Genomic DNA, 53,653 nt, shown 5'->3' on the forward strand with positions numbered 1-53,653 from the left:
GTGGTAGGTGTCGCCCGCGTAGGTCCAGGCGCAGGAGGGGCAGCGGGAGGCGCGGCGGTTGCCGCAGGCGACACGGAGACGGCCGCCCGGCTCGTTGGCGGTGGTGTAGTGGTGCAGGGTTTCGCCGGTGGTCTTGTCCTTGGTGAGGGTCCAGCCGGTGAGGTGGATGGGGTCGGCGCAGCCGCCGGTGCGGCGGATCTGCTCGTGCCAGCGGTCATAGTCGGAGGCCGAAGCCACCCTCAGCAGGTCGCCGAGGGTGGTCGGGTCGAGCAGGTCAGGCACGCGCAGCCTCCCGGACGCGGCGGGCGGGGATGGTGCCCTGGCCGTGGCACGCGCGGCAGTCGATGATGAGCGTCTGCCGGTGGCCGTGCTGGTCACGGTTGCCGGTGATGATGGCGGCGGTGGCGAAGCCGTCGCAGTTCGGGCAGATGCGGGGCGTCGGCGTGGTGGTGGGGTGCGTCATGCTGGGGTTCCTTCCGGTTCAGTGGATCGGACAGGGGCACGGCGCCCGGGCGGCGGATGCTTGGCGGTATCGGAGCCGCCCGGGGGCCAGTCAGCGTCGCTTCGTCTCCGAGGCGAGCAGGGAGCGCAGGACGACGGCGCAGACGGCGACCGAGGCGCCGGTGATGGCGACCGCCAGGAGCATGGAGACCAGGACGGCGCCGACGACCAGGACGACGGCGGTGCCGCCGCCGACGAGGGCGAGTGCGGTGCCGGGGGTGAGCTGCACCGTCGGCCGGGCGGGTGCGGGGGCCGGGGCCACCGGGGCGGGCTGCGAGACCTGAGCGGCCGGGGCGATGGTGGTCGGCTCGACCACGGCGGGCGGTGTGACGTGGCCGGTCGGTGTGGGCATGGTCGGGATCTTCGGACGGAACATCAGCGGTCTCCTTCGGCTACTTGACGACGGTGTCGATGGCGGGGGCGAGGACGCTGTCGGCGAGGAGGAAGCCGCCGAGCAGCAGGACGGCGATGAGCCAGGCGGGCGGGCGGATGAGCTTGACGCCGAGGTAGCCGACGGCGAGCAGCGCGAGCCAGAGCGGTACTTCCATGGCGGTGGCCTCCTAGTGGACGCGGCAGCGGTGGGTGCGGGCGGCGAGCTGGGCGGCGGACTGGCTGGAGTAGTCGGAGGACCAGCCGCAGCGGTCGGCGGTGCACACGGCGGCGTACTTGGTCTGGCCGTGGCGGTCGCGGTGGGTGCCGATCTGCACCGGGCCGATGCGCATCACGGAGTGGAAGTGGTCACGAGCGGGCATGGCGGTGGGTCTCCCTTCGGGTCAGACGAGTTGGGCGGCGATGGCGTCGGCCAGCTGGGGCGGGACGCCGAGGCGGGCACGCAGGGTGTCGGTGTCGATCGGCGAGCCGGTGCGGGCGTGGTGGTCGTCGGCGACCTTGCGGGCGTGGTCGACCAGCGCGGCCGGGACCGGCACCGCCGGAGCGGGAGCGGCCGGAGCGGGATCGGCAGCCGGGAGGGCCGGAGTGTCGTCGACCGCCGGGGCCAGCTCGGGCTCACTTTCTGGTTCGGTCTCGGTGACCGGCTCAGGGTGGGGCTCGGTGGCCGGGGCGGCGGGTGCCGGCGGATCCGGCACGGGGTCGGTGGCGGAGTGGGCGAGGAGGGTGCCGCCCATGAAGGCCAGGGCGGGCCAGGCGGCGACGAGGATGCGTAGCCAGGCGGGGACGTCGGTCAGGTCGAGGAGTCCGGCGGTGGCGACGTTGGCGCCGAGGGAGGCGACCAGGGCGATGACGAACCAGCACCAGGCCAGCCGGGACGGGCCGTCCGAGCGGAGTCGCCGCCAGGCAGCGACGAGGAGCAGATCGACACTGATCGGGTAGGCCCAGGCTTTCCAGCCGTCCTGTCCGGCAGCGGCGGCCAGGTCGTGGAGGTGGGCGAAGGACAGCGCCCCGGCAATGACGGCCTGGACCAAGACGGCGTCGACACGAAGAGCGGGGCGGGCCATCACGGCTCCTTCCTGTGATGAGGCATGGCAGGGGTAGGGACCTGGCGCGAAGCGGTCACGCCGACCGATGAAGCGGGGAAGGGTCAGGCGGTGGCGGGGGCTGTCTTGGACAGAGGCACCCGGGCCGAGGGAAGCGCGGCGACCGCGGGCCGGAACGGGGCCAGGGCGGGCACGTCAGGGGTGCGGTCGGCGTACTTGTTGCAGGTGTTCACGGCCTGGCGCAGCGAGGTGTGCGGGGCGCGGATGCGGTGCCAGCCTCCGGTGGAGTCCCCGGCGATCGCGATGCCGCGTGTCTCGGCGGGGATCTGGATGGCGGCCAGGACGGCGTCCGGGGAGATGTCGCCGAAGGCCATGTTGGCGGAGGTTTCGTCGTTGACGCGGTGTGCGGTGCGGCCGGTGAGCTGGGCGCGGAGCATGGTGATGCCCTTGCCGAGTTCGGAGCCGAAGCGCTGCCCGCAGATCTCCAGGTAGATGCCAGCCGCGCGGCCGAGCTGGGCGAGACGGACCAGGGCGGTGATGATCCGGTCCCGGCGCTTCTCTTCGTCCTTGCTGGCGAAGAGTGCGAGTTCGGCGACCTCGTCGACCAGGACCACGACCGGGACGGGGCGGATGTCGTCGGGCAGGTCCCAGATATCGGCGGCTATCTCCGCATCCGGCACGGCGACGCTGATGCGCTGCTCGGCCCGGATCAGCTGGTAGACCTCCTCCATGTGGGACACCAGCGCTTCCAGGAGTTCCAGGGCGGTGTCGGGGTTATCGGCGAGAGCGGAGAACCGGCGGGCCAGTGGGAACAGCTCGACGCCTTGCTTGCAGTCGATGCCGACCAGGGCGACGTCCATCGGGGCGAGCCCGGCCACAAGGTTGCGCTGATAGACGGACTTGCCGGACTCCGTGGCACCGAGGGTCAGGCCGTGCGGCACGGCACGGTAGTCGCGGTAGTGCACTGATCCGTCCTCCCGCAGCGCGACCGGAACCCGCATCGGAGCAGAGTCGACCTTCGCGGGCATCTGGACCTGCTTGAGCACGTCGTAGCCGGTCATCCGCACCTCAACGATGCCGGAGCGGACTTCGCGGGAGGTCACGCCGTACATCCCGAAGGAGTGGCGCAGCCGGTCCGTGGCGGCTGCCACGTCGAAGGCGTCCTGTCCGGGGCGGAGCTTGAGCCGAAGGATCAGCCCGGTCCGGGTCGGCCGTAACCGCACGATGCGTGGTACGCGGGATTCCGGAACCGGCCGGTTGGCCACCCGGGCCAGGGCCAGGCGCCAGCGCGAGGGCGGGACCGTCAGGCCGCAGGCGTCCATGACCGAGGCGTAGCGGACCAGAACCCGCACTGTGGCCAGGGCGACGCCGAAGGTCAGCCAGTACCAGGCGGGGCGCCGCCACCGCAGGAGACCCGCAGCGGCGACGACCACAATCACAGCGACCATGAGCCAGGTCATGATCAGGCCGCCTCGGATGCCGAGCCGGTGGCGGCCAGCGAGGTGACGGCGACCGCGCGGAAGGCGATGCCGTGCCGCTTCTGGCCGTTGAACTCGTTCTCCCACGGCCGGGCGATCAAGCCCGTCAGGGCCACCGGGGTGCCCATGGCCAGGTCGCTGGAGATACCGGGCTCCGGGACGGTGATGGACAGGATCTCGACTTCGTCATTGGCCGCGAACATCACGTCCACGGTCATCAGCTTGACGCCATCGGCGTCGATAGCGATCTCGCCGGTGCGGCGGTCCTTGACCTTGGGCTGCGGGGCCTTGGCGACCATCACGGTGGCGCCGGACGTCTCGACGGGGATCTGACGCATGATGGAACTCCCTTGAGAGGGGCGGGAGCGGCGTACTTGCTTGGCGGTGGGTCGCCGCTCTCGTGCGTTGACAGATGAGTGCAGCAAAGCTGCGAGGTCGCACCCCAACTGGTGCGCACCAGAAGGTTGCATCTGGTGCGCACCAGATGTCAAGCGCTGTCGCCGCTTTGGCTTCTCAACTCGCCTTGCTGCGATGGTTCTAGGGAACCGTTTCTGCCAACGCCCCGGTAGCCAACAGGGGTTAACACCTATCCCGTTAACCCCTGCCGACCTGCGGAGATATGAGGCATGCTGCTATTAGGTCCCCGGAACACGAGCAGGATGGCGTGACGTGACGAACGGACTCAGGGCGGCGAGGAACGCACGGGAGTGGTCGCAAGAGCGGCTCGTTCGGGAGATTGAACGACACGCGCGTCAGCACCTCTTGGACGTTGCATCAACGGCCAGCTTGCGCGTGTACGTCTCCGAGTGGGAGAACGGTCGACGCCAGATCTCGGCTCGCTACGCGAAGATTCTTCGCGCGCTCCTTGGCGTTACAGACGCCGAACTGACCGGAGTGCCGGCGGAGTCGGGCCAACCGGTCGCCGCAGATGGATACGACGAGCTGATGGGCCGGATCGATGCGGCCCGCAGCCTAAGCCTGACCATGGTCGACACGTTCATGGACCAGACGGAGTTGCTCCGAACCATGGACCGGCAGATGGGCGCAGCCGGGTTGGTCGACGCGATGACGGCACATCTGGCGAGGCTGGAAGAAGCCCTGACCTTCGCGGTCCTTCCCGAAACCCGGCGTCCAGTCGCGCGAGCACTGGCCGGAGCGGCGACGCTGGCCGCATGGCAGGCACTAGACGTGGGTGCGGTCGAGCGAGCCTGGCGGCACTACGAGCTGGGGAAGCGGGCCGCCAAGGAAGCCGAAGAGCCTATGTACCTCGCACACGCCACGGCCGAGCAGGCGTACGTGCTCTGTGATGCGGGGCGAGCATCCATGGCCGTCCAACTGATACGGGATGCGCAGCGGCTCGGAGGATCAACTATGTCCCCGCGGCTGACGGCTTGGCTGTACGCGGCCGAAGCCGAGATCTGCGCTCGTGCAGGGTTGCCGGAGGACTGCCAACGGGCACTCGATCGGGCCGCACGCAGCCTGCCCGCAGGAGATGCGGCCCGCGACCCGGACATGTTGAGCATCTTCCTGAACGAGGGGCACCTCACCCGTTGGCGCGGAAGCGCTCTCGCCCTGGTAGGTGACGACGAGGCAGTGGGGAGCCTCTACACGGCACTCGACACGGCAGACCCAACCTTCATACGGGCATCCGCCGGACTGCGCTGCGACCTAGCCCAGGCGCACATGGCTCGCGGCGAGCACGACCAGGCGCACGAGCACCTACGCCAGGCCCGCTTGATAGCCAGCCGTACGGGGTCAGTGCGTCATCGACGGAGGGTCGAGCAGCTCACGCAGCGGTTGTAGGAGAACTGCCGGCGGAGCGCGAGGACAGGACATGCAGCAGGGCGACCAGCGTGCCCGATCCCATGAGTTCACCCCGGGCCATGAGGCCAGGAATATCAGAGAGCGGCACCCATGCGATGTGTCCGGCTTCTTCAAGGTCCGTCGGCTCACCTACGAGTTTGGCGCCCGTGCCTACGAAGATGTCGTGCGGTGAGTCGACCATGCCCACCATCGGCTGATACGTGACCACGTGCTCCAAGGCGTCCGGCCGCCAACCAGTCTCTTCCTCGACCTCACGCAGCGCCGTCTGCAAGGGATCCTCCCCCGCGTCGACGATGCCTCCCGGGAGCTCCCACCCGAACGACTGGGGTACGAAGCGATAGCGCCACATCATCAGGACGCGGTCCTGGTCGTCGATGACGGCCGCGATGGCGACGTGGTGCAGCTTCACTACGTGGTGCTCGAAGCGGTCGACTCCCGGCGGCTCAACGTCGACGAGGCTCAGCTTCACCCAACGGTTGTCGTACAGAGTCCGCTCACCATGGATCTGCCACGGCTCCACATCCGTCGGTGCCTGGGTAGTTGCGGACCGATCCGGCACGCGATAGGAGCTGCGGCCGTGGACCTCGATGGCACCTTCAGCGACGAGCTTAGCCAGCACCTGGCGCAGAGCCGTACGGCCAATGCCCAGCTCTTCGGACAGGGTCCGCTCTGATGGGATCTTGGAGCCAGGCAGGTACTTCCCCGTCGAGATCCACTCGCGGATCGTGCGGTAGACCCGCTCTGACTTCGGTCCCATTCGGTGAGCTCTCCTCCGTACCGCGCTAGACATGGCAGTGCAATGTCCAAGCTTAGGGGGCGGGAGCGACAGCCGTCAGGGGCGATCAGCAGAGCCTGCGGTAGAACTTTCCCTACTTCATCAAGGCCCGCGCACGGCGCGGGCGCGCGCCGCCTCTGCGGCGCGGCCTGCCTCCTGTCTGCGCCCCGGCTGGCCGCGCCCGGCGGCGCGCTGGCGAGCTGCGGGCATGAAGCGGGAGACACCCTCCGTGGCTGGGGCGGTCGGCTCCACGGCTTTAGGCAGCCACCATGGGGCGAGCCTCGAAGATCATGGCCCCAACGTCGTGCTTTACCGGGCAGGTCCACAGACTGCCCGACGCGCCGGAAGCTTACGGGGCCATGATCACTCGCCCCATGGCAGCTCCAGCCCAAAGCCGCTCCACCGACCTTCGGGACATGCGCAGGGACGTCGGACTTCTCAGGCTCACGGTCAACCTCAGCAACCATGCAACCAACGAGATTTCGGTCGTCAGTTTGTAGGCATCCAAGTGTTAAAGATCAAAAGGGAAAGTCCCAGGCTGCGCGCCCTTTGTGGCGCATCCATGACGTCATGCCAGATGTCATGTTCGTCTTGATACTCAGATGTTCTACGGCACTTGCTGTACCGCACATCGCCCCCGGTGCTCCCTTCCGGCCCAACCGACGCACGCCGAGGCATGCACGGTCCAACATGGGGTCATGCCATCCGAACCTCGGCTCAGCCAAAGCGAAACCATCGATGAGTTGCTCCGCGGATCCCGCAGGCTCGGCCAAGCCGTACCCATCAGGAGATCCTTTGTGCAAGTTCCACTGCGCCCCCGGAACGGCAAGAAAAGGAGCAGGCCGGGGCCCTTGGCTGACCTTGTCGCGAACCGACAAGAAAAAGCCCTCGACCTCCTTCTGCTCGTATATGCCGTAACCGTACGTGAGAGTTTCGACACCGCCCATTGGTCTACAACGTGGGCGAGGGCAATCAATGGCTCATATGACACTCAAAGCGCCTCTGCGCAGGTATCTCGCCTTTGGCGTCAGCTTGAAGAACATCAACTAATCGTTCGCAATCAGTCCGGTCGTAAAGTAAGTGTCACAAAACTTAGGGAAGATGGGGCCGGGCGACCCTACACTCGCCCAACGGGCAGCGAGACTGGCCGCTTGGGCGAAATCTACTTCAGGCTCCCCTATGATTACTGGCGCGATGGCTGGAATAATCGCCTCACCTTGCCCGCAAAGGCTCTACTTCTCATTGCCATGAGCCGACGAGACCCCAAAGAATTTACCTTGGCTGAGCACTGGACCTCCCAGTGGTATGGGATATCAGAGGCCACGGTCACCCGCGGGCGGATGAAGCTTGAGGCAGAGGGGATCATCTCCGTAGCCCGAGAAGAGCAAGTCCCAGACCTGAGGGCAATGCACGGATTCGGTAAGCGGGTCTACTGCAAGCTTGAAGCCCCCTTTGACAAGAACGTTCGAAAGAGGAATGGAGTCACAGAAGGGGAGTCGTCACAGAAGCCGAAAGATCCAATTCGCATGCGACGAGTAATCATTAGGAAGTAGCAGGCGGCGGCCCCCTGCGTCACCAGGGAGCCGCCGAATTGACAACGATCACCGGACGGGAGATCACCATCAACGCAACCGAGGATACGGCTGCCTCTGGGCCCCACGACAGCCCAAGCGCGGATCCGCCACCAAGCACCACGCGAATGTCTGGACTGGCGCCCACCATGGGAGGCGCCGTGGGAGGTAGCGTCACAGCTGGCGCCATCTCTGCAGCCACTGGGTCTCCCGATGCTTTGCTTGCCGTGATCGGCGTCCTGACGTTCCTGGTCCTGGTCGTTCTCGGCCCGGCAGTATGGTCAAGACGCCGCGAACGGAGAGAAGCAGCACTGGCCGTACTTGACCGAATCTTCGGTCCGAGGCAACACGATCCAGGCGCACCAAGCTAACGCAACGGCTTGATGCCACTGCGGCTACTGGCAGTCGGCTGCGGTACAGCAACGAAGTACAGCAACCGCAGCGACCGCACGTGTCCGTCAACCACCCTGCAGGTTGTGGCTGCGACCGCTATGACCGCCAACGACCGATCCACATTGAGCTACGGATCAGAAGGTTGCAGGTTCGAATCCTGCCGAGTGCACACAGATCAAAGGCCCCCTGGGATCAACCCAGGGGGCCTTTGGCGTCAGCCATTGACATCAACGCGTACAGGTGAAATGCCGACGACGTCATCGGAGCGTCCGGCTACAGGATGGTGTCAGCGCACGTCGGGGGAGGGAGACCCTCGCGTGACGTCCAGCGGTGCGGTGCCCCGTCGGGACAACCGGTCCACGTCCGACGGCTCCTCGGCCGTTCTCTAACTCCGCGACTGGCGACACCAGTTCGCATTACGATCACGTGGCCGCTGTTGGGCAGGACATCGCGAGGGGGACGTGGGCGTGAGGCGAACAGAGGGCCATGGAGGCAGCCGTTGGCGGGGCGGCGGCAGGGCCGTGCTGGCCGTCGCCGCGGTGCTGCTTCCGCTCGTCGCGGGGTGTGGTGGGGGCCATGAGGACGCCGACCCCGGCGCCAAGGGTGCCAAGGCGACTGCCGGGCAGCAGGGCGGGGGGAAGAACGCAGGCCAGGGGAGCGGGGCCTTCCCGGACAAGGGTGTGCTCGTCACCGCCTCGTGTACCGTGCCCGCGAGCAAGCCGGCCAGCGTGACGGTCACGGGCTGGGATCCCATCACGTGGAAACAGACCGTCTCCCGGACCTTCACCGTCCCGGCCGAGGCCGTGGTCGCGGAGGCCGATGACGTCGCCTCCCCGCTCGTGGAGCTGTGCGCGGACAACTTCCCCGGTGCCGGCACGTCCGAGGACGGGCCGCGCGCCGTCGCCGCCACCCGGTTGCGGCAACTCTTCGACAAGGACTTCTCCCGGATGGCCGTCGTCCTCATCGATCGGGAGACCGAGGCGACCGGGGTGGGCTACGTCGACACCAGCGGCAAGCTGACCAAGCTGTCCGGTGAACAGGGCGAGGACTTCGGCGACACGCCCAAGGAGGAGAACGCCGTCTTCGCCCAGGACGGCAGTGCCGTCTGGTTCACCGAGACCGACTCCTCGGATCGTGTGCGGATCGCCAGCCGTTCCGTCGCCGGAGATCACGCGGTGACCGAACAGGCGGGCGGTGACGGCGAATACATGGACGGGGCCGGCCTGGCGCTCGCGGGTGACCCGGTGCGCGGGCTCTTCGGCAAGGAAGTCCGGATCAGTCCCGACGGGCGCAAGGCGACCGCCTTCATCACCTGGCAGGGCTACAACGTGGTCGACGTGCCACAGCGCGGCGCTGCGCTGCTCAAGGCCAAGCGCGTCAAGGCAACCGCCATTCCGTTCGACGCCGACTGCTACCCCTACGGCTGGGTCGACGACCGGACGGTGCTGTGCGGCCCCCGACTCGGCAAGGCCGATGACCCGAAGCGGAACAACTCCTTCTGGACGCTCGACGCTTCCCGGCTGGACGGCACGGCGGACGCCCCGAAGGGCGCCCTGGGCGGCCCGATCATCCCGGCGACGGACCGGAAGAACACCGTGCGGGCCATCGCGCGGGAGGGCAAGCAGATGATCTTCGCCTCGCTCCAGGGCACCCGGCTCGAGTTCTTCGTCTCCGCCATCGCTCCCGGCGCAACTCCGAAGAAGATCACCGCGGGGAGCGCGGAGAGGGCGCTGAGCGTGGGGGATGTCCTGGAGTGGCGGTGACGGCCGCGCTGCCGTGGCGGGGTGTGTCGAGGAAGGGGACGCTGGAGGCAGGGTGATGTGAGGGAGAGGTGCCTCATGGCTCAGACCAGCCCGGACCACAAGTCGCGCCCGTCGTTCCTCGCCCGGCCCGGCGTGCGCCGCTTCCTGCCGTTCGTTCTGATCACCGCGGTCGCTCTGGTCTTCATCTTCGAGAACCGCTCCGACGTCGAGATCCGCCTGCTCGTGCCGATCGTGACCATGCCGCTGTGGGGAGCCCTCCTGATCGCCTGGGCGCTCGGCATGCTCGCCTGTGTCTTCACCGTGCGCCGACGGGCGAGCCGGCACTCTCGGCAGACCCGGTAGGTCCGTCAGTCGGGGCGGCAGTGTTCTTCCAGGTAGGTCGCGGCCAGGGTGCTCGCGCGGGTGAACCAGTCGTGCAGGACCGCGATCTCGTCCGGTGAGTAGTCGGCGAAGAGGTGCGTGAGGCGGGCGTAGTACGGCTCGTAGACCTCTCGGACCCGGGCGACCGCGTCGGGCAGGGCCGCGACGCGGATGCGGCGGCGGTCCTCCGGGTCGGGGCGGCGGGTGATGTAGCCGGCGCGCTCCAGGCGGTTCAGGATGCCGGTGACCGCGCCCGTGGTGACGTGGACCCGGGCCGCCAGGTCGCCTGCCGTCGGCAGGTTCTCGCCGGCCTCGATGACGTAGGCGAAGCACGTGAGGTCGGTCACACTCAGGCCCACCTGTTGGGCGATCTCATGCTGTCCGACCAGGTGAGTCGCGATGAGCTGGTCCATGGCCGACAGCGCCTGCTCCGGTGTGGCGGCCGGACGAGGCTTCGCTTGCATTCCCAGATCCCTTAGTTCGTGAGATGTTTGTGCTGTAAAAGTCTTAGCAGGTGAGGGATTCGATGGGTCGGAGTCCTCAGGCGCGGGCGCGAGGGAGTGACACGTGAGTGCACATCAGTATGACCACGGGCACACGGTCGCGGGATGGATCGGATGCGCCATCGCCTCGGTCGGGGCCGGTGTGGCGGGGCTGGGGATCGTCAGGGTCTCCGGTGTGCTGATCGCCGGCGGGCTGGCGATCGGGGTCGTGGCTCTGCTCGTCACCTGGGCCCTGCACCTCGCCGGGTGGGGCAAGGGGCCGGGGGTGCGGCCCCGGGCCGAGTGGAGCTGGCGCGTGCGGGACTCGGCGGCGCCGGGCGGGCACGAGGAGTGCCTGGGGTGCCGGCTGGCCGGGCGTGGACGCCGGGCGGCGGGTGCGGGTACGGGCGCCGTGCAGCCGGTCATGCCGGTGCAGCGTACGGGCGAGCCGGAGACCGTCGCCGCCGCGGGGACCGACTCCGGGCGGTAAGGCGGCGCCGGCCTCCGCCAGGCAGTTCGTCATCGGCCGTTCGCCATCTGTCCTCCTCCGTCGGCCACCCCCCTACCTCCGCACCTCCTACCTCCGCACCCCCTACCTCCGTGCCCTCTGCCTCCCCGTCCACCTCTGCTTCCCCGCCGCCCTGCCTCCCCGTCCACCTCTGCCTCCCCGCCCTTTCTGCTTCCCCCCGCCGGTCCGCCCGCTGTCAGTGGTCCCCCCTACCCTCGGCAGAGATGGCACAGGCATGGAGATGCTCGGGGCTGCGATGGTCGGCGGACGGTCCCGTGCTGGTGTGGGACGGCGGGCGGCGCAGCGCGCTGACCTGGGGGAAGCGGGTGGCCTTCGGGGTGGCCGAGGGCGGCGTGCGCGGCTGCGTGGGAGCCCGGGGGCACGCGTGTCCGCTGGGTGCCACCGTGCCGGGGCGCAGTACGGGGGCGCGGTGCGAGGAGTGTGCGCGGCTGGACCGTGCGCACTCGGTGGCGGCGGACACCTTCGCCGACGATCCACGGCCGTATCGCGTGTATCTGGCGTGGTTCGGACCCGGCATGGTCAAGGTGGGGATCACCGCGCGGGAGCGGGGCACCGCCCGGCTGCTCGAGCAGGGGGCCGTCTGTTTCACCTGGCTCGGCGTCGGTCCGCTCATGGCCGCGCGGCGTACGGAGGAACTGCTCAGGGCCGCCCTGCGGGTGCCCGACCGGATTCCGTACGCCGAGAAGCGGGCCGTGCGGGCCGCGCTGCCCGGGGACGCCGCCGACCGGGCCCGTGAGGTCGCCGCGCTGTACGAGCGGGCGGTCGCGCTCCCCGCGTGGCCGGAGTCGCTCGTGCGGGAGCCGCTGCGGGTCGTCGACCACGTCGGGGTGTTCGGGCTCGCCGGTGCGCCCGTCGCCGTCGGGGACGTGAGCGAGCTCGTCGCCGGGGGCGCGGTCGGCGGGGAGCTGGTCGCGGCCGCCGGACCCGATCTGCACCTGGCCACCGGAGGCGGGGTCGTGGTGCTCGACACGCGGCTGATGCCCGGATGGGGGCTCGTGCCCGCCACGGGAGACGAACTGACCGTTCCGGTGAGGCGGCACCGGGAAGCCCAAACCCCCGGCGTGCAGGACGGCTTGTTCTGACCCCTGTCGCCCCCAGGTGTCCCCTGAGAAGCACCTGTGCGTTTCTCAGGGAAAACACAGGTTGCCGAAAGCACGCTCTCAGAGGTGCCCGACATCGTGTTCCCATGACCACGACCTCGCCCCAGGGGCGCACCGAACTGCTCAGGCCGGACGGGAGCCCCGTCCGCGTGCTGGTGGTGGACGACGAGCTGTCGATCACGGAGCTGCTGTCCATGGCCCTGCGCTACGAGGGATGGCAGATCCGCAGTGCCGGTGACGGCACCGGCGCGATCCGGACCGCCCGCGACTTCCGGCCCGACGCCGTCGTTCTCGACATGATGCTGCCCGACATGGACGGGCTGGCCGTCCTCGGGCGGCTGCGCCGGGAACTGCCGGACGTGCCGGTGCTGTTCCTGACCGCCAAGGACGCCGTCGAGGACCGGATCGCGGGGCTGACGGCGGGCGGGGACGACTACGTCACCAAGCCGTTCAGCCTGGAGGAGGTCGTCGCCCGGCTGCGCGGGCTGATACGCCGCTCCGGCGCCGCCGACCGGCGCTCGGAATCCCTGCTGGTCGTCGGTGACCTCACCCTCGACGAGGACAGCCACGAGGTGACCCGGGCCGGGGACGACATCCATCTCACCGCGACCGAGTTCGAGCTGCTGCGGTTCCTGATGCGCAACCCGCGGCGCGTGCTCAGCAAGGCGCAGATCCTCGACCGCGTGTGGTCGTACGACTTCGGCGGCCAGGCCAACGTCGTCGAGCTCTACATCTCCTACCTGCGGCGGAAGATCGACGTCGGGCGGGAGCCGATGATCCACACCCGGCGTGGTGCCGGATATCTGATCAAGCCCGCGGCGTCGTGAGCGGACGGCGGCGGCTGCACACGCGGCAGCGGGCGGGCGGGCCACGAGCCGGCAGGCCGCGCACCCTGCGGACGCGGCTCGTCGTCGCGTCCGTCGTGCTGATCGCCGTGGTGTGCGCGGTGATCGGGACGGTGACGACCCTGGCGCTGCGCTCGCACCTGTACGAGCAACTGGACGCGCAGGTCGACGACTCCGGCAAGCGACTGTCGGGACCCGTGAAACCCGGCGGGAAGGGCATCGACGCGAAGGAGATCGACGCGAAGGACAGGATCACCGGTTTCATCAGCGGGCCGGCGCGGCCCAAGACCGTCGCCGCCGCGGTCGGCCCCGACGGCAACATCACCGGAGGGGCCTTCGCCGACCCCGAGGACAACGGCCCCTACCAGGGCAACACGCCCGTGGACCTCACCGGCGAGCAGAAGGCCGCCCTCGCCCGCGTGCCGACCACGGGCCTGCACACCGTCGATCTCCCCGGCCTCGGCGAGTACCGCGTGCAGTACGTCGACGGACTGGACGGCGGCACCTATTACATGGCCCTGCCCACCGAGTCCGTCACCACCACCATCAGCACCCTCGTCCTCGTCGAGGTGAGCGTCACCGGGGCCGGCCTGGTCGCCGCCGCCATCGCCGGTTCGGTCCTCATCGGCGTGGCCACCCGCCCGCTCCGCCGAGTCGCCGCCACCGCCACCCGGGTCTCCGAACTGCCCCTGCACACCGGTGAGGTGGCCCTCAACGAGCGCGTGCCCGACTCCGAGACCGACCCGCACACCGAGGTCGGACAGGTCGGAGCCGCGCTCAACCGGATGCTCGACCACGTCCACAGCGCCCTGCACGCGCGCCAGCAGAGCGAGACACGGGTCCGGCAGTTCGTGGCCGACGCCAGTCACGAGCTGCGCACCCCGCTCGCCTCCATCCGCGGATACGCCGAACTGACCAGACGCGGCAGGGAGGACGTCGGCCCCGACACCCGGCACGCCCTCGGCAGGATCGAGTCCGAGGCCGGCCGTATGACCCTCCTCGTCGAGGATCTGCTGCTGCTCGCCCGCCTCGACGCCGGACGGCCGCTGCAGTTCGAGCAGACCGACCTCGTGCCGCTCGTCGTGGACACCATCAGCGATGCCCGTGCGGCCGGCCAGGGCCACAACTGGCGGCTCGATCTGCCCGACGAACCGGCGCCGGTGTCGGCCGACGCGGCCCGGCTCCAGCAGGTCCTGGTCAACCTGCTGGGCAACGCGCGCACCCACACACCCCCCGGCACCACCGTCACCGCCCGCGTCCAGCGGCGCGGCCACTGGCTGTGCGTCGACGTCGAGGACAACGGCCCGGGCATTCCCGCCGAGTTGCTCCCGCACGTCTTCGAGCGGTTCGCCCGCGGAGACTCGGCCCGCTCCCGCGCCAACGGCTCCACCGGCCTGGGCCTCGCCATCGTGCAGGCCGTGGCGAGCGCGCACGGTGGTGCCGTGACCGTCGACAGCGCGCCCGGGCGGACCGTGTTCACCGTGCACCTGCCCGCCCCCGCGCCCCCGCCGCGGCAGGAAACGAACCGGCAGCCGCACTCACAGGCACGCCACAGCCTCACCACACGGGCACAACAGGGCGTCTGACGAGAGTCGGTCCCATGCGAACCGACTCTTCTCCCGGCACCCTGCCGGCGCGGGAGCACCTCCCGGCCGCACCAGCCGGTACGCCTGTCCTGGACGTAGTGATCCCCGTCCACAACGAGGAGAAGGACCTCCGGCCGTGCGTCCGCAGACTGCACGGGCACCTCGACAGGACGTTCCCGTACGCCTTCCGCATCACGATCGCGGACAACGCCTCCACGGACACCACCCCGCAGGTGGCGCGGCAACTGGCCGCGCAGATACCCGAGGTCACCACTCTCCGGCTGGAGCAGAAGGGGCGCGGCCGGGCTCTGCGGGCCGTCTGGTCGGCCTCGGACGCCCCGGTCCTCGCCTACATGGACGTGGACCTGTCCACCGACCTCAACGCGCTGCTCCCGCTGGTGGCGCCGCTGATTTCCGGCCACTCGGACCTCGCCATCGGCTCCCGGCTCGCCCGCAGTTCACGCGTGGTGCGCGGACCCAAGCGGGAGTTCATCAGCCGGGCCTACAACCTCATCCTGCGCGGCTCGTTGCAGGCGCGGTTCTCGGACGCCCAGTGCGGTTTCAAGGCGATCCGCCGGGACGTGGCCCAGGTGCTGCTGCCGCTCGTCGAGGACACCGGCTGGTTCTTCGACACCGAGATGCTGGTGCTCGCCGAGCGCGCGGGTCTGAGGATCCACGAGGTGCCGGTCGACTGGGTCGACGACCCCGACTCGACCGTGCACATCGTCCGCACCGCGACCGACGACCTCAAGGGCGTGTGGCGGGTCGGCAGGGCCCTGGCCACCGGCTCGCTGCCGCTGGACCGGCTCGCCCGGCCTTTCGGCGACGACCCGCGCGACCGTGACCTCGAGGACGTGCCGAAGGGACTGGCCCGCCAGCTCGTCGGGTTCTGCGTGGTCGGCGCCCTGTCCACCCTCTTCTACCTGCTGCTCTACAGCGGCTTCCGGGCCTTCACCGGCTCCCAGGTCGCCAACGCCCTCGCCCTGCTGGTCTCGGCGGTCGCCAACACCGCGGCCAACCGGCGGCTCACCTTCGGGGTGCGCGGGCGCGGCGGGGCCGTACGGCACCAGGCGCAGGGCCTGGTCGTCCTCGGCATCGGACTCGCACTGACCAGCGGCTCGCTGGCGGCGCTGAACGCGGCGGCCTCCGAACCCGCGCACTCCACCGAACTGGCCGTCCTCGTCGCGGCCAACCTCGCGGCGACCGTCCTGCGCTTCCTGCTCTTCCGGGCGTGGGTGTTCCCGGACCGGCGCCACGACGACCCGCCGCGGGCCGCCCCGTACGACGCGAAGTGTGCCGCCCAGCACGATGCGGTCGGCCCGTACGACGCGCCGCGGGCCGCCCCGTACGAAGCGCCGCGTGGCGCCCCGTACGACACCGCCCCCTTCCGCGCCGGTGAAGCCGCGGAGCCCTGGCGGGACACCACCGTGCAGTCGCTGCCGGTGCGCCCGCACGACACCGATGCGAGGGACTCGCGATGACCGTCCACTTCGACCGGCAGACCACCGGCAGAGCCACGAGCCCCGGGCACCGGACAGGGCCCCCGGAACCCGCACCGGCATCGCACGCCGGCGCTCCCCGGCTGCCCTTCCCGCAGCGGATGTGGCGCGGCCGTCCGGAGGACCCCCGGTGGGCCCGACCGGCCTTCCTCGCCCTGCTGCTGGCGACGGCCGTGCTCTACTTCTGGAACCTGAGCGCCTCCGGCTACGCCAACTCCTTCTACTCCGCGGCCGTGCAGGCCGGCAGCCAGTCCTGGAAGGCGTTCTTCTTCGGCTCGCTCGACGCTGCCAACGCCATCACCGTCGACAAGCCCCCGGCCGCCCTGTGGCCGATGGCCCTGTCCGTGCGGCTCTTCGGCCTCGGTTCCTGGGCGATCCTCGCGCCCGAGGTCCTCATGGGCGTCGGCACGGTGGCCGTCGTGTACGCGGCCGTGCGCCGCCGGTTCAGCCCCGCGGCCGGTCTGATCGCGGGCGCCGTGCTCGCGCTCACCCCCGTCGCGGCGCTGATATTCCGCTTCAACAACCCCGACGCGCTGTTGGCACTGCTGATGGCGACGGCCTGCTGGTTCGTCATCCGCGCCCTGGAGGACGGCCGGACGAAGTGGCTGCTGTGGGCCGGTGCGGTGGTCGGCTTCGCCTTCCTCGCCAAGACCCTCCAGGCCTTCCTGATCCTGCCGCCGCTCGCCCTCGTGTACGGCGTCTGCGCCCCGGTGACGGTGCGGAAGCGGATCGGACAGCTCGCCGCGGCTCTCGGCGCGATCGTCGCCTCCGGCGGCTGGTGGGTCGCGATCGTCGAACTCCGGCCCGCGTCCTCCCGCCCGTACATCGGCGGCTCGCAGAACAACAGCTTCCTGGAACTGACCTTCGGCTACAACGGCCTGGGGCGCCTCAACGGCGACGAGACCGGCAGCGTCGGAGGCGGCGGCGGAGGCGGCAACGGGGGCGGTGCCTGGGGCGAGACCGGCTGGGACCGGCTGTTCAGCTCCTCCGTCGGGGGCCAGATCTCCTGGCTGATCCCGGCTGCGCTGATCCTGCTCGTCGCGGGGCTGGTGGCCACCCGCAGGGCCGGGCGCACCTCGGTGACCCGCGCTTCCTTCCTCGTCTGGGGCGGCGCGCTGCTCATCACGGTGCTGGTCTTCAGCTACATGCAGGGCATCTTCCACGAGTACTACACGGTGGCCCTCGCGCCCTACGTCGCGCCGCTGGTCGGCATGGGCGCGGCGCTGCTGTGGGAGAGGCGCGACCGGGCGTGGGCCTCGCTGACCCTGGCCGCCGCGATGACGGCGACCGCGGCCTGGGGGTACGTCCTGCTCAACCGCTCCTCCGACTACCTGCCCTGGCTGAAGTGGCTCGTCCTGGTCGGCGGTCTGACGGCGGCCCTCGGCCTGCTCTTCGCCGGCCGGCTGGGACGCCGACTGGCGCTGGGGGCGGCCGGGCTGGGCCTCGTCGCAGCGCTGGCCGGTCCGGCGGCGTACACGCTCACCACCGTGAACGAGGGGCACACTGGCTCGATCGTCACGGCGGGCCCGGCGGTCGCGGGCGGCCGCGGCGGCCCGGGCGGTGGCGGTCCGGGCGATGGCGGCCCCGGCGGGGGCGGCTTCCCGGGCGGCGGCCAGAACCAGCAGGGCCAGAACCAGCAGGGCCAGAACCAGCAGGGGCCGGGCAACGGCTTCCCCGGCGGCGGCTTCCCGGGCGGCCAGAACCAGCAAGGCCAGGGCCGGAATCAGCAGAACGGCGACGGCATGGGCCGTACGGGCGGGATGGGCGGCGGCGGTGGCGGCGTCGGCGGGCTGCTCGGCGGCGCCGGCGTCAGCGCGGAGGCCAAGAAGCTGCTGGAGACCGACGCCGACCGGTACACGTGGGCCGCCGCGGCCATCGGCGCCCAGAACGCGGCGAGTTACCAGCTGTCCACCGGCGCCCCGGTGATGGCCGTCGGCGGCTTCAACGGCACCGACCCGTCCCCGACCCTCGCCCAGTTCCAGCAGTACGTGGCGGACGGCGAGATCCACTACTTCGTCGCCTCGGGCGGCATGCCCGGTGGCATGGGCGGCGGCAGCGACGGCACGTCGTCCCGGATCACGTCCTGGGTGGAGGCCAACTTCAAGAAGGTCACGGTCGGTTCGAGCACCTTCTACGACCTCACGCAGAAGGCGAGCAACTGACTCCTCCCCGAGGGACTCGAAGGGCGGTGGCCGAAAGTCACCGCCCTTCGCCGTCCCCACCGGAACTCCGTTGTACGCCGTATAGGGACTGTTCTACGGTGTACAGCATGACGACGTCCCCCCAGGAAAAGGCCCCCTCGGAAAAAACACCGTCGGCCCCCACGCCGGGTGGTCACCCACAGCGCTGGCTGATCCTCGGTGTCATCTGCCTCGCGCAGCTCACCGTGCTGCTCGACAACACGATCCTGAACGTGGCCATCCCCTCGCTCACCCGCGAGATGGACGCCTCGACCGCCGACGTCCAGTGGATGATGAACGCCTACTCCCTGGTGCAGTCCGGTCTGCTCCTGACCGCGGGCAACTCCGCCGACCGCTACGGCCGCAAGCTGATGCTGATGTCCGGACTCGCGATCTTCGGCGTGGGATCGCTCGCGGCGGGGCTGTCCCAGAGCCCCGGCCAACTCATCGCGGCCCGTGCGGGCATGGGCGTCGGCGGCGCGCTGCTGATGACCACGACCCTGGCCGTCGTCGTGCAGATCTTCGACGACCAGGAGCGGGTGAAGGCCATCGCGCTGTGGTCGACGGTCAGTTCGCTCGGATTCGCCGCCGGGCCGCTGATCGGCGGTGTGATGCTGAACCACTTCTGGTGGGGCGCGATCTTCCTCATCAACATCCCGGTCGCGGTGCTCGGCCTAGTCGCGGTCGCCGCGCTGGTGCCGGAGTCGAAGCACAAGGCCGGTGACCGGCCCGACCTGGTCGGCGCGGTGCTGTCGACCATCGGCATGACGGCCGTGGTGTACGCGATCATCACCGGCCCCGAGCACGGCTGGACCTCCGCGCAGGTGCTGGTCTCCGCGCTGATCGGCGTGGTCGTCCTCGGCCTCTTCGTGACGTGGGAGCTGCGCACCGAGCACCCGATGCTCGACATGCACTTCTTCCGCAACCAGAAGTTCGTGGGCGCGGTCGCGGGCGCGATCCTCGTGGCGTTCGGTATGACGGGGTCGCTGTTCCTGCTCACGCAGCACCTGCAGTTCGTCCTCGGTTACGAGCCGCTGGACGCCGGGCTGCGGACGGCGCCGCTGGCGTTGACCGTCGTCGCGCTCAACTTCACGGGCGTCGGGGCCAAGCTGGTGCTGAAGGCCGGGACGCCGGCGGCCATCGCGCTCGGCATGACCCTGGTGTCCGCGGGGCTCGCGGCGATCGCGCTGCTCGGCGGGCACGGGTACGGCGGGATGCTGCTCGGGCTGGTCGTGATGGGGGCGGGGGTGGCGCTGTCCATGCCGGCCATGGCCAACGCGATCATGGGGGCGATCCCGCCGGAGAAGGCGGGGGTGGGAGCGGGGATCAACGGAACCCTCGCCGAGTTCGGCAACGGGCTGGGTGTCGCCGTGCTCGGCGCGGTGCTCAACTCGCGCTTCGCGTCGCTGGTCGCCGTGTCGGCGGCGTCGTTGCCGGCGGCGCTGGCCTCCGCCGACTCGGCCGCGGAGAAGGCCCGGATCTCCGACGCGTTCGCCTCCGGCCTGGAGACGAGTCAGTTGGTCGGGGCGGTCGCCGTGCTGGCGGGCGGGTTGGTCGCGGCCGCGTTGCTGCGGCGGGCCGAGCGGGCAGAGTCCGCCTAGGGGGCCGCGGGGCCGGGGTGGTCGGGCGGCTGCGGACCCGTTGTGGCTGGTCGCGCAGTTCCCCGCGCCCCTGAGGGCGCCTAGCATGATCGGCAGCAAGAGGTCGAGGAAGGTGCGCCATGGCGAAAGCCGCCCGGGAGGGTCAGCCGCGGTCCAGTGTCTGGCTGGAAGGCAAGGCGCACCGGCGGCGCGGGGGCGGGCAGCCGTCGGGCCTGGACCGGGCGCGCATCACCGGGGCCACCGTGCGGCTGCTGGACGCCGATGGGCTGGCGAAGTTCTCCATGCGGCGGCTGGCCGGTGAGCTGAACGTCACCGCGATGTCCGTCTACTGGTACGTCGACACCAAGGACGATCTGCTCGAACTCGCCCTGGACGAGGTCATGGGCGGGATGCGGCTGCCCGACCCGGACGGCGGGGAGGACTGGCGGGACCAGGTGCGGGCGCTGGCCCGGGAGTACCGGACGCTGCTGGTGCGGCACCCCTGGGTGTCCGCGCTGGTCGGCGTCTTCCTCAACATCGGCCCCAACAGCCTGGCGTTCTCCCGGGTGGTCCAGCGCGTCGTGCGCAGGACGGGGCTGCCCGCGAAGCGCATGACCAGCACGATCTCGGCCGTCTTCCAGTTCGTCTACGGCTACGGCACCCTGGAGGGGCACCTCGCCTCCCGGGCCGCGGCCGGCGGGATGAGCGTGGACGAGTACTTCCAGCAGGCCCTCGACACCGTGACCGCGGCTCCGCAGGCGGCCGACGTCCTGCGGGAGTCCCGGGAGATCATGGAGGCGCGCGGCGGCGACACGGTCGCCGAGATGCTGGAGCGCGACTTCGAGTTCGCGCTGGAGCTGCTGATCGCGGGCATCGAGGCGATGGTCGCGCGCGAGCGCGGCACTCCCTCGGACTAGTCCCCGCGAGCGCGGCGCTTCCTCGGACTAGTCCCCGCGAGCGCGGCGCTTCCTCGGACTAGTCCCCTTCCACCAGGCGCGCCGGGAACCCCCCGGTCGCCACCGGACCCCACCGCTCCGGCGTGATCCGGATGATCGACTTGCCCTGCTTGAGCATGGCCGCGCGGTACTCGTCCCAGTCGGGGTGCTCACCGGCGATGTTCCGGTAGTACTCCACGAGCGGTTCGACGGAGTCGGGGGCGTCGACGACCTCCGCCGTGCCGTCGATCTGCACCCAGGGGCCGTTCCAGTCGTCGCTGAGCACGAGCAGGCTCACGCGGGGATCCCGCTTGGCGTTGCGGGTCTTGGCGCGCTCGGGGTAGGTGGAGATGACGATCCGGCCGGAGTCGTCGACGCCGCAGGTCAGCGGGGAGCCCTGCGGGGCGCCGTCGGCCCGCCGGGTCAGCAGGATCGCGTGGTGCCGGGGGCGTACGAAGTCGAGCAACTCGTCCCGGGAGACGCGGGTGTTCGTCGCGATGTTCGGTGCCATGGGCCGCAGCCTACGACGCCAGGGCCTCGGGGAGGTTGTCGTACACGGGCACGTCCCGGCGCATCCCGGTCAGCTCCAGGACCCGGCTCGTGATCCCCTCGGGCCGGGCTGCCAGACGCAGCGTCGCGCCGGGGCGCAGCCGCCGCCGTACGTCGTTGATGAGGCGGATGCCCTGGGAGTCCATGAAGGAGGTCGCGGTCAGGTCCAGCACGAGGACGTCCAGCCGCTCGCCCCGGGCCCGGGCCGCGGACAGGACGAGCGGCAGCAGCTCGGCGGCGTTGCAGTGGTCGATCTCGGCGGGCAGGGTGAGGTGGAGGCGGCCGGGAAGGTCGCGCGGTTCTGTGGGATTCGTGAAGAAGGTCACGGCTCACCTGGCAGACGTTCGTCCTGATTCCGGTAAGGCCGCTTCCTGACCCGTCGGGCCATTCCACCATGCGAGGGGTGGCTGGTGGAAGCGCCTGGGGGCGGCGTCGGCCGGACGTCACTTGGAGGCAACCGAGCAGTTAGAGTGCTGTCCGTCCTGTGCTCGCAGTCGGGAATGTGCTGCGGAGCTCTCCTGCGCACGGTCGTTGACCGTGCATGCCGAAGAGGTTCGTGGTGGCTGCGTCCGAGTTTCCTGATTTGCCCCATTTTCCGGCTGGCGTCGAGCTGGCCGAAGCGCTGACGGTGGCGTCTCAGCAGCTGCACGAAACCCTCACGCCGCACAGTGCGCTGCGCACGGCGGTCCGGCTGGCCGTGCACCTCATGCCGGGGGCCGATCACGCCGGCATCTCCGTGATCGAGCGCGGCAACAAGCTCCGCACGCTGGCCTGGACCGACGAGGTCGTGCGCTCCGCCGAGGCCCGGCACTCCGGCCGCGAACAGCACGGGCTGTGGGAGCAGTTGTGGAACAACCCCATCGCGCGGATAACGGACAGCGAGGGGGACGACGGCTGGGACGTGCTGGCGGACCTGGGGCTGCGCTCGGCGCTGTCCCTGCGGCTGCGCGCCGACCGCCGCCGGCTGACCGTGCTCACGGCGTACGCGCGCAAACCAGGCGCCTTCGACGAGGAGGCGACGCGCGTCGGCCGGCTGTTCAGCGCGCACGTCAGCATCGCCCTGGACTCCGCCACCGTGCGCGAGCAGCTCACCGAGGCCATGCACACCCGGGACCTGATCGGCCAGGCCACCGGCATCCTCATGGAACGCCAGGGCATCGACGCGGCTGCGGCCTTCGAGAGCCTGGTGCGGGCCTCCCAGCGGGAGAACGTGAAACTGCGCGACCTCGCCCGCCGGATCGTGGGCGGCAACACCCCCTGAATGAGGGGGAATCATGTCGGAGGCGTGTTCGTGTGGTGACGGGATACCCGTACGGTCATGAGCTCCGAGACGTCCGAGACGCTGGACCAGGCGATGGTGCGCAGCAGCGGTCTCGACACCCTGCTGCGGGATCTGACCGACCGGGCGGTGCGGGACGTGCCCGGCGCCGACGCGTGCAGCATCACCGTGCGCCGCGCCGGTCGGCTGCTCACCCTGGCCGGCAGTGACGGCATGCCCAGCGGCCTGGACCTGCGCCAGTACGAGAACGGCTCGGGTCCCTGTGTCGACGCGGCCGGCACCGGTGAGGAGCAGTACGCCCCGGACCTCGCCGAGGAGTCCCGCTGGCCGGCGTACCGGGAGTACGCGCTGGGCGTGGGCGTGCGCTGTGTGCTGGCGGTGCCCGTCGTCGTGGAGAGCGAGAACGACAAGGGCGCCGCGCTCAACTTCTACGGGGTGGGGGCGCATGCCCTGGACCCGGGCCGGGACGCGGCCCGTGCCTTCGCGGCCCGGGCCGGGGACGCCATCGACGTGGCGCTGCGCATCGAGCGCCGGCGCCAGTCGGCGGCCGATGTGCGCACCGCGCTGCTCTCCCGCAGCGTCATCGACCAGGCGATCGGCATCCTGATGGCCCGGGAGCGGATCGACGCGCGGATCGCGCTGGAGCGGCTGCGCCGGGCCTCGCAGGACCGGAACGTCAAACTCCGGGATCTGTGCGGCCAGTTGGTGGCGCGGGTGTCCGCGCCGGACTCACGCCGTCGGAAGTGACTCGCCCCGCACGGCCTGGATGTCCAGCTCCACCTTCAGCGTGGTGCCGATGGCGGCGATGCCGGCCTGCAGCACCTGGTTGTAGTTCATCGCGAAGTCCTGGCGGTGCAGTTCGGTCGTCGCGCGGAACGCCGCCCGGGTCCCGCCCCACGGGTCCGGACCCGTGCCGAGGTAGGCCAGGTCCAGGTCCACGGGCCGTACGACCCCGTGCATGCCCAGCTCGCCGTGGACGGTCCACCGGTCGGAGCCGGTCGCCGTCAGCCCCGTCGACCGGAAGGTGATCTCCGGGAACCGCTCGACGTCCAGGAAGTCCGGCGACTTCAGGTGCCCGTCGCGCATACCGTTGCCGGTGTCGATCGAGGCGGCCAGGATCACCGCCTCCACCCGCGACTTGGTGACGTCGTCCGGGGCGATCTCGATCGCCCCGGAGAACTCCGTGAACCGGCCGTGCACGCTGGAGATGCCCAGGTGCCGGGCCACGGCGGCCACGCTGGAGTGCACCGGGTCGACGGTCCACGGTCCGGGCGGCGGCAGCTCGGTGCCGCCCTGCCGGGCCAGCGTCACCGTGCCGACCTCGGCCCGCCCCCTCGCGGTGACGATGACGCTGGAGGCCGCGGGCGCGTAGCCCACAGCCGTGACGATGACGGTGTACGCCCCCGCCTCCATCGGCGTCGCGTCCCGCACGGCGCCCTCCGCGTCGGCCTCGGCCCGCAGTACCTGCGCGCCGGTCATGTCCGCCACCGTGACGACCGCGTGCGACACGGCCCATCCGTCGCGGGTACGGATCCTCGCCGTCAGTCCCATCTCTGCTGCTCCTCAGAAGGAAACCGGCCCGTGACAGGGGGCGCACCTCCGCTCAGAGCGCGCCCACCTGTCACGGGCCGGGGTCATGGCTACTCGCCGGGGTGGGCGAGTTCGATGTCGTGGGCGTCGGTGCCGGCACCCGTGACCGTCAGGGCGGTGGCCACCGGCGGGTAGCCCGTGGCGATCACGGTGTACTCACCGCCGTCCAGGTCGGTGAAGGCGTACGCCCCGTCCGTCCCGGTCGTGGCCGAGCCGACGACGTTGCCCGCCTGGTCGACCAGCGTCACCCGGGCGTCGGCCAGCGGGCCGTGCGGGGCGCGGACGACACCCTGGACACGGGCGCCCGCGTCCAGGTCGATCTCGACCCGGGTGACCCCGGTGCCGCCCACCTCGACGGGCAGGGCGCGCGGCCGGTACCCGGCGGCGTTCACCGCGACGGTCACCGGCCCCGGCACCAGCTCGGCGAAGGAGAACTCGCCCTGCTCACCCGTGGTGCCGTTGGCCAGCAGGTCCCCGCGCACATCCGTCAGGATGACCATGGCGTCCCTGACCGGCTGCCCGCCCTCGGCGGAACGCACCAGGCCGGTCAGCCCGCTGGTGCCGCTGAGCAGAAGGTCGTAGTCGACCGGCTCGCCGTTCACCACGACCGTGGAGGCCTGCGGCTGGAAGCCGTCGGCGGAGGCGATCAGGACGTACGAGCCGGCGCCGGGGGCGTCCACCGCGTACGAGCCGTCGGCCTGCGCCACGGACCGGCCCAACTGGCGCCCGGCCAGCGAGATCAGCGTGACGGCGGCCTGCGGCACGGGCGCGGACTCGTTCCCCCGGACGAAACCGCGGACGGGGACGCCGGGGACACCACCGGAGGTCTCCTGCGGACGCTCCGCCGTGGCGACGGCGGCGAGCCGCTGCGTGCCCTCGGGTCCGGTGCCGTCGGCGGCCTCGGTGTCGGCCACGGCCCAGCTCGGCGCGGCCTTCTGCGCGGCGGGCGTCTCGACGGCGACCGCCTCGGCGGGAGCCACGGCAGAGGTCTCGGGCTCGGCGGCCTGCGCCAGTCCGCCCTTCGTCTTCAACGGGACTTCCTTGATGAACAGCGACACCAGCAGGGCGAGCAGCGCCATCGGGGCCGAGTAGAGGAAGACGTCCGCGACACCGTGGCCGTAGGCGCTCTCCACGATGGTGCGGATCGGCGCGGGCATCGCGTCGAGGTCGGGGATGCCGCCACCGCCGGTACCGGCGTGACCGAGGGCCGCGCCCTTGGCGCCGAGGTCGGCCAGGCCGTCCTTGACGTAGTCGGTGATCTTGTTGCCCAGGACAGCGCCGAGCGCCGAGACGCCCACGGCACCGCCCAGGGACCGGAAGAAGGTCACCGTGGAGCTGGCGGCGCCCAGGTCGCCCGGCTCCACCTGGTTCTGCGTGCAGAGCACCAGGTTCTGCATCATCATGCCGATGCCGAGGCCCATCAGCGCCATGAAGATCGCTATGTGCCAGTACTCGGTGTCGTACCGGATTGTGCCCAGCAGCCCGAGCCCGGCCGTCACCAGCACACCGCCGGCCAGCAGCCAGCCCTTCCAGCGGCCGGTCCGGGTGATGATCTGCCCGGAGAGGGTGGAGGAGACGAAGAGACCCGCGATCATCGGGATCGTCATGACGCCGGACATCGTCGGGGACTTGTCCCGCGCCAGCTGGAAGTACTGGCTGAAGAAGACGGTGCCGGAGAACATCGCGACGCCGACGAACAGGGAGGCCACGGAGGCCAGCGTGATGGTGCGGTTGCGGAACAGCCGCAGCGGGATGATCGGCTCGCTGGCCTTCGCCTCGACGAGGACGAACAGCGCCAGCAGCACCACGGACCCGCCGACCATCGCGTAGGTCTGCCAGGAGATCCAGTCGTACTTGTCACCGGCGAAGGTCACCCAGATGAGCAGCAGGCAGACGGCAGCGGTGATGAAGAAGGCGCCGGCCCAGTCGACCTTGACCTTCCGCTTGACGACGGGCAGGTGCAGGGTCTTCTGCAGCACGATCAGGGCGATCACGGCGAAGGGCACGCCGACGTAGAAGCACCAGCGCCAGCCGAGCCAGTCGGTGTCGGTGATGACACCGCCGACCAGCGGACCGCCGACCATGGCGGTGGCGAAGACGGCACCGAGGTAGCCGTTGTAACGCCCGCGCTCACGCGGCGAGATCATCGCCGCCATGATGATCTGGGCCAGCGCGGACAGACCGCCCATGCCGATGCCCTGGACGGCGCGGAACGTGATGAGCATGCCCGGGTTCTGCGACATGCCGGCCGCCGCCGACCCCAGCACGAACACGATCAGTGCGAGCTGGATCAGCAGCTTCTTGGAGAACAGGTCCGCGAGCTTGCCCCACAGCGGGGTGGTGGCGGTCATCGTCAGCAGGGACGCGGTCACGACCCAGGTGTAGGCGCTCTGGCCGCCACCGAGGTCGCCGATGATCCGGGGCAGGGCGTTGGAGACGATCGTCGACGACAGGATCGCGACGAACATGCCGAGCAGCAGGCCGGTGAGGGCCTCCATGATCTGGCGGTGTGTCATCGGAGCGTCGCCGGAGGAGCCGTGGGAGCCTCCCCCGTGCTTGGCATGAGCCCGCACACCGGCTGGTGTGGTCGTTGCCATGGGCTTCCTTTTCTTACGTGCTTGCGGGTGTACGGGTGGTCTGGTCGAAAGCGGCGGGCGCGGCCCGGGTCCCGGGCCGGCAGTCGAAGCTCTGCCGCAGCCGCGCCATGAGGTCCGTGAGCCGGCCGACCTCCTCGTCGGTCCAGTCGCTCAGGCGCTCGGCGAGGACTTCGGTGGTCCGCCGGGACAGCTCGTCGAGCTGTGCGTGGCCCGCGGGCGTGAGGCGCAGGATGCGTGAGCGTTTGTCCGCCGGGTCGGGGGAGCGTTCGATCCAGCCCCGGTCCACGACGTGCGCGACGTGGCGGCTGGTGACCGACATGTCCACCGCCAGGAGTTCGGCGAGCTTGCTCATGCGCATGTCGCCGTGGCGGCCCAGCAGCGTCAGAACGGCTGCCGACCCGCCGGGGCACTCGGCGGGCATGATCCGGCCGAGCTCCCGCTTTACGGCACCGAAGGCGCTGAACTGGCGGACCAGCTCTTCGTACTGCGCCTTTTCGGCCATGACACCTCCCGCTTTCGTTGCTTAGGGCAACCATATGAGCTGTTAGTTGCCGCAGGCAAATAAAAGCGGGCGGTGCGGCATAAAAACTTGGCAAAGGCAAGTATTGCGGGAGTAAACGTGCTGGTGGCGAGCTCGGCGGTAGGGGTCACTCGGTCCCAACCGGAACCCCAACCCCCACTTGGGGAGCCCCGCCGTTTTCGCTAGGGTCTCGGGCCATGGCTAACAACCAGGCCCCGCAGGGCAATCACGACCCCGCCGGCAGCACCCAGATGTTCCGCGCGTTCGTCGACGAGGCCCCGCAGGGCCGTCAGGCGGCGGCATCCACCAACAGCGGCCCGCGCATCGGCGTCATCCTCGGCGTGGTCGTCGCCGTGGCGATCGTCGCGGCGGTGGCGTGGCTGGCGCTGTCGTAAGACGTACTGCAGGTCAGCCGGGGTGGGCCCGCCACCCGGCGGAGCGGGATACCGCTGCGCCCGCAGCGGTTGGCGCGTCAACGCCGGTCCGTCGGTAAGGGGGTCCATCGCGCCGTTCCGAGGACGGACACCCCCGACGCGGTCCCGACCCCCCACCCGGCGCACGGCGCAAGCACGCCCAGCCACAGGCAAACGGCGCGGCCCGACGGGCCGCGCCCCAGCCCTGCGTCAGGACCGCTCAGTCCGAGATCAGCCCTTCCCGCAACTGCGCCAGCGTCCGCGTCAGCAGCCGGGAGACGTGCATCTGCGAGATGCCGACCTCCTCGCCGATCTGCGACTGCGTCATGTTCGCGAAGAACCGCAGCATGATGATCCGCCGCTCCCGCGGCGGCAGCTTCGCCAGCAGCGGCTTCAGGGACTCCCGGTACTCCACACCCTCCAGCGCGGTGTCCTCGTACCCCAGCCGGTCCGCCAGCGACCCCTCGCCACCGTCGTCCTCCGGCGCCGGCGAGTCCAGCGAGGACGCCGTGTACGCGTTCCCCACCGCCAGCCCGTCGACGACGTCCTCCTCGGACACCCCGAGCACGGCGGCCAGTTCGGTGACCGTAGGCGACCGGTCCAGCTTCTGTGACAGCTCGTCACTCGCCTTGGTCAGCGCCAGCCGCAGCTCCTGCAGCCGCCGCGGCACCCGCACCGACCACGACGTGTCCCGGAAGAACCGCTTGATCTCCCCGACCACCGTCGGCATCGCGAACGTCGGGAACTCCACGCCCCGTTCGCAGTCGAACCGGTCGATCGCCTTGATCAGCCCGATCGTGCCGACCTGGACGATGTCCTCCATCGGCTCGTTCCGCGACCGGAACCGCGCGGCGGCGTACCGCACCAGCGGCAGGTTCAGCTCGATCAGCGTGTCACGGACGTACGCACGCTCGGGGCTGTCCTCGCCGAGCGCGGCCAGCCGCAGGAACAGGGAGCGGGACAGGGTGCGGGTGTCGATGGCGCCCGCAGCCGGAAGGACCGGAACGGGCTCGGCCGCGAGGGCCGGCACGTCATCGATGGAGCCGAGTGAGTCGAGAGCATGGGGAGCTGTCTCGCTCTCCGCGAGCGTGAGCACCTTCGAGCTGCCCTGTTCTGCGGACATGCCACCCCCTTTGGGTCGCGGGACGGTCGCGGCGAACGCCCCCGCTTGAGGAACGCAGCCTTCACCTGAATACCGGCGCCGAAGCTCCGGCAAACGCGCTTCCCGCAGAATGTCACATGTCGGCAACACGCTGTAGTGACATGTCGACATCTGAGACGCGAATACGCCCTGCAAACAAGGGGTCTGACGGCTTTTCGGCTCTCAACTGTCGGCAACCGCCCTGATGAGCGATTCCCTCCCGACGGTGACCTCTCGCCCGTGTTTGCGATTATGCGTCGATGCGGTTCGCAGACCGCAACCGCTGGAAGCTACGCGCCAGTAGCCGCGACACGTGCATCTGCGAGACACCGAGCTCCGCGGAGATCTGGGACTGCGTGAGATTGCTGTAGTACCGCAGCAGCAGGATCCGCTGCTCCCGCTCGGGCAGCTGGACGAGCAGATGCCGTACCAGGTCGCGGTGCTCCACGCCGTCCAGCGCGGGGTCCTCGTAGCCGAGCCGGTCCAGCAGCCCCGGCAGGCCGTCGCCCTCCTGCGCGGCCTCCAGGGAGGTCGCGTGGTACGACCGCCCGGCCTCGATGCAGGACAGCACCTCGTCCTCGGTGATGCGCAGCCGCTCGGCGATCTCCGCGGTCGTCGGGGTGCGCCCGAAGGAGGTCGTCAGGTCCTCCGTCGCGCTGTTGACCTGTACCCACAGCTCGTGCAGCCGGCGCGGCACGTGCACCGTGCGGACGTTGTCCCGGAAGTACCGCTTGATCTCGCCGACGACGGTCGGCATCGCGAACGTCGGGAACTGCACGCCCCGGTCCGGGTCGAAGCGGTCGATGGCGTTGATGAGCCCGATCGTGCCGACCTGGACGACGTCCTCCATCGGCTCGTTGCGGGAGCGGAACCGGGCGGCCGCGTAGCGCACGAGCGGGAGGTTCGCCTCGATGAGCGCCCCGCGTACGCGGTCGTGCTCCGGCGTGCCCGGCTGGAGCTCCTTGAGCTGCGCGAAGAGGACCTGGGTGAGGGCCCGGGTGTCGGCGCCGCGACTGCTCCGCTGCGGCCCGGCCGGAGCGGTTTCCGCGGAGGCGGCCTGGGCGGGGGTCACTTGAGGGGCCGACGCCTGAGGAGTCGGTGCTTGAGGAGCTGGTGCTTGAGGAGCCGGTGCCTGCGGAACCGGCGCTTGAGCAGACGGTGCCTGAGGTGCAGTACTGGCCAGCACGGTCAACTCCACCTCGTCGTCGTCAACTCATCCGTCAACTCTTCCATCAAAAGCGGTCATAGCATCACAAGACATGTGCACTGTGTGCAAGCACCCCATAACTACGTGTTGAGGGATGAAAGCCGCACAAATCGCCCCGGGCAACGGAAGAGCCCCCTGTCGAAGCGACAGGGGGCCGGGACGGCCGGCGGCGGCCGGTGTCAGAACTCGTAGTCCGCGATCACCCACGTGGCGAACTCCCGCCACAGCGCGACCCCCGCCTGGTGGTCCGGGTGCTCCACGTACCGCCGCAGCGCGTCCGCGTCGTCGCAGGCCGAGTTGATGGCGAAGTCGTACGCGATGGGACGGTCGCTGACGTTCCAGCCGAGCTCCCAGTGGCGCAGCTCCGGGATGGTGTCGCCGAGCGCGCGGAAGGCCTCGACGCCCTTCACGACGCGGGGGTCGTCGCGCTCGACACCCTCGTTGAGCTTGAAGAGCACCAGATGGCGGATCATCACTTTCCTCCGTTGGCGACCCACGTGGCGAAGTCGCCGAGGGCCTTGGCGGCGTCCGAAATGCCCTGGAAGCCTATCTGCACGTAGTCGGCGGCCTTGGCCGGGTCCGTGATGATCACGTACAGCGCGAAGACCGCGACGGCGTAGACGGCGACTTTCTTGGCGTTCACCGCCATCGCGGCCTCCCCTGTCACTGGTGTCCCATGCAGCGCACATGATCGCACGAAGGGCGGATCACCCGAAGAGGCAGATCGCACGAAGGGCCCCGCCTGACGACGGGGCCCTTCCGAAGCGGTAGCGGAGGGATTTGAACCCTCGGTGACTTGCGCCACACTCGCTTTCGAGGCGAGCTCCTTCGGCCGCTCGGACACGCTACCGAGGGAGACCTTACAGCAAGGGGCCGCGTGCTCTGAAATCGGTATTCAGCGACCGCGGAAGAACGCCGTGAGCAGCTCGGCGCACTCCTCGGCGAGCACGCCCTCGATCACCTCGGGCCGGTGGTTGAGCCGCCGGTCGCGGACGAGGTCCCAGAGGGAACCGGCCGCGCCGGCCTTCTCGTCGCGGGCGCCGTAGACGAGCCGGTCGACGCGGGACTGCTGGACCGCGCCCGCGCACATCGTGCAGGGCTCCAGCGTGACCACGAGGGTGCAGCCGGCAAGCCGCCACGTGCCGAGGGCGGCCGCGGCCCGCCGCAGCGCGAGGAGCTCCGCGTGCGCCGTCGGGTCACCGCCGGCCTCGCGTTCGTTGTGCCCGGCCGCGAGCACGGTCGTGCCGTCCGGGGCCAGGACGACGGCGCCGACGGGGACGTCCCCTCCCCGGACGGCCTCGGCGGCCTCGTCCAGGGCGCGTCGCATCACGGGCCGCCAGGGGTCCCGGACCGGATCCGGGACTCCCGAGGCCGCGCCGGTACGACCGGTCAGCGGACGGTCTCCAGGGTCTCCGAGGCGCCCAGGGACTCGGCGATCTCGGTGACCGCGTCCGTCGACATCAGCCGCAGCTCCTTCTCGCTGACGCCGAGGTCGTCGAGGATCTGCGCGTCGCCGACCGGGCCGTGCGGCACGGACTCGGCGGAGCCGGCGGCCCCGGCACCGCCCTCGGCGTCGTCGTCCTCGTCGGACTCACCGTCCTCGGTGCCGTCGAGGTCGAGGGCGTCGAGATCGGCGGAGCCGTCGTCGCCCGGATCCCGCCCGAGCAGCTCGTCGGTGAGCAGGATCTCGCCGTAGCTGCTGCGGGCAGCGGCGGCGGCGTCCGACACATAGATGCGAGGGTCTTCCTCGCCGTCCACGCGGACGACGCCGAACCAGGCGTCCTCCTGCTCGATGAGCACGAGCACCGTGTCCTCGTCGGGGGAGGCTTCACGGGCCAGGTCGGCGAGATCCGACAGGGTTTCCACATCGTCGAGCTCTGTGTCGCTCGCTTCCCACCCGTCTTCGGTGCGCGCGAGCAGTGCGGCGAAGTACACCGTGACTCTCCCACTGGTCATAGGCGTGCCGGTTGGGGGTCCCCCCGGCGGAGGTTACGGGCGGGGAGTGCTCGTCCGAGCCCCACCCACTCGGAATCGTGGCAGAAACAAGGCGTTCAGGGGACGTCTTCGGCTCCCTGTGTCCGGCAGTTCTGCCCGCACGCTCGTTGCTGCCACCTGCGGATCGTACGCGGATTTGCCCTGTTGCACGCACGGTCACCCGCGACAAACTCCGCGCGGTTCGTGATCTTTGCCGGAGGTTTCCTCCCCCGTTTCCTACCAGCGGAAGGTGCGCATGCGCATCGCGTGCCGCAGTCGGGCCGTTTTGGCGCGGCGCGGCTGGACGCGGTCGCGCAGCGCCCGGGCCTCGGCGAGATCGCGCAGGAAGCGGGCGCGACGGCGGCGCCGCTCGGCGTCGGACTCGTCGGTCCCGTCCGGCCGGTCGGGCGTCGGGCCCGTCCCTGGCCAGGTGCGCGGCAACGGATCGTCTCGGAATTTCCGGTCGGGCATCAGGTTCACCACCCCCAGTCCGTCCTTCCCACCTTCCCCCGGACGGACGGTTTGACGCCAGCGTCCGGGTGACGGCCGTACGGCGGGCTTGCCGTGCGGGCCGGGGCACCCCGCCCGGTTACTGTGGTGGACATGCGTCTCCACGTCGTCGACCACCCTCTGGTCGCCCACAAGCTCACCACGCTGCGCGACCAGCGCACCGACTCCGCGACCTTCCGCCGTCTCGCCGACGAGCTGGTCACCCTGCTCGCCTACGAGGCCACGCGGGACGTGCGCACCGAACAGGTCGACATCCAGACGCCGGTCGCGCAGACCACGGGCGTCAAGCTCTCCCACCCGCGCCCGCTGGTGGTGCCGATCCTGCGGGCCGGGCTCGGCATGCTGGACGGCATGGTGCGGCTGCTGCCGACCGCCGAGGTGGGCTTCCTCGGCATGATCCGCAACGAGGAGACCCTGGAGGCCTCCACGTACGCTACGCGGATGCCGGAGGACCTGTCGGGGCGTCAGGTGTACGTGCTCGACCCGATGCTCGCCACCGGCGGCACGCTGGTCGCTGCGATCCGGGAGCTGATCCGGCGCGGCGCCGACGACGTGACCGCCGTGGTGCTGCTGGCCGCCCCGGAGGGCGTCGAGATCATGGAGCGGGAGCTGGCGGGCACGCCGGTGACGGTCGTGACCGCGTCGGTCGACGAGCGGCTCAACGAGCACGGCTACATCGTGCCGGGCCTCGGGGACGCGGGGGACCGGATGTACGGGGCCGCCGAGTAGGCCGGACGGGCCCCTCAGCACCCCTTCTTCGACTTGGGCGTCGGCTCGGGCCTGGCCAGTTCGGTCAGTGCCCGGTCGGCGTCCGGCTTCTTCGCCAGCTCCTTGAAGCCGTCCCCGATGACGAGGTCGACGGCAGCGCCCTTGCGGGCCGCCTCGGTACGCCGTTCCGCGCCGGGGAGCTGGGTGCCGAGCACGGGCAGCGAGGTGTCGAGCGCGGCGGCGGGGCCGAGCAGCAGGCCGGTGCCCTTGACCTTCTTGTCGTACTGCTTGGTCGCGTTGCCCACGTCGCCGATCTTGAAGCCGCGCTTCTTGAGCTCGTCGGCGGTCTTCTTCGCCAGGCCGCCGCGCGTGGTCGCGTTGAGCACGTTGACGGTGATCGTGCGCGGCTGCGGCAGGGGCTTGGCGCTGGGGGAGGGGCTCGCCTTGGTCGTGACGCCGCAGTCCGTCCCGTCACCGGCCGCCGAAGCCTTTCTGCCGCCGCCGGTGAAGACGTCGATGAGCTGCAGCGTGCCCCAGCCGCCCACGCCGAGGACGACGACGGACGCGACGGTTAGGACGACGAGCCTGCCGCGCCGACGGGGCCGGCGCATCTTGGGGTACTTGTTGCCCGTGATGCGGTACTTGCCGCCCATGCCGGGGGGAGTCAGCATGCTCATGAGCGCAGCGTAGTGCGCCCGGGCGACGATGCCTACTAGATGATCATTCGACGTCGCCCGGCGGAACCCGAAAGGGTCAACCCGCGGCCGCCGGGGATCAGTCGAGTTCGAGCACGCGGGCGTGGAGCACCTGGCGCTGCTGGAGTGCCGCCCGCACCGCGCGGTGCAGTCCGTCCTCCAGATACAGGTCGCCCTGCCACTTCACGACGTGCGCGAAGAGGTCGCCGTAGAACGTCGAGTCCTCGGCGAGCAGTGTTTCCAGATCGAGCTGACCCTTGGTCGTCACGAGCTGATCGAGGCGGACCGGGCGCGGCGCGACGTCCGCCCACTGCCGGGTGCTTTCCCGGCCGTGGTCGGGGTACGGCCGGCCGTTTCCGATGCGCTTGAAGATCACACGGAAAGCCTACCGGTCAAGACCTTCCGGGCGCAGCCATGGCGCCGAGGTGCGGCGCTGAAAAAAACCACACAAGGCGGTATGAACCCGGAACAGGGGCGTGAACATGCCGGACCGCGGGACCCTGCCGTCGGCCGCCGCCCCGGAGGTGTCCGGGCGTGCCGCCGCCCTTCCCCGGGAGGCCCTGCGGATCGCCTCCGGCTACGCCTTCTCAGGTCCGGCCCTGCATCTGGGCGCCCTGCTGTGGGACGGGCAGTGCCTGCTGGACGTGCAAGTCCGGGTTCCGCAGGCCCGGGGACGGGCCGGGTGGCGGGTGCGTTCGTCGGTGGGGACGGGTCAGGTGGCGGGCGCCCCCCGGTGAGAACGGCCCACGCGGCTGACGCCCCGTCGGCGGGTAGCGGCCGCTCGGGTTTCTCGTCCGGGGCGGGTCTACTTGTCGGCTGCCTTCGCTGCCTTCGCCGCTGCCTTCATCTCCTGCTTGTGCGCGCGGACCTTGACCAGGGATTCCGGGCCCGTGATGTCGGCGACCGAGCGGAAGGAGTCCGGCTCGCCGTAGGAGCCCGCGGCCTCTCGCCAGCCCGTGGGGCGCACTCCGAGCTGCTTGCCCAGCAGGGCCAGGAAGATCTGGGCCTTCTGCTTGCCGAAGCCGGGCAGTTCGGCGAGGCGCTTCAGCAGCTCCTTGCCGGTGCCGACGTCCTTCCAGACGGCCTCGGCGTCACCGTCGTAGTGCTCGACGAGGTACTGGCACAGCTGTTGGATCCGCTTGGCCATGGAGCCCGGGTAGCGGTGCACCGCGGGCTTCTCGGACAGGAGCGCGGCGAAGGCCTCCGGCTCGTGCGCGGCGATCTCGTGCGCGTCCAGGTCGTCCGTGCCGAGCCGCCGGGCGATCGTCGCCGGGCCCTTGAACGCCCACTCCATGGGCACCTGCTGGTCCAGCAGCATGCCGACCAGCGCGGCGAGCGGACTGCGGCCGAGCAGCGCGTCGGCCTCGGGATCCTGGGCGAGGTGAAGGGTGACGTCCATGCCCCGATCATCCCCCGGGGCGGGCCCGGCCGCTGCTCAGGTCGCCCGCCAGTAGCCGAGCGCGTGCACCCGCTGCTTGGGCAGCCCCAGCTCCTTGCGGACGTACGCCGCGAGGGTCCGGGTCGTCGCGGTGTCGCAGGCGATCCAGACGTAGGGGTCGGCCGTGCCCTCGAGCAGGCCGGGCAGGTCCGACTTCACCCGGTCGACCAGGTGAGCGCCGGAGTCCCGCCGCGGCACCGTGCGCAGCTCGTGCCGGTCCGGGTCGGTGCGGAACGGCAGCGCGTCGTCGCCGCCCTCGAACCAGACGGTGGCCGGTGCGGAGCCCAGGGCGTCCAGGAGGGAGTTGATGGCCGGGAGCGAGGCCGGGTCGCCGACGGCGAAGACGTGCGAGGGGGCGGGGCTCGGGTGCTCGAAGCCGGTGCCCTGGACGGTCGCCTCGATCGTGTCGCCCGGCTTCGCCGCCCTGGCCCAGTCGCTGGCGCGGCCCTCGTGCAGGGCGAACTCCAGGCCGAAGGTGCCGGCCTCGGCGTCGGGGTCGACCAGGGTGTAGGCCCGCTGGTGCGGCTTGCCCGCGTTGTCGAACCACAGCCGTACCCACATGGTGGGATGCACGCCGGTCGCGGCCAGCAGACCGCCGTCGGTGAAACGGAGCCGCCGGTACTCCGGGGTGACGTCCTCGACGTCCGTCACCGTGAACTCGAAGTCCTTGCCGCGCAGCAGTTTGAGGACCGCGCCCTCCCAACCCCGCCCCTGCCCCATCGCGTTTCAGCCTTTCGCGTACGATTCCGGCCACAGCTTGACTTAGGCAAGGCTAACCTAAAGGTTACAGGGGGTACAGCGTGACCGTCGAGATCTACCGTGACGGTTGGGGCATCCCGCATCTGCGTGCGGACAGTGCGGCCGAACTCGCCCGGGCGCAGGGCCTCGTGACCGCCCGCGACCGGGCCTGGCAGCTGGAGGTCGAGCGCCACCGGGCGCGGGGCACCTCGGCGTCCTTCCTCGGCGGGAGCGCCCTGGCCTGGGACCGGTTCGCGCGACGGGCCCGGCTCGACGACACCGCCAGACGCTGCTTCGCGGACCTGGAGAGACGGGACCCCGGGACGGCGCGCTGGGTGCGGGCGTACGTCGACGGGGTCAACGAGGGGCTCGCGGACGCCACCGCCCCGGAGTTCGCCCGCACCGGTCTCGCCCCCGGCCGCTGGGAGCCCTGGACCCCCCTCGGCGTCTGGCTCGCCACCCACATCCTGTTCGCCGGGTTCCCGGCCAAGCTCTGGCGTGAGCAGGTCGCCGCACACCTGGACGCGGACGCCGTCGGCCTCTTCGCCGCCGACGGCCCCGGCACCTCCGGCAGCAACGGCTGGCTGGTCGGCGGCGAGCGGACCGTCACCGGGCAGGCCGTCATCGCCGGCGACCCCCATCGCTGGATCGAGGACCCGGGCGTCTACCAGCAGATCCACCTGTCCTGCCCCGAGTTCGACGTCGTGGGCCTGGCCGTCCCCGGCGTCCCCGGCATCGCCCACTTCGGGCACACCGGCACGGTCGCCTGGGCCATCACCAACGCCATGGCCGACTACCAGGACCTCTACCGGGAGCGGTTGCGCCGTACCGGCGCCGGGGTGGAGGCCCTCGGCCCGGACGGGGTCTGGCGGCGGGCGTCCCGGCACACCGAGACGATCGAGGTGGCGGGCGAGGAGCCGGTCGAGGTCGAGGTGATCGAGACCGACCGGGGTCCATTGATCATCGGCGGCCCCGAGGGCCTCGACGGCGATCCGGCGGACCCGGCGCGCGAGGACGGTCCGCCGGAGTCGGCGGCTCCGCGAGACCCGGCAGCCCTGCGGCAACCGAGCGGCGCCCCGGCGGGCCCACCGCTCCCGGCCCATTCCGACCACTCGGCCGACTGGGACTATTCGGTCGACTGGGACCGCTCGGTCGACTCGGGCCGCTCGGCCGACTCCAGCCACCCGGCCGACTCGGACCGCTCGGCCGACTCCGGCCACAGGGCCGACTCCGGCCACAGGGCCGACTCCGGCCACAGGGCCGACTCCGGCCACCCGGCCGACCCTGCCGGCGTGCCCGTGGCGGTCAGTCTGCGCTATCCGCCCCGGGTCACCGGCGACCTCGGCTTCAGCGCTCTGCTGCCGCTGCTGCGGGCCCGGCGGGTCGGCGACGTGGACCGGGCCTTCGACCGCTGGGCCGAGCCGGTCAACGTCGTGCAGGCCGCCGACACCGAGGGCGGTGTCCTGCACCGCGTGGCCGGGCGGGTGCCGCTGCGCGCCGAGGCCAACCGGCTGCGCCTGGTGCCCGCGTGGGAGCCCGGCCACGAATGGCAGGGCTGGCACGTGTCACCGCGCGCCGGGCTCACCGACGGCGTCGCCGTCATGGCCAACCAGCGCGGCCCGGCCGAACCCCTCGGCGTCGAGTTCGCCCCGCCGCACCGCGCCGACCGCATCGCCGCGCTGCTCGCGCGCAAGGAGCGCTGGTCCGCCGCCGACATGCCCGCCCTGCACACCGACACCCACCTGGCCTCCGCGTCCGCCCTCCTGGACCGCCTCGACGCCCTCGACGGCCTCACCCCCGAGGCCGCAGCCCTCCGGGACCGGCTCCTGCGCTGGGACCGCCGTATGGACGCCGGCAGCGCCGACGCGGCCCTCTACGCCGCCGTGCGCGGAGCGGTCGTACGGCGGCTCGCGGCGCACCCGGCGTTCGCCGCGCTCACCACCCCGCCGGCGTACCCGGAGGTGTTCCAGCCCTGGCTCGCTCTCGTCCCCCGGGTCGGCTTCGCCCTCGAACACCTGCTGCGGGCCGGGGAGCTGTACGGCATCGACCGCCCGGCGGCCGTCCGCGCGGCGATCGAGGAGATGGCGCTGCGGCCGCCGGCCGGGGTCTGGGGCGACACCCACCGCCTCGCCCCCTGGCGGGCCCTGGAGCCGGAGCAGCCCTACGACGAACCGGGGCTGTCCGGCGACCACGACTGCGTGCTGTGCACCTCGGGCGTGCCGGGCCTCACCGACCGCGCGGCCCGGGGCCCGGCCGCCCGGTACGTCTGGGACCTGGCCCGGCGGGAGGACAGCCGCTGGGTGGTCCCGCTCGGCGCCTCGGGCGTCCCCGGCTCACCCCACCACCGCGACCAGCTCCCGCTGTGGCTCGCGGGAGACCTCGTCCCGGTCGTCACCGACTGGGCCCTGCTGAAGAAGGAAACCGATGTCTGACCCGTATGCCTCCCGCGCCTGCGTCCACGAGGAGGTGACCGACGGCTTCGGCACCGTCCGCGTCCTGCCGCTGGACCCCGGCGCCGACGCCGCCGTGATCCACCGCTGGGTGAGTGAGGACCGGGCCGCCTTCTGGGGCATGACCGAGCTGACCGAACGCCAGGTCGCGGACGTCTACGCCCACATGGCCACGCTCGACACCCACCACGCTTTCCTCGTCGTCCGGGACGGCGAGCCGGTCGCGCTGCTGCAGACCTACGAGCCGGAGGCCGACCGCGTCAGCGAGTGCTACGAGGTCCGCCCCGGCGACATCGGCGTCCACCTGCTCCTCGCCCCCGCGGGCCCGGGCGGCGGACAGCGCGGCTGGACCGCCCGGCTGGTGACGGCCATCACCGCGTACGTCCTGCCCAGCCTGGACCGCCGGCGGATCGTGGTCGACCCGGACCTGCGCAACGAGAAGGCGATCGCCCGTTTCCTCCGGCTCGGCTTCACCCCCGGCCCGGTGGTGGTCCTGCCCGAGATCGACCTGCCGGACGTGTACCTGCCGCAGAAGCAGGCCCAGCTCGCCTTCCTGGAACGGGAGATACCGTTCCCCGGGTGACCCCCGATGACCTCATCGCCCACTACGGACTGGAACCGATCCCGAGCGAAGGCGGCCTGTTCCGCCAGACCTGGGCCGGTCCCGAACGCCCCGACGGCAGGCCGGATGGCACGGCGATCGTCGCGCTGCTGACGGCGGACGACTTCTCCGCCCTCCACCGCCTTCCGACGGACGAGATCTGGCATTTCTACGGGGGCGACCCCCTGGAGCTTTTGCTGCTCGCCCCGGACGGCACGGCGAGGACGGTCGTGCTCGGGCCGGACGTCCTGCACGGACAGCACGTCCAGTTCACGGTCCCGGCGGGCACGTGGATGGGCGGCAGGGTGCGCGGGGCCGGGCGGTGGACCCTGTTCGGCTGCACGATGGCACCCGGCTTCACCTTCGACGGCTACGAGCACGGGGACGCCGCGGAGCTGACGGCGCGCTACCCGGCGGTGGCCGACGAGATCGCGGGACTGTCCCGCTCTGCCTCCTGAGCCCGTTGAGCACTGCACCGATCCCGTCCGTACTCAACCCGGAGCCGTCCAGCCCGACCCCGGAGAACCACGTGGACCAACGGCGGAACGAGGATCGCAATGTCGGACGCCCCCGGCGATTCCAGGCCCTGGTGCTGCTCGGCACCGTGCTGGTACTGCTCCTCGCCGGAGCAGCTCCCGCCTCCGCCCACGCCGCGCTCCGCGGCACCGACCCCGATGACGGATCCCTCGTCCGGAAGGCCCCCCGTCACGTCACCCTGACCTTCACCGAGTCCGTGGGCCTGCTCGACGACTCCTTCCGGGTCTTCGGCCCCGATCAGCGGCGGGTCCACACCGGCGAGGCCACACACGCGGACGGCCGCTCCGACACCGCCCGGATCGGTCTGCCCCGCAAGCTCGCCCAGGGCACGTACACGGTGGCCTGGCGGGTGGTATCCGCCGACAGCCACCCCGTCTCCGGCGCCTTCTCCTTCTCGGTGGGGAAGCGTTCCGCGACGACCTCCCCGATCGACACGGGCCCGACCGAGGACCCGCTCACCGGCGGTCTCAACGACGCCGCCCGCTACCTCGCCTACCTCGCCGGCGCGCTGCTCGTCGGCCTGGCCGCGTTCGCCCTGCTCTGCCGGCCCGCGGACACCTCCGCCCTGCGCCGGCCGCTGGTGGCGGCCTGGTGGACGCTGCTGGGCTCGACGGTCGTCCTGCTCCTGCTGCGCGCCCCGTACGAGGCGGGCACCGGCCCGGCCGCCGCGTTCGACGCCGCCGCCCTCGGCCGTACCGTGGCCGGCCGCCCGGGGCAGGCCCTGCTCGCCCGGCTCGCCGTCCTCCTGCTGACCGCGGCCTTCCTGGTGTGGCTGTCCCGGCGCCGTGACGCCGGGCAGCGGCCCCTCACCCTGGCGACCGGCACCGCCCTGGCCGCCGCCCTGGCCCTGACCTGGGCGGCGGCGGAGCACGCCTCCGCCGGGATCCAGGTGCCGCTGGCGATGACGTCGTCGGTGCTGCACCTGCTGGCGACGGGCGTCTGGCTCGGCGGCCTGGTGGCGCTGCTGCTGACGCTGCGCCGCTCGTCCGGCGACGGCGTGGCGGACGACATGGCCGCGGTCGTCCCCCGCTTCTCCCGGATCGCCTTCGCGGCGGTGACCGTGCTGGCCGTCACGGGCGTCTACCAGTCCTGGCGCGGCCTCGGCTCCCTGTCCGCGCTGTCCGGCACGTCGTACGGCCGTCTGCTGCTCGCCAAACTGGCCGGGGTGGCCGTGCTGCTGCTGGCGGCCCGGTACTCACGGCGCTGGACGGCGCGGATCGCGGCCCCGGCGACGACCGTGCCCCGGCCGGCCTCCGTCCGCAAGCGCGTCCCCCAGCCGGTGGGGGCACCGGCGGAGGGCCGGGGCACCGGGGAACCCGAGACCCCCGACGACGACAAGGGGCCGGAGGAGCCTGCCGCGGAGACGGGAGCACAGGAGCCGCCCGCGCCCGGAGCCGGTCCGGACGCCCGGCGCCTGCTGCGCCGGTCCGTCCTGGTGGAGGTCGCCGTCGCGGCGGTGGTGCTGCTGATCACCACCGTGCTCACGGGGACCCTCCCGGCTCGTGCCCAGGCCGAGGCGGCCCGGCAGGCCCCGGCGGGCGCGCTGCCACCCACCACCCTGGTCACCGTGCCCTACGACACCGGCACGGCGTCCGTGAGCGGACGCGGCACGGTCCAGGTCACCCTGGACCCGGCCCGCGTCGGCGAGAACGGCGTCCAGGCCGTGGTCGCCGGCTCCGACAAGGGCCTGATCGTCGTCCCCGAGGTGCGCATCACCTTCAGCCTGCCCTCCCGGAAGGTCGGCCCGGTCGACGCCGAACTCGTCGACCGGGGCGGCTACTGGAGCACCAACTCCGTCAACCTGCCGCTCGCCGGGAACTGGACGATGAAGACGACCGTGCGGGTGTCGGACGTGGACCAGGTGTCGGTGGAGCGCCGGGTGCGGATCGCGCCCTAGGGAGCCGTGCCGCCGGCGGTTCCCGGTCGAGGAGCCGGGTCATGGCCTCGGCGGCGCGGACGGCCGCGTCACCGCAGCAGTTGTTGAACAGGACGTGGACCTGCTCGGTCCGCTCGGCCAGCCGCCGCACGCGGGGCAGCCACTCGGCGAGTTCCTCCTCGCCGTACGCGTACCGGAACCGGTCCTCCTTGCTGCCGGTCCCCCAGGCGGTGCTGCGGCCGTGGAACCGGACGACGGACAGCCGGGGAGAGGTCACCGGGGTGACGGGCGGCACGGAGGACGCGAGCGTCTGCGTCATGTCGACGGCGACCGCGGCCATGCCGTGCCCGGCGAGCAGCGCACCCGTCGCGTCGGCCTGTCCCGGCTCCCACCAGGAGGGGTGCCGGAACTCCACGGCGAGCGGCCAGCCCGCGGTCCGCTCGGCGCACTCCCGCAGGAACGTCTTGGCCCGCTGCCCTGGCCGGAACCAGGGCGGGAACTGGAACAGCACGCTGCCGAGCCGCCCGGCCGCCCGCAGCGGCTCGATCCCGGCCGTGAACCGGTCCCACACCCGGTCGAGCACCGCCGGGTCCCGGTGCTCGGCCGGCCATCCCTCGGGCATCACCGCCTGCCGGGTGGGATGCCCGGTGAGCAGCGAGAACGCCTTCACGTCGAAGACGAACCCGTCCGGTGTCCGCTCGGCCCACAACCGGCTGTTCCGCTCGCCCGGCAACGCGTAGTAGGAGGCGTCCACCTCGACGACACCGAACCGCTCGGCGTAGTGCCGTAACCGGCCCTCGGCGTCCCGCCGGCCCGGGGGATACCAGCCGCTGCCGACCAGCGCCCGGTCGGTCCAGGAACACGTGCCCACCAGGATCTGACCCATGGGGGAGCGGTTACCCCGGCGGGGCGGCGGCAGGCTCGGGTTCTCGACGGGCGGTGGGAAGCTCGGCTTCGCGACGGGGCGCGGCCTTCTGGACCGGCGGCGCGGTGAGACCTCGCGCAATCGGGGTAATCAGGTTCATATCTGTGCATATCCGGGGTTACGGCTGATTCCCCCGAGAGTGAGATGACCGATCATGGAACAGCCCGTCACCGCCGGCCGGGCCACCCGGTCGTCCGGAGCAGAACCGGAAGCCCTCGAAGCCCTCGTCGGCGCATCGCTCACGGCCCGTGTCACCCTCGACGAACGCGGCCTCGTGACCGGCTGGAACGAGGGCGCCGAGCGGCTCCTCGGCTACACGGCGGGGCAGTTGACCGGTCGCCGGGCCGCGGACCTGCTGGCCGAGCCGATCCCGGTGCGCGGCGGTCTGCCGACGCTGGCCGGACTGCCCCGCTGGAACGGCGACGTCGCGCTGCGGCACCGGGACGGCCGGACGCTGACGGTCGGGATCCTCGCCCACCACCGGCCCCCCGGCGCCGACGGCCCGGCCTGGCTCGTCCTCTCCGCCCTGACCGGCCGGCAGCCACCGACCGGTCTCGACGAATCCCTCGTGAGCTGGAGCTTCGCCCAGTCCCCGTGCTGCGCCCAGGCGATCTACGACACCCGGTTGCGGCTGCGCAGGGCCAACGCCGACATGGAACGCGCCACGGCACTCACCGAGGAGGAGATGCGGGGCCTGCGCGTGTCCGAGATCGTCGACGACGACGCCGGCCGGCGGGCGGAACTCGGCATGGCCCACGTGCTGCGCACCGGCGAGCCGCAGTACGAGGAGCCCTACCTGCGCGCCCCCGGCGAGAGCCACGAGCACGCGTGGTCGATCTTCCTGTCCGCGCTGCGCGACCACGAGGGCACCATCCGGGGCGTCTGCCTGTCGGCGCACGACATGACGGAGCAGTTCTGGGCCCGCAAGCGCCTCCAGCTGATCGCCGAGGCGAGCCGGCGCATCGGCAGCACGCTCGACGTGACGCGCACGGCCCAGGAACTGACGGACGTCACCGTCCCGGTCCTGGCCGACTTCGCCGGCGTCGACCTGCTGGCCGCGCTGGACGACGCACCCGAGCCGCCCGCACGGCCGGTTCCGGCGGACGGGCCGCTGCTGCTGCGCCGGGCTGCCCTGCGGTCGGTGACCCCGGGCGCCCCGGAGTCGGTCGTCGCGGCCGGCGCGGTGGACGCCTACCCGCCGGGCTCGCTGCCCTTCGAGAGCCTGCGCACCGGACGGCCCGCCCTGCAGGAGGTGACCGACCCGGCGTTCACCGCCTGGCTCGCCCGCGACCCGGCGCGTGCGGCCCGGGTCCGCGCGTTCGGCGTCCACTCCGTGATGGCCGTGCCCCTGGCCGCCCGGGGCACCACCCTCGGCGTCGCCTTCTTCGCCCGGCACCGCACCCAGGAGCCCTTCCGGCACGACGACCTGGTCCTGGCCGGGGAGCTGGTGGCCCGGGCCGCGGTCAGCATCGACAACGCCCGCCGCTACACGCGCGAACGCGCCACCGCGGTCACGCTCCAGCGCAGCCTGCTGCCGCGGCGGCTGCCCCGGCAGGCCGCCGTCGAGGTGGCCTCCCGCTACCTCCCGGCGGGCGGGCACGCCGGGGTGGGCGGTGACTGGTTCGACGTCATCCCGCTCTCGGGGGCCCGGGTCGCGCTGGTCGTCGGGGACGTGGTCGGCCACGGGCTGGTCGCGTCGGCGACCATGGGGCGGCTGCGGACGGCGGTCCGCACGCTGGCCGACATCGACCTGCCCTGCGACGAGCTGCTGACCCACCTCGACGACCTGGTCGCCCGCCTGAACACGGAGGAGGACAGCGACACCGAGCGGCGGACGAGGGGCTCCACGAGGGGCTCCGCGGCCACCGCCGCCGGCACCGGCATCGCCGAAAGCGCCGGCACGGGTTCAGCCGAAACCGCCGGCATGGATTCCGCGGGTTCCGCCGAAGCCGCCGGTGACCTTGGGGCCACCTGTCTGTACGCCGTCTACGACCCCGTGACCCGGCGCTGCTGCTTCGCCGGGGCCGGGCATCCCCTGCCCGCCGTGGTGAGCCCGCAGGGCACCGTGGACTTCGTCGGGCTCCCCACCTCGCCGCCGCTCGGCGTGGGCGGCCTGCCGTACGAGGCGACCGAGGTCGTCGTCCCCGAGGGCAGCCTGCTCGCCCTGTACACCAACGGCCTGATCGAGACCCCCGACCGGGACGTCGACACCGGCGTCGACCGGCTGCGGGAGGCCCTGGCCCGTCCGGCCGCCTCGCTGGACGCGCTGTGCGACACGGTCCTCGCCGACCTGCTGCCGCCGCGCTCGGCCGACGACGTGGCCCTGCTCATCGCCCGTACCCGCGTGCTCGACGAACGGCAGGTCGCCACCTGGTCGGTGCCCTCGGACCCCTCCGCGGTCGCGCAGACCCGCAAGGACGTGGTGGCACAACTGGAGCGGTGGGGCCTGTCCGACACCGTGTTCGTCACCGAACTGGTCGTCAGCGAGCTCGTCACCAACGCCATCCGGCACGCCCAGCCACCGGTGCAACTGCGCCTGATCCACGACTCGACCCTGATCTGCGAGGTCTCCGACGGCGGCAGCACCGCTCCCCACCTGCGGCGCGCCCGCACGTACGACGAGGGCGGCCGCGGTCTGCTGCTCGTCGCCCAGCTGACCGAGCGCTGGGGCACCCGCCAGAGCGGCACCGGCAAGACCATCTGGGCGGAACAGGACCTGTCGCCGGCGTGAGGAGCCACCGCCGATGAGCACACCCGCGTCCCACCGGGCCGACCGCGCGCCCGTCCAGCAGGCCGCGCTGCTGGCCGGCCTGGTCTTCCTCGTGGTCGGCGTGCTGGGTTTCGTCCCCGGCGTCACCACGGACTACGGCTCGCTGGAGTTCGCCTCCCACGAGTCGGGCGCCGAGCTGTTCGGCCTGTTCCAGGTGTCCATCCTGCACAACCTCGTGCATCTGATCTACGGACTCGCGGGCCTGATGCTCGCCGGCACGGCCGCCGGGGCGTACTCGTTCCTGCTGGTCGGAGGCGCCGTCTACCTGCTCCTGTGGGTGTACGGCCTGTCCGTGGGCCACGACAGCGACGCCAACTTCGTCCCGCTGAACTCCGCGGACGACTGGCTCCACTTCGCCCTGGGCATCGCCATGATCGGCCTGGCCCTGGCCCTCAGCAGGCGCGACACGCGCACCGACGCACGGTAAGGATCACCGAGGACGGCATGCAGACCTTCCTGCCCTACCCCGACTTCCGCACCACGGCCCAGGCCCTGGACCGTCGCCGGCTCGGCAAGCAACGGGTCGAGGCGCTGCAGGTCCTGCGCGGCCTGGTCGTCCCCGGCTACGGGTGGCGCCATCACCCGGCCGTGCGGATGTGGGTCGGCTACGAGGAGGCCCTGGTGCGCTACGGCCTGGAGGTCTGCCGCGTCTGGCGCGAACACGGCCACCAGGACACCTGCGCGGCGACACTCGTGGCCGACCTGGCGGCGCCCCGCCCGCACGCCCCGATCCGCGACCAGCGGCAACTGGCCGCCGACGGCGAACTGCCGCCTTGGCTCGGCGACGACCCCTTCCACGAGAGTCATCGCTCGGCCCTGGTGCGCAAGGACCCGACGACCTACGGGGCCCTCTTCCCGGGGGTCCCCGACGACCTGCCGTACGTCTGGCCGATGTCGGACCGCGCGGCCGAGGAGACGTCCCGGGACTGACGACAGCCCTGCGGGAGGGCGCCGGGACGGGGCCCCGGTGCGTCTGCCGCGGGGCTAGGCCGCCCTGCGGCGCGCCGGGCGCTTGGACGCGGAGGGCTGTTCCGTCAGCTCCTCCGGCGTGAAGATCTCGTCCTCCCCGAAGTCCGGGGCCTGGAAGGGGTTGGTCGCCGGGGGCGGCGAGGCCGCGCCGGAACGGCTGGGTTGCCCTTCCACGGCGGAGAACAGCGAAGTCGGTTCGATGAGACGTCTCTTTTCCGGTATTGGCCCGGTTCGGGCCAGGTGTGCCCCGACCGGGCACGGAGGTCCTACAACTTGGTCATCTTGGCGTACGGGCTGGGGATCCGCATGTGCGCCGAACCGAAGTCCACGAGCGCGGCGATCCCTTCCTCCATGCCGATGACCCGGCCGAGCCCGTACATGTCGTGCGTGACCTGGTCACCCACGGCGAAGTGCTTGGGAGCGGGAGCGACCGGCGCCTTGAAGGGGCTGGTGGGCAAGTGACGCTTGGGAGCAGCAGGCTTTGTCATCGGCCTCAGTATGCGCCTCCTGGTGGCATTCGCGCTGCGGCTGTCCATGCCCGGTGTGGAACCGGGTGCCCGGAGGGGGCGGCGGCGATGCGCTCCGCTGGCCGAAAAAATCGAACACATGCTTGAATTCGACCATGCGAACGTTTCCCGACGACCTCGTCCGGGCGCAGTGCGAGTGGAGCGCCACCTACCGGCAGCTCGCCGACCGGCCCGGCCGCACCGAGCTGCGCCGGCGTCTGCACCGGCTGTCGGTACGGGCGTACTTCCACCCCTACTGGCAGCAGCGGCGGCCGAGCCCGGCGGCGTGGTGGGAGCTGCGGGAGCTGGGGCGGGCGGCGGGGGACGCGTCCGAGCGGCTCCACCGGTGACGCCCCGGCCTGCGGGACCGTACGTTCCGGATGATCCTGAAGGCATGTCCGGACCGATACGCGTGATCGTGCACCCACCGTCGCCCTCGGGCGGCCGCCGCGTGCGCGTGGACGGCGAGATCCTCGGACTCGCCCACAATGTGACCGACGTCGCGGAGTTCCTCCGCCGTGCGGGCCTGGAGATCGACCCGTCGGACGTGGCGGAGGCGCCGTGGATCGACTGGCGCGGAGTGGGGCCCGAGCACTGGGGTCCGGAGGCGGGCGGCTGACGCGCGCGCCCACGCGGCACGCCACTATGGACATATCCACCCTTTCTGCGACATCACCGGAGGGCCCCATGAAGGACCTCAAGTTCGAGCAGAAGCGCTCGCTGTCGCGCCAGGAGGCCGCCGACCAGCTCACCGCGCTCGCGGACGCGCTGCGGGAAGGCGGGGACGCGGAGCTGGAGTTCGGCCCCGGAACGCTGGGCGTACGGATCCCCGACGACCTGCACAGCGAGTTGGAGGTGGAGATCGGGGACGGGGAGATCGAGCTCGAGATCGAACTGAAGTGGGCGACGGCACGGCCGCGGGCGACGCGACCGGACACCGAGGCGCCCGCGGACAAGCCCCGCCGGAAGAACACACCGAAATCACCGGCCGGCTCGGGCACGGGCAGCGGCAGCGGCAGCGGCAGGAGCAGGGGCACGAAGCGGACTGCGGCGAAGTCGGCCTGAGCGACGGTCCGCGGGCGGCCCGCGGGGCTGCCCGAGGCCGCCGGGGGCGCCGGGGGCCGCCCGGGCGACTGCCCTGAGGCTGCCTGAGCGGCGGCTGTACGTGCGCGAGGGGTCCGGTTCCGGCGCGGGATTCCGCCGCGGCCTCCGGCGCGGTACCGGGAGCCGGTTCAGCTGCGGCCTCCGGCGGAATTTCGGCGCGGTACTGGGAGCCGGTTCAGCCGCGGCCTCCGGCGGGCCTCCGGCGCGGTACCGGGAGCCGGTTCAGCTGCGGCCTCCGGCGGAATTTCGGCGCGGTACTGGGAGCCGGCTCAGCCGCGGCCTCCGGCGGGCCTCCGGCGCGGTACCGGGAGCCGGTTCAGCCGCTGCTCCTCGTACGCTGTCCGGGTGCCGTCCTCCCGCCTGCACCGCGTGGCCGTTCTCGTCCTCCCCGGTGCGAAACCGCTCGACGTCGGCATCCCCGCGCAGGTGTTCACGACCCGCGCGAGCATGCCGTACGAGGTGCGCGTGTGCGGGGCGGCGCCCGGCCTGGTGACCGGCGGCGACGGCCTGTCGTACGCCGTCGCCCACGGCCTGGACGCGCTGGCCTGGGCCGACATCGTCTTCCTTCCCGGCTACCGGTTCCCGGACCGCGACGACCCGCCGCGGGCCGTCGTCGACGCGCTGCTCGCGGCGCACGCCCGGGGCGCGCGGCTCGCCGCGATCTCGACGGGCGCCTTCGCCCTGGCCGCCACAGGCCTGCTCGACGGCAGACGCGCCACGACGCACTGGCACTACACCCGGGCGCTCGCGGCGAAGCACCCGCTCGTCCGGGTCGACGAGAACGTCCTGTTCGTCGACGAAGGCAGCGTGCTGACGTCGGCGGGCGCCGCCTCCGGCATCGACCTGTGCCTGCACATCCTGCGCGGCGACCTGGGAGTGGCCGCGTCGAACCACGCGGCCCGGCGTCTGGTAGCCGCGCCCTACCGCAGCGGCGGCCAGGCGCAGTACGTGCCGCGCAGCGTGCCCGAACCCCTCGGCGAGCGGTTCGCCGCCACCCGCGAGTGGGCACTGCACCGGCTCGGCGAGCCCCTCACCCTCGACGGACTGGCACGGCACGCGGGGGTCTCGGCGCGCACGCTGTCGCGGCGCTTCGTCGAGGACACGGGGTACACGCCGATGCAGTGGGTCATGCGCGCCCGCATCGACGTGGCCCGTGAGCTGCTCGAACGTTCGGAACTGAGCGTGGAGCAGATCGCCGCCGACGTCGGCCTCGGCACCGGCGCGAATCTGCGACTGCACTTCCAGCGCATCCTCGGCACGACCCCGAGCGAATACCGCCACACCTTCGCCCGAGGCGAGTGACCCACGGGCAGGGGCACGGGCACGCCCAGGCGTGGGCTGGCTGGCGCGATCCTTTTGAACCCTGGCGATCCCGCCGCTGTCCCGCGCGGACGCCGGGCGCGACGCTGGTGGCGAACCGCAGAGACCGAAAGGGACACCACTCATGACGCGCATCGCGATCAACGGATTCGGCCGCATCGGACGCAATGTGCTGCGCGCCCTGCTCGAACGCGGCAGCGACTTCGAGGTCGTCGCCGTCAACGACCTGACGGAGCCCACCACCCTCGCCCGGCTGCTCGCCTACGACTCGACGGCCGGCCGGCTCGGCCGCCCGGTGACCGCCGACGGGGACGCACTCGTCGTCGACGGCCGGCGGATCAAGGTGCTGGCCGAGCGCGAACCGGCACAGCTGCCCTGGGCCGAACTCGGCGTCGACATCGTCCTGGAGGCCACCGGCCGCTTCACCTCGGCCAAGGCGGCCCGCGCCCACCTCGACGCGGGCGCGAAGAAGGTGCTCGTGAGCGCGCCGTCGGACGGCGCCGACGTCACGCTGGCGTACGGGGTCAACACCGAGGCCTACGACCCGGACGTGCACACGATCGTGTCGAACGCCTCCTGCACCACCAACGCCCTCGCGCCTCTGGCCGCGGTCCTCGACGAGCTCGCGGGCATCGAGCACGGCTTCATGACGACGGTGCACGCCTACACGCAGGAGCAGAACCTCCAGGACGGCCCGCACCGCGACGCCCGCCGCGCCCGCGCCGCCGGCGTCAACATCGTGCCGACCACGACGGGCGCCGCCAAGGCCATCGGCCTGGTCCTGCCGAACCTGGACGGCAAGCTGTCCGGCGACTCGATCAGGGTCCCCGTCCCGGTCGGCTCGATCGTCGAACTCAACACGACCGTCGCCCGCGACGTGACGCGCGAGGACGTGCTGGAGGCGTACCGCAAGGCGGCGCAGGGGCCGCTCGCCGGCGTCCTCGAGTACTCGGAGGACCCGCTCGTGTCGTCCGACATCGTCGGTAACCCGGCCTCGTCGATCTTCGACTCGGCCCTCACCCGCGTCGACGGCCGCCACGTCAAGGTGGTCGCCTGGTACGACAACGAGTGGGGCTTCTCGAACCGCGTGATCGACACGCTCGAACTGCTCGCCGGCCGCTGACGGCACGCCCCGATCCGGCCATGGCCGACTCGCGCCCTACTCCCCCCGCCACCGGCTGCTGAGACTGCCGTACACGGACGGCTGGGGGGAGGAGCGTCGATCATGGCTGGACGTGGACGTGGAGCGGCTGCCCGCAGAAGGCGAACGACCCGCCTGAAGGCACTGACGGCGGCCGCTGCGTCATCGGTGGTTCTGCTGATGCTGTTCCGGTCGACCGTGTGGCCCTACATCACCGGTGCGCTGGTGGTGGGCGGCATCGGAGCGGCGAGCTGGTGGCTGTGGCGGACGGACCGGCTCGTGCGCGGCCGGGACAGCGTCTGGCGGCAGGAGGAGGCGGTGAAGGCGGGGCACCGGACACTCGCCGAGGTGGACGCGATGACCGGCACGGAGTTCGAGGAACTGGTCGCACACCTGTGCCGCAGGGACGGGTGCACGGAGGTCCGGCGGGTGGGCGGAGCCAACGACAACGGCGCCGACGTCCTGGGCCGCCTCCCGGACGGCCGGAGCGTGGTGATTCAGTGCAAGCGCTACACGCCGACCAGCACGATCGCGAGCCGTGAACTACGCGACCTGCTGGGAGCGAAGGTGCACTTCGGAGCGGACGTCGCCGTCTTCGTCACGACGACCCGCTTCAGCCGCCCCTCCGAGAAGTTCGCCGTGCAGCACGACATCCTCGCCATCCACCGCGACCACCTGGGCCTGTGGAACAACGGCACCTCCCTGCTGTCCTTGACGGAGGTGAACGGCCGGGGCCAGGGCGATCCCCACCACCGAGCACGCTGGAAGCAGGCGTACGGCGGGTGACCGGCCCCCTGTCGAGCGGCAGGACGGGTGGTGCAACCCGCTTGTTCAGCCCGTCTGCACCTCGTCCACCGACGCCGCGAGACCGGCCATGTCCTCGGAGGGCGGGGCCTCGACGGTCACCGGCTGGTCGACGTCGAGGAAGGTGAAGGTCAAGTCGAAACGGTCGCCGTCGATGAACTCGAGTGGTTGGCCGTCGGTGCCAGCCCGAGTCGCGCGCGTAGCAGCGGCGAGCGACACGAGGCATGCGGGTGATCAGCCACTGCCTGACCATCGGAGTCGGTGCACCTGATCCCAGGAGAACGACGCACAGCCGACTGAGACGGAAAGCGCGGCGGACAACGTCGAAGCGCCCCACCGCAAGCGGTGGGGCCCTTCGACATCGTGCCCGGTGAGGCACTGGCGGAGGATACGAGATTCGAACTCGTGAGGGGTTGCCCCCAACACGCTTTCCAAGCGTGCGCCCTAGGCCTCTAGGCGAATCCTCCGCCGGAAACATTACATGACCGAGAGGAGTGCTCGCGAACTCGTTCCCCGGCCCGGACATCAGGTAGCCTTGGCGCAGCCCCTCACGCGGCGCTATCTGACTGAACTCCCCCAGGGCCGGAAGGCAGCAAGGGTAGGTTGGCTCTGGCGGGTGCGTGAGGGGCGTCTGCGTTCCCGGACCGACCTCGCGGACGGATGCCCCGGGCGGTCTGCCGGGCGGGTGTCCCGATTGGTCTGGCGGGCGGATGTCCCGTGGTCTGGCGGGCGGATGCCCCGGGTGGATGTCCAGACGGATCTTCCGCGCCGGGTCGGGGCCGGGCCCGATGTCAGTGGGCGCCTATAACCTCGTATGCGTGTCGTCTCTCGCTCTGTACCGCCGCTACCGCCCCGAGACCTTCGCCGAGGTCATCGGGCAGGAGCATGTCACCGACCCGCTGCAGCAGGCGCTGCGGAACAACCGGGTCAACCACGCGTACCTGTTCAGCGGGCCGCGCGGCTGTGGCAAGACGACCAGCGCGCGGATCCTGGCCCGGTGCCTGAACTGCGAGCAGGGGCCCACACCCACACCGTGCGGCGAGTGCCAGTCCTGTCAGGACCTCGCCCGCAACGGCCCCGGTTCCATCGACGTCATCGAGATCGACGCCGCATCCCACGGTGGCGTGGACGATGCCCGTGACCTGCGCGAGAAGGCTTTCTTCGGTCCGGCCCGCAGTCGGTACAAGATCTACATCATCGACGAGGCCCACATGGTCACGTCGGCCGGCTTCAACGCGCTGCTGAAGGTCGTCGAGGAGCCGCCGGAGCATCTCAAGTTCATCTTCGCGACCACCGAGCCCGAGAAGGTCATCGGGACGATCCGGTCCCGGACCCACCACTACCCCTTCCGGCTCGTGCCCCCCGGCACCCTCCGGGAGTACCTCGGGCAGGTCTGCCAGAAGGAGGCCATCCCCGTCGAGGACGGCGTGCTCCCGCTCGTCGTGCGGGCGGGCGGCGGGTCCGTGCGTGACTCCATGTCCGTCATGGACCAGCTCCTCGCGGGCGCCGCGGCCGACGGTGTGACATACGCCATGGCCACCGCCCTCCTCGGGTACACCGAAGGTTCTCTCCTCGACTCCGTCGTCGAGGCCTTCGCCACCGGTGACGGCGCCGCGGCGTTCGAGGTCGTCGACCGCGTCATCGAGGGCGGGAACGACCCCCGCCGCTTCGTCGCCGACCTCCTGGAGCGGCTGCGCGACCTGGTGATCCTCGCCGCCGTGCCGGACGCCGCGGAGAAGGGGCTCATCGACGCCCCCGCCGATGTGATCGAGCGTATGCAGGCCCAGGCCGGCACCTTCGGCCCCGCCGAGCTGAGCCGTGCGGCCGACCTCGTCAACGAGGGCCTGACCGAGATGCGCGGCGCCAACTCGCCCCGTCTCCAGCTGGAACTGATCTGCGCACGCGTCCTGCTCCCCGCCGCCTACGGAGACGAGCGCTCCGTCATGGCCCGCCTCGACCGCATCGAGCGCGGGGTGAACTTCTCCGCGGGACCCGCCGGCATGCCCGCCATGGGATACGTACCCGGGCCCGAGGGGCACGGGGGAGCGGCGGCCGCTCCGGGCCAGGCGGGCAGCCCCGCCCATGCCCAAGCGGGCGGCCCCGCCCATGCCCAAGCGGGCGGCCCCGCCCATGCCCAAGCGGGCGGCCCCGCCCATACCCAGGCGGGCGGTGGCGTTCCCGTGCCGCCGGGCGGCGGCCCGGCCGCGGCCCGCGCGGCGGTCCGCGCCTCCGGAGCACCGGGCAACGGCGGTAGCGGTGCGGGCGTGGGCGGCCCTGCCGCCGCCGCGACCGGCTCCGCCCCCGCGGCGGCGGGCCAGGGCCTTGCCGCGTCGCCGCAAAGCCCGTCCGCGTCTCCGGCTCCCGCAGCCGGTGCCCATGCCCACGGCGGGCCCTCCGCCCCCGAGGGGCCGGGCGCCCCCGCGACCCCCGCCGAAGCCCCGGCCGCCTCCCCTCCCG

At 71.6% G+C, this 53,653-nt stretch carries 60 protein-coding genes, 2 tRNA genes and 1 other RNA gene (2 of these 63 running past the window's edge); 32 read left to right on the forward strand and 31 right to left on the reverse strand.

Annotation, left to right across the window (positions count from 1 at the left end; genetic code table 11):
- The 8 genes from repSA to ACFZDI_RS23900 form a co-directional block, all read right to left on the reverse strand.
- A protein-coding gene (repSA, locus tag ACFZDI_RS23865; protein WP_391253079.1) for a replication initiator protein RepSA crosses the window boundary here: on the reverse strand, window positions 1–282 show its start. Its footprint begins 1,095 nt before the window's first position; 282 of the gene's 1,377 nt are visible here — the first part of the coding sequence; it begins with the start codon at window positions 280–282; the stop codon falls past the left edge of the window.
- Window positions 275–463, reverse strand: coding sequence for a hypothetical protein (locus tag ACFZDI_RS23870; protein WP_391253081.1), 189 nt, complete (start codon window positions 461–463; stop codon window positions 275–277). The genes repSA and ACFZDI_RS23870 overlap by 8 nt, the downstream gene beginning before the upstream one ends.
- A gap of 90 nt (window positions 464–553) precedes the next feature.
- The gene (locus ACFZDI_RS23875; RefSeq protein ID WP_391253083.1) at window positions 554–877 is read right to left on the reverse strand and encodes a SpdD-like protein; all 324 of its coding nucleotides are present in this window, start codon (window positions 875–877) and stop codon (window positions 554–556) included.
- 16 nt (window positions 878–893) lie between these two features.
- Window positions 894–1,049 carry a hypothetical protein gene (locus ACFZDI_RS23880; protein WP_391253085.1) on the reverse strand — a complete coding sequence of 52 codons (156 nt, stop codon included), beginning with the start codon at window positions 1,047–1,049 and terminating at the stop codon, window positions 894–896.
- Window positions 1,050–1,061: 12 nt separating this feature from the next.
- Entirely contained in the window at window positions 1,062–1,253 is a 192-nt protein-coding gene (locus ACFZDI_RS23885) for a mobile element transfer protein (RefSeq protein ID WP_391253087.1), read from the reverse strand.
- A gap of 21 nt (window positions 1,254–1,274) precedes the next feature.
- Window positions 1,275–1,955, reverse strand: a complete 681-nt coding sequence (locus ACFZDI_RS23890) for a DUF2637 domain-containing protein (protein WP_391253089.1) — start codon at window positions 1,953–1,955, stop codon at window positions 1,275–1,277.
- An 83-nt stretch (window positions 1,956–2,038) separates the two neighbouring features.
- Window positions 2,039–3,394, reverse strand: a complete 1,356-nt coding sequence (locus ACFZDI_RS23895) for an FtsK/SpoIIIE domain-containing protein (protein ID WP_391253091.1) — start codon at window positions 3,392–3,394, stop codon at window positions 2,039–2,041.
- A 2-nt stretch (window positions 3,395–3,396) separates the two neighbouring features.
- Window positions 3,397–3,750 (reverse strand): hypothetical protein, encoded by a 354-nt coding sequence (locus tag ACFZDI_RS23900; protein ID WP_391251563.1) that lies wholly within the window; start codon window positions 3,748–3,750, stop codon window positions 3,397–3,399.
- Window positions 3,751–4,081: 331 nt separating this feature from the next.
- Here ACFZDI_RS23900 and ACFZDI_RS23905 point away from each other — a divergent pair, with 331 nt between their 5' ends.
- On the forward strand, window positions 4,082–5,215 hold the full coding sequence (locus tag ACFZDI_RS23905) for an XRE family transcriptional regulator (RefSeq protein ID WP_391253093.1): 1,134 nt from the start codon (window positions 4,082–4,084) through the stop codon (window positions 5,213–5,215).
- On the opposite strand, the gene ACFZDI_RS23910 is transcribed toward ACFZDI_RS23905, so the two are convergent.
- Entirely contained in the window at window positions 5,199–5,993 is a 795-nt protein-coding gene (locus tag ACFZDI_RS23910; protein WP_391253095.1) for an NUDIX domain-containing protein, read from the reverse strand. The genes ACFZDI_RS23905 and ACFZDI_RS23910 overlap by 17 nt on opposite strands.
- Before the next feature lie 1,169 nt (window positions 5,994–7,162).
- Here ACFZDI_RS23910 and ACFZDI_RS23915 point away from each other — a divergent pair.
- The 3 genes from ACFZDI_RS23915 (at window position 7,163) to ACFZDI_RS23925 (ending at window position 10,080) form a co-directional block, all read left to right on the forward strand.
- Window positions 7,163–7,564, forward strand: a complete 402-nt coding sequence (locus ACFZDI_RS23915) for a hypothetical protein (protein ID WP_391253097.1) — start codon at window positions 7,163–7,165, stop codon at window positions 7,562–7,564.
- A gap of 878 nt (window positions 7,565–8,442) precedes the next feature.
- Window positions 8,443–9,738 carry a hypothetical protein gene (locus tag ACFZDI_RS23920; protein WP_391253099.1) on the forward strand — a complete coding sequence of 432 codons (1,296 nt, stop codon included), beginning with the start codon at window positions 8,443–8,445 and terminating at the stop codon, window positions 9,736–9,738.
- A gap of 75 nt (window positions 9,739–9,813) precedes the next feature.
- Window positions 9,814–10,080 (forward strand): hypothetical protein, encoded by a 267-nt coding sequence (locus ACFZDI_RS23925; RefSeq protein WP_234850757.1) that lies wholly within the window; start codon window positions 9,814–9,816, stop codon window positions 10,078–10,080.
- A 5-nt stretch (window positions 10,081–10,085) separates the two neighbouring features.
- On the opposite strand, the gene ACFZDI_RS23930 is transcribed toward ACFZDI_RS23925, so the two are convergent.
- Window positions 10,086–10,562 (reverse strand): MarR family winged helix-turn-helix transcriptional regulator, encoded by a 477-nt coding sequence (locus tag ACFZDI_RS23930; RefSeq protein ID WP_234850756.1) that lies wholly within the window; start codon window positions 10,560–10,562, stop codon window positions 10,086–10,088.
- 103 nt (window positions 10,563–10,665) lie between these two features.
- Between ACFZDI_RS23930 and ACFZDI_RS23935 the strand changes: the two genes are divergently transcribed.
- The 8 genes from ACFZDI_RS23935 (at window position 10,666) to ACFZDI_RS23970 (ending at window position 20,816) form a co-directional block, all read left to right on the forward strand.
- Window positions 10,666–11,070 (forward strand): HGxxPAAW family protein, encoded by a 405-nt coding sequence (locus tag ACFZDI_RS23935; protein ID WP_234850755.1) that lies wholly within the window; start codon window positions 10,666–10,668, stop codon window positions 11,068–11,070.
- A 242-nt stretch (window positions 11,071–11,312) separates the two neighbouring features.
- Entirely contained in the window at window positions 11,313–12,191 is an 879-nt protein-coding gene (locus tag ACFZDI_RS23940) for a DUF2797 domain-containing protein (protein WP_391253102.1), read from the forward strand.
- Between the two features lie 104 nt (window positions 12,192–12,295).
- Window positions 12,296–13,036, forward strand: coding sequence for a response regulator transcription factor (locus tag ACFZDI_RS23945; RefSeq protein ID WP_234848512.1), 741 nt, complete (start codon window positions 12,296–12,298; stop codon window positions 13,034–13,036).
- Entirely contained in the window at window positions 13,033–14,640 is a 1,608-nt protein-coding gene (locus ACFZDI_RS23950; protein WP_391253105.1) for an ATP-binding protein, read from the forward strand. The genes ACFZDI_RS23945 and ACFZDI_RS23950 overlap by 4 nt, the downstream gene beginning before the upstream one ends.
- A gap of 14 nt (window positions 14,641–14,654) precedes the next feature.
- Complete coding sequence (locus ACFZDI_RS23955; protein WP_391253107.1) at window positions 14,655–16,121, forward strand: glycosyltransferase; 1,467 nt, start codon at window positions 14,655–14,657, stop codon at window positions 16,119–16,121.
- Entirely contained in the window at window positions 16,118–18,301 is a 2,184-nt protein-coding gene (locus tag ACFZDI_RS23960; protein ID WP_391253109.1) for a glycosyltransferase family 39 protein, read from the forward strand. Before ACFZDI_RS23955 ends, ACFZDI_RS23960 begins: the two co-directional genes overlap by 4 nt.
- Window positions 18,302–18,408: 107 nt before the next feature.
- Window positions 18,409–19,920, forward strand: coding sequence for an MFS transporter (locus tag ACFZDI_RS23965; protein WP_391253111.1), 1,512 nt, complete (start codon window positions 18,409–18,411; stop codon window positions 19,918–19,920).
- 119 nt (window positions 19,921–20,039) lie between these two features.
- On the forward strand, window positions 20,040–20,816 hold the full coding sequence (locus ACFZDI_RS23970) for a TetR/AcrR family transcriptional regulator C-terminal domain-containing protein (RefSeq protein ID WP_391253113.1): 777 nt from the start codon (window positions 20,040–20,042) through the stop codon (window positions 20,814–20,816).
- A gap of 58 nt (window positions 20,817–20,874) precedes the next feature.
- On the opposite strand, the gene ACFZDI_RS23975 is transcribed toward ACFZDI_RS23970, so the two are convergent.
- The gene (locus ACFZDI_RS23975) at window positions 20,875–21,345 is read right to left on the reverse strand and encodes a TIGR03618 family F420-dependent PPOX class oxidoreductase (protein ID WP_391253115.1); all 471 of its coding nucleotides are present in this window, start codon (window positions 21,343–21,345) and stop codon (window positions 20,875–20,877) included.
- A gap of 10 nt (window positions 21,346–21,355) precedes the next feature.
- The gene (locus ACFZDI_RS23980; RefSeq protein ID WP_234848519.1) at window positions 21,356–21,709 is read right to left on the reverse strand and encodes an STAS domain-containing protein; all 354 of its coding nucleotides are present in this window, start codon (window positions 21,707–21,709) and stop codon (window positions 21,356–21,358) included.
- A 215-nt stretch (window positions 21,710–21,924) separates the two neighbouring features.
- Between ACFZDI_RS23980 and ACFZDI_RS23985 the strand changes: the two genes are divergently transcribed.
- A complete protein-coding gene (locus tag ACFZDI_RS23985; RefSeq protein WP_391253117.1) occupies window positions 21,925–22,644 on the forward strand; it encodes an ANTAR domain-containing protein in 720 nt (239 codons plus the stop codon).
- A 57-nt stretch (window positions 22,645–22,701) separates the two neighbouring features.
- Complete coding sequence (locus ACFZDI_RS23990) at window positions 22,702–23,409, forward strand: ANTAR domain-containing protein (RefSeq protein ID WP_391253119.1); 708 nt, start codon at window positions 22,702–22,704, stop codon at window positions 23,407–23,409.
- Here ACFZDI_RS23990 and ACFZDI_RS23995 read toward each other — a convergent pair.
- The 3 genes from ACFZDI_RS23995 to ACFZDI_RS24005 form a co-directional block, all read right to left on the reverse strand.
- Complete coding sequence (locus ACFZDI_RS23995) at window positions 23,392–24,213, reverse strand: YceI family protein (protein ID WP_391253121.1); 822 nt, start codon at window positions 24,211–24,213, stop codon at window positions 23,392–23,394. The genes ACFZDI_RS23990 and ACFZDI_RS23995 overlap by 18 nt on opposite strands.
- 89 nt (window positions 24,214–24,302) lie before the next feature.
- Window positions 24,303–26,849 (reverse strand): MFS transporter, encoded by a 2,547-nt coding sequence (locus tag ACFZDI_RS24000; protein WP_391253123.1) that lies wholly within the window; start codon window positions 26,847–26,849, stop codon window positions 24,303–24,305.
- A 13-nt stretch (window positions 26,850–26,862) separates the two neighbouring features.
- A complete protein-coding gene (locus ACFZDI_RS24005) occupies window positions 26,863–27,351 on the reverse strand; it encodes a MarR family transcriptional regulator (protein ID WP_391253126.1) in 489 nt (162 codons plus the stop codon).
- Window positions 27,352–27,566: 215 nt separating this feature from the next.
- Here ACFZDI_RS24005 and ACFZDI_RS24010 point away from each other — a divergent pair, with 215 nt between their 5' ends.
- Window positions 27,567–27,764: a hypothetical protein gene (locus ACFZDI_RS24010; RefSeq protein ID WP_234848525.1), complete on the forward strand. Its 198-nt coding sequence runs from the start codon at window positions 27,567–27,569 to the stop codon at window positions 27,762–27,764.
- Between the two features lie 238 nt (window positions 27,765–28,002).
- On the opposite strand, the gene ACFZDI_RS24015 is transcribed toward ACFZDI_RS24010, so the two are convergent.
- The 8 genes from ACFZDI_RS24015 to ACFZDI_RS24050 all read right to left on the reverse strand — a co-directional run bounded on the left by ACFZDI_RS24015 (window position 28,003) and on the right by ACFZDI_RS24050 (window position 32,575).
- The gene (locus ACFZDI_RS24015) at window positions 28,003–28,905 is read right to left on the reverse strand and encodes an RNA polymerase sigma factor SigF (RefSeq protein WP_234848526.1); all 903 of its coding nucleotides are present in this window, start codon (window positions 28,903–28,905) and stop codon (window positions 28,003–28,005) included.
- A 268-nt stretch (window positions 28,906–29,173) separates the two neighbouring features.
- Window positions 29,174–30,109 (reverse strand): SigB/SigF/SigG family RNA polymerase sigma factor, encoded by a 936-nt coding sequence (locus tag ACFZDI_RS24020; protein ID WP_391253129.1) that lies wholly within the window; start codon window positions 30,107–30,109, stop codon window positions 29,174–29,176.
- A gap of 200 nt (window positions 30,110–30,309) precedes the next feature.
- Window positions 30,310–30,603 carry a Dabb family protein gene (locus tag ACFZDI_RS24025; RefSeq protein ID WP_234848528.1) on the reverse strand — a complete coding sequence of 98 codons (294 nt, stop codon included), beginning with the start codon at window positions 30,601–30,603 and terminating at the stop codon, window positions 30,310–30,312.
- On the reverse strand, window positions 30,603–30,779 hold the full coding sequence (locus tag ACFZDI_RS24030; RefSeq protein WP_234848529.1) for a hypothetical protein: 177 nt from the start codon (window positions 30,777–30,779) through the stop codon (window positions 30,603–30,605). The genes ACFZDI_RS24025 and ACFZDI_RS24030 overlap by 1 nt, the downstream gene beginning before the upstream one ends.
- Window positions 30,780–30,895: 116 nt before the next feature.
- Window positions 30,896–30,980: transfer RNA gene (locus ACFZDI_RS24035), tRNA-Ser, on the reverse strand.
- 45 nt (window positions 30,981–31,025) lie between these two features.
- Window positions 31,026–31,457, reverse strand: coding sequence for a tRNA adenosine(34) deaminase TadA (tadA, locus tag ACFZDI_RS24040; RefSeq protein ID WP_234848530.1), 432 nt, complete (start codon window positions 31,455–31,457; stop codon window positions 31,026–31,028).
- A gap of 62 nt (window positions 31,458–31,519) precedes the next feature.
- On the reverse strand, window positions 31,520–32,065 hold the full coding sequence (locus ACFZDI_RS24045; protein ID WP_234848545.1) for a hypothetical protein: 546 nt from the start codon (window positions 32,063–32,065) through the stop codon (window positions 31,520–31,522).
- A gap of 276 nt (window positions 32,066–32,341) precedes the next feature.
- The gene (locus ACFZDI_RS24050; protein ID WP_234848531.1) at window positions 32,342–32,575 is read right to left on the reverse strand and encodes a hypothetical protein; all 234 of its coding nucleotides are present in this window, start codon (window positions 32,573–32,575) and stop codon (window positions 32,342–32,344) included.
- Between the two features lie 132 nt (window positions 32,576–32,707).
- Here ACFZDI_RS24050 and upp point away from each other — a divergent pair, with 132 nt between their 5' ends.
- Window positions 32,708–33,343, forward strand: coding sequence for a uracil phosphoribosyltransferase (gene upp, locus ACFZDI_RS24055; RefSeq protein ID WP_234848532.1), 636 nt, complete (start codon window positions 32,708–32,710; stop codon window positions 33,341–33,343).
- A gap of 14 nt (window positions 33,344–33,357) precedes the next feature.
- Here the strand turns inward: upp and ACFZDI_RS24060 are convergent, their stop codons facing one another.
- A complete protein-coding gene (locus tag ACFZDI_RS24060) occupies window positions 33,358–33,975 on the reverse strand; it encodes a LytR C-terminal domain-containing protein (RefSeq protein ID WP_391253239.1) in 618 nt (205 codons plus the stop codon).
- A gap of 121 nt (window positions 33,976–34,096) precedes the next feature.
- A complete protein-coding gene (locus ACFZDI_RS24065) occupies window positions 34,097–34,393 on the reverse strand; it encodes a type II toxin-antitoxin system VapB family antitoxin (protein ID WP_003999914.1) in 297 nt (98 codons plus the stop codon).
- 106 nt (window positions 34,394–34,499) lie between these two features.
- On the opposite strand from ACFZDI_RS24065, the gene ACFZDI_RS24070 reads away from it, so the two are divergent.
- Entirely contained in the window at window positions 34,500–34,754 is a 255-nt protein-coding gene (locus ACFZDI_RS24070; RefSeq protein ID WP_391253133.1) for a hypothetical protein, read from the forward strand.
- A gap of 68 nt (window positions 34,755–34,822) precedes the next feature.
- On the opposite strand, the gene ACFZDI_RS24075 is transcribed toward ACFZDI_RS24070, so the two are convergent.
- Together ACFZDI_RS24075 and ACFZDI_RS24080 are read right to left on the reverse strand one after the other, a co-directional pair.
- A complete protein-coding gene (locus tag ACFZDI_RS24075) occupies window positions 34,823–35,416 on the reverse strand; it encodes an HhH-GPD-type base excision DNA repair protein (protein WP_234848533.1) in 594 nt (197 codons plus the stop codon).
- A 36-nt stretch (window positions 35,417–35,452) separates the two neighbouring features.
- Window positions 35,453–36,175, reverse strand: a complete 723-nt coding sequence (locus tag ACFZDI_RS24080) for a siderophore-interacting protein (RefSeq protein WP_234848534.1) — start codon at window positions 36,173–36,175, stop codon at window positions 35,453–35,455.
- A gap of 80 nt (window positions 36,176–36,255) precedes the next feature.
- Between ACFZDI_RS24080 and ACFZDI_RS24085 the strand changes: the two genes are divergently transcribed.
- The 4 genes from ACFZDI_RS24085 (at window position 36,256) to ACFZDI_RS24100 (ending at window position 41,678) form a co-directional block, all read left to right on the forward strand.
- The gene (locus tag ACFZDI_RS24085; RefSeq protein ID WP_391253135.1) at window positions 36,256–38,625 is read left to right on the forward strand and encodes a penicillin acylase family protein; all 2,370 of its coding nucleotides are present in this window, start codon (window positions 36,256–36,258) and stop codon (window positions 38,623–38,625) included.
- Window positions 38,618–39,226 (forward strand): GNAT family N-acetyltransferase, encoded by a 609-nt coding sequence (locus ACFZDI_RS24090; RefSeq protein WP_391253137.1) that lies wholly within the window; start codon window positions 38,618–38,620, stop codon window positions 39,224–39,226. Before ACFZDI_RS24085 ends, ACFZDI_RS24090 begins: the two co-directional genes overlap by 8 nt.
- Window positions 39,223–39,702: a cupin domain-containing protein gene (locus ACFZDI_RS24095; RefSeq protein WP_391253139.1), complete on the forward strand. Its 480-nt coding sequence runs from the start codon at window positions 39,223–39,225 to the stop codon at window positions 39,700–39,702. Before ACFZDI_RS24090 ends, ACFZDI_RS24095 begins: the two co-directional genes overlap by 4 nt.
- A 131-nt stretch (window positions 39,703–39,833) precedes the next feature.
- Window positions 39,834–41,678, forward strand: coding sequence for a copper resistance protein CopC (locus ACFZDI_RS24100; RefSeq protein WP_391253241.1), 1,845 nt, complete (start codon window positions 39,834–39,836; stop codon window positions 41,676–41,678).
- Here ACFZDI_RS24100 and ACFZDI_RS24105 read toward each other — a convergent pair.
- Entirely contained in the window at window positions 41,578–42,543 is a 966-nt protein-coding gene (locus tag ACFZDI_RS24105) for a DUF72 domain-containing protein (RefSeq protein ID WP_391253140.1), read from the reverse strand. The genes ACFZDI_RS24100 and ACFZDI_RS24105 overlap by 101 nt on opposite strands.
- Before the next feature lie 193 nt (window positions 42,544–42,736).
- On the opposite strand from ACFZDI_RS24105, the gene ACFZDI_RS24110 reads away from it, so the two are divergent.
- The 3 genes from ACFZDI_RS24110 to ACFZDI_RS24120 are packed head-to-tail and all read left to right on the forward strand — an operon-like array spanning window position 42,737 to window position 46,282.
- Entirely contained in the window at window positions 42,737–45,313 is a 2,577-nt protein-coding gene (locus tag ACFZDI_RS24110; protein WP_391253141.1) for a SpoIIE family protein phosphatase, read from the forward strand.
- A gap of 13 nt (window positions 45,314–45,326) precedes the next feature.
- On the forward strand, window positions 45,327–45,779 hold the full coding sequence (locus tag ACFZDI_RS24115) for a DUF4383 domain-containing protein (RefSeq protein WP_391253143.1): 453 nt from the start codon (window positions 45,327–45,329) through the stop codon (window positions 45,777–45,779).
- Between the two features lie 17 nt (window positions 45,780–45,796).
- Complete coding sequence (locus ACFZDI_RS24120) at window positions 45,797–46,282, forward strand: MSMEG_6728 family protein (protein WP_391253145.1); 486 nt, start codon at window positions 45,797–45,799, stop codon at window positions 46,280–46,282.
- A 54-nt stretch (window positions 46,283–46,336) separates the two neighbouring features.
- Here ACFZDI_RS24120 and ACFZDI_RS24125 read toward each other — a convergent pair whose 3' ends face one another.
- Both ACFZDI_RS24125 and ACFZDI_RS24130 read right to left on the reverse strand, forming a co-directional pair.
- Complete coding sequence (locus ACFZDI_RS24125; protein ID WP_234848542.1) at window positions 46,337–46,495, reverse strand: hypothetical protein; 159 nt, start codon at window positions 46,493–46,495, stop codon at window positions 46,337–46,339.
- Between the two features lie 92 nt (window positions 46,496–46,587).
- Window positions 46,588–46,809, reverse strand: coding sequence for a CarD family transcriptional regulator (locus ACFZDI_RS24130; protein ID WP_234848543.1), 222 nt, complete (start codon window positions 46,807–46,809; stop codon window positions 46,588–46,590).
- Between the two features lie 134 nt (window positions 46,810–46,943).
- On the opposite strand from ACFZDI_RS24130, the gene ACFZDI_RS24135 reads away from it, so the two are divergent.
- The 6 genes from ACFZDI_RS24135 (at window position 46,944) to ACFZDI_RS24160 (ending at window position 51,178) form a co-directional block, all read left to right on the forward strand.
- A complete protein-coding gene (locus tag ACFZDI_RS24135; RefSeq protein ID WP_391253148.1) occupies window positions 46,944–47,177 on the forward strand; it encodes a hypothetical protein in 234 nt (77 codons plus the stop codon).
- A 44-nt stretch (window positions 47,178–47,221) separates the two neighbouring features.
- Window positions 47,222–47,446, forward strand: a complete 225-nt coding sequence (locus tag ACFZDI_RS24140) for a hypothetical protein (protein ID WP_234850837.1) — start codon at window positions 47,222–47,224, stop codon at window positions 47,444–47,446.
- Window positions 47,447–47,514: 68 nt separating this feature from the next.
- Window positions 47,515–47,892: an amphi-Trp domain-containing protein gene (locus ACFZDI_RS24145; protein WP_391253150.1), complete on the forward strand. Its 378-nt coding sequence runs from the start codon at window positions 47,515–47,517 to the stop codon at window positions 47,890–47,892.
- Window positions 47,893–48,276: 384 nt separating this feature from the next.
- Entirely contained in the window at window positions 48,277–49,233 is a 957-nt protein-coding gene (locus ACFZDI_RS24150; protein ID WP_234850839.1) for a GlxA family transcriptional regulator, read from the forward strand.
- 142 nt (window positions 49,234–49,375) lie between these two features.
- Entirely contained in the window at window positions 49,376–50,374 is a 999-nt protein-coding gene (gap, locus tag ACFZDI_RS24155; protein WP_234850840.1) for a type I glyceraldehyde-3-phosphate dehydrogenase, read from the forward strand.
- A gap of 102 nt (window positions 50,375–50,476) precedes the next feature.
- Entirely contained in the window at window positions 50,477–51,178 is a 702-nt protein-coding gene (locus tag ACFZDI_RS24160; protein ID WP_234850841.1) for a restriction endonuclease, read from the forward strand.
- A gap of 397 nt (window positions 51,179–51,575) precedes the next feature.
- On the opposite strand, the gene ACFZDI_RS24165 is transcribed toward ACFZDI_RS24160, so the two are convergent.
- Window positions 51,576–51,663: transfer RNA gene (locus ACFZDI_RS24165), tRNA-Ser, on the reverse strand.
- A gap of 72 nt (window positions 51,664–51,735) precedes the next feature.
- Here ACFZDI_RS24165 and ffs point away from each other — a divergent pair.
- Together ffs and ACFZDI_RS24175 are read left to right on the forward strand one after the other, a co-directional pair.
- Window positions 51,736–51,832, forward strand: an RNA gene (gene ffs, locus ACFZDI_RS24170) — signal recognition particle sRNA small type.
- 182 nt (window positions 51,833–52,014) lie between these two features.
- Window positions 52,015–53,653 carry the 5' portion of a DNA polymerase III subunit gamma and tau gene (locus ACFZDI_RS24175; protein ID WP_391253153.1) on the forward strand. It continues 947 nt past the right edge of the window, so 1,639 of the gene's 2,586 nt are visible here — the first part of the coding sequence; the start codon lies at window positions 52,015–52,017; the stop codon falls past the right edge of the window.

The sequence above is a fragment of the Streptomyces sp. NPDC007907 genome (genome assembly GCF_042959365.1).
GTDB classification, from domain to species: domain Bacteria; phylum Actinomycetota; class Actinomycetes; order Streptomycetales; family Streptomycetaceae; genus Streptomyces; species Streptomyces indiaensis.

What these genes read in the sequence shown, in the direction of transcription:
- ACFZDI_RS23895 (WP_391253091.1), bottom strand. Translation starts at nt 3,394, where the DNA reads ATGACCTGGCTCATGGTCGCTGTGATTGTGGTCGTCGCCGCTGCGGGT.
- ACFZDI_RS24075 (WP_234848533.1), bottom strand. Translation starts at nt 35,416, where the DNA reads ATGGACGTCACCCTTCACCTCGCCCAGGATCCCGAGGCCGACGCGCTG.
- ACFZDI_RS23925 (WP_234850757.1), top strand. Translation starts at nt 9,814, where the DNA reads ATGGCTCAGACCAGCCCGGACCACAAGTCGCGCCCGTCGTTCCTCGCC.
- upp (WP_234848532.1), top strand. Translation starts at nt 32,708, where the DNA reads ATGCGTCTCCACGTCGTCGACCACCCTCTGGTCGCCCACAAGCTCACC.
- ACFZDI_RS24050 (WP_234848531.1), bottom strand. Translation starts at nt 32,575, where the DNA reads ATGCCCGACCGGAAATTCCGAGACGATCCGTTGCCGCGCACCTGGCCA.
- ACFZDI_RS24130 (WP_234848543.1), bottom strand. Translation starts at nt 46,809, where the DNA reads ATGACAAAGCCTGCTGCTCCCAAGCGTCACTTGCCCACCAGCCCCTTC.
- ACFZDI_RS23990 (WP_391253119.1), top strand. Translation starts at nt 22,702, where the DNA reads ATGAGCTCCGAGACGTCCGAGACGCTGGACCAGGCGATGGTGCGCAGC.
- ACFZDI_RS24120 (WP_391253145.1), top strand. Translation starts at nt 45,797, where the DNA reads ATGCAGACCTTCCTGCCCTACCCCGACTTCCGCACCACGGCCCAGGCC.
- ACFZDI_RS23975 (WP_391253115.1), bottom strand. Translation starts at nt 21,345, where the DNA reads ATGGCACCGAACATCGCGACGAACACCCGCGTCTCCCGGGACGAGTTG.
- ACFZDI_RS24140 (WP_234850837.1), top strand. Translation starts at nt 47,222, where the DNA reads ATGTCCGGACCGATACGCGTGATCGTGCACCCACCGTCGCCCTCGGGC.
- ACFZDI_RS23910 (WP_391253095.1), bottom strand. Translation starts at nt 5,993, where the DNA reads ATGGGACCGAAGTCAGAGCGGGTCTACCGCACGATCCGCGAGTGGATC.
- ACFZDI_RS23970 (WP_391253113.1), top strand. Translation starts at nt 20,040, where the DNA reads ATGGCGAAAGCCGCCCGGGAGGGTCAGCCGCGGTCCAGTGTCTGGCTG.
- ACFZDI_RS23890 (WP_391253089.1), bottom strand. Translation starts at nt 1,955, where the DNA reads ATGGCCCGCCCCGCTCTTCGTGTCGACGCCGTCTTGGTCCAGGCCGTC.
- ACFZDI_RS23995 (WP_391253121.1), bottom strand. Translation starts at nt 24,213, where the DNA reads ATGGGACTGACGGCGAGGATCCGTACCCGCGACGGATGGGCCGTGTCG.
- ACFZDI_RS23965 (WP_391253111.1), top strand. Translation starts at nt 18,409, where the DNA reads ATGACGACGTCCCCCCAGGAAAAGGCCCCCTCGGAAAAAACACCGTCG.
- ACFZDI_RS24110 (WP_391253141.1), top strand. Translation starts at nt 42,737, where the DNA reads ATGGAACAGCCCGTCACCGCCGGCCGGGCCACCCGGTCGTCCGGAGCA.
- ACFZDI_RS23930 (WP_234850756.1), bottom strand. Translation starts at nt 10,562, where the DNA reads ATGCAAGCGAAGCCTCGTCCGGCCGCCACACCGGAGCAGGCGCTGTCG.
- gap (WP_234850840.1), top strand. Translation starts at nt 49,376, where the DNA reads ATGACGCGCATCGCGATCAACGGATTCGGCCGCATCGGACGCAATGTG.
- ACFZDI_RS24080 (WP_234848534.1), bottom strand. Translation starts at nt 36,175, where the DNA reads ATGGGGCAGGGGCGGGGTTGGGAGGGCGCGGTCCTCAAACTGCTGCGC.
- tadA (WP_234848530.1), bottom strand. Translation starts at nt 31,457, where the DNA reads ATGCGACGCGCCCTGGACGAGGCCGCCGAGGCCGTCCGGGGAGGGGAC.
- ACFZDI_RS23985 (WP_391253117.1), top strand. Translation starts at nt 21,925, where the DNA reads ATGCCGAAGAGGTTCGTGGTGGCTGCGTCCGAGTTTCCTGATTTGCCC.
- ACFZDI_RS24145 (WP_391253150.1), top strand. Translation starts at nt 47,515, where the DNA reads ATGAAGGACCTCAAGTTCGAGCAGAAGCGCTCGCTGTCGCGCCAGGAG.
- ACFZDI_RS23945 (WP_234848512.1), top strand. Translation starts at nt 12,296, where the DNA reads ATGACCACGACCTCGCCCCAGGGGCGCACCGAACTGCTCAGGCCGGAC.
- ACFZDI_RS24000 (WP_391253123.1), bottom strand. Translation starts at nt 26,849, where the DNA reads ATGGCAACGACCACACCAGCCGGTGTGCGGGCTCATGCCAAGCACGGG.
- ACFZDI_RS23885 (WP_391253087.1), bottom strand. Translation starts at nt 1,253, where the DNA reads ATGCCCGCTCGTGACCACTTCCACTCCGTGATGCGCATCGGCCCGGTG.
- ACFZDI_RS24030 (WP_234848529.1), bottom strand. Translation starts at nt 30,779, where the DNA reads ATGGCGGTGAACGCCAAGAAAGTCGCCGTCTACGCCGTCGCGGTCTTC.
- ACFZDI_RS24090 (WP_391253137.1), top strand. Translation starts at nt 38,618, where the DNA reads ATGTCTGACCCGTATGCCTCCCGCGCCTGCGTCCACGAGGAGGTGACC.
- ACFZDI_RS23900 (WP_391251563.1), bottom strand. Translation starts at nt 3,750, where the DNA reads ATGCGTCAGATCCCCGTCGAGACGTCCGGCGCCACCGTGATGGTCGCC.
- ACFZDI_RS23880 (WP_391253085.1), bottom strand. Translation starts at nt 1,049, where the DNA reads ATGGAAGTACCGCTCTGGCTCGCGCTGCTCGCCGTCGGCTACCTCGGC.
- ACFZDI_RS24015 (WP_234848526.1), bottom strand. Translation starts at nt 28,905, where the DNA reads ATGTCCGCAGAACAGGGCAGCTCGAAGGTGCTCACGCTCGCGGAGAGC.
- ACFZDI_RS24010 (WP_234848525.1), top strand. Translation starts at nt 27,567, where the DNA reads ATGGCTAACAACCAGGCCCCGCAGGGCAATCACGACCCCGCCGGCAGC.
- ACFZDI_RS24160 (WP_234850841.1), top strand. Translation starts at nt 50,477, where the DNA reads ATGGCTGGACGTGGACGTGGAGCGGCTGCCCGCAGAAGGCGAACGACC.
- ACFZDI_RS23960 (WP_391253109.1), top strand. Translation starts at nt 16,118, where the DNA reads ATGACCGTCCACTTCGACCGGCAGACCACCGGCAGAGCCACGAGCCCC.
- ACFZDI_RS23870 (WP_391253081.1), bottom strand. Translation starts at nt 463, where the DNA reads ATGACGCACCCCACCACCACGCCGACGCCCCGCATCTGCCCGAACTGC.
- ACFZDI_RS24070 (WP_391253133.1), top strand. Translation starts at nt 34,500, where the DNA reads ATGCCGGACCGCGGGACCCTGCCGTCGGCCGCCGCCCCGGAGGTGTCC.
- ACFZDI_RS24135 (WP_391253148.1), top strand. Translation starts at nt 46,944, where the DNA reads ATGCGAACGTTTCCCGACGACCTCGTCCGGGCGCAGTGCGAGTGGAGC.
- ACFZDI_RS23875 (WP_391253083.1), bottom strand. Translation starts at nt 877, where the DNA reads ATGTTCCGTCCGAAGATCCCGACCATGCCCACACCGACCGGCCACGTC.
- ACFZDI_RS24060 (WP_391253239.1), bottom strand. Translation starts at nt 33,975, where the DNA reads ATGGGCGGCAAGTACCGCATCACGGGCAACAAGTACCCCAAGATGCGC.
- ACFZDI_RS24025 (WP_234848528.1), bottom strand. Translation starts at nt 30,603, where the DNA reads ATGATCCGCCATCTGGTGCTCTTCAAGCTCAACGAGGGTGTCGAGCGC.
- ACFZDI_RS24105 (WP_391253140.1), bottom strand. Translation starts at nt 42,543, where the DNA reads ATGGGTCAGATCCTGGTGGGCACGTGTTCCTGGACCGACCGGGCGCTG.
- ACFZDI_RS24005 (WP_391253126.1), bottom strand. Translation starts at nt 27,351, where the DNA reads ATGGCCGAAAAGGCGCAGTACGAAGAGCTGGTCCGCCAGTTCAGCGCC.
- ACFZDI_RS24115 (WP_391253143.1), top strand. Translation starts at nt 45,327, where the DNA reads ATGAGCACACCCGCGTCCCACCGGGCCGACCGCGCGCCCGTCCAGCAG.
- ACFZDI_RS23955 (WP_391253107.1), top strand. Translation starts at nt 14,655, where the DNA reads ATGCGAACCGACTCTTCTCCCGGCACCCTGCCGGCGCGGGAGCACCTC.
- ACFZDI_RS23940 (WP_391253102.1), top strand. Translation starts at nt 11,313, where the DNA reads ATGGCACAGGCATGGAGATGCTCGGGGCTGCGATGGTCGGCGGACGGT.